The following is a 57671-nucleotide window of genomic DNA, read 5'->3' as shown; positions in this document are numbered from 1 at the left end:
GCACTTCCATCCTCTCATCTTCTTCGTATAAGCCTAGACAACAGGAATTCCAGGAAAAGTGGGAACTGTTTTTCCGTTTGGAATTGCGTAAGAATAAATAGCCAGAGCGCAAGGCCGTTCACCGAAAAGCAGAAGCGCTCCAAGGGGTATTCGCATATGACTGAAGATGAAGACAGTGACCGCTATCGCGCGCCCGCACTCGACAAAGGTCTCGATATACTTGAACTGCTTGCGGGCATTGATGGCGGCGTAACACAGGCCGAGATAGCCAAACGCCTTGGCCGCAGCCCCAACGAGTTTTATCGTATGCTCGATCGGTTGGTCCGCCGCGGCTACGTAACCCGGCTCGAAGGCGATCGCTATTCGCTGACACTCAAGCTTTTCGGTCTTGCACAGTTACACGCGCCTGTTCGCCGGCTCGCGGCCTATGCAACACCTTTGATGCGCGACCTTGCCGTTCAGTCCAAGCAAGCAAATCATCTATGTGTGTTTGATCGCGGTGCAGTGGTGGTGGTGGCCCAGCAGGAAGCACCGGAATATTGGGGCATCTCGATCCGCGTTGGTTCGCATATGAGCCTGCTCAATACCGGCTCCGGCCACGTGCTGATGGCATTCCGCTCGCCGGAAGAGCGTAGCCTGATGATCGCAGAATATGAACGCCATGTGGATGATAATTCGCAACCCGATGATTATCGTGACCGGTTGAACATGATACGCGAGCGCGGCTATGAGATCATGCCCAGCGCCCAGACGGGCGGAGTCTTCAACGTCTCAGCTCCAGTGCTCGGACCGGATGGCCGCGCGATTGCCGCGATCACCTGCCCCTATATTCAAGTCCTCAATGTTCCTGAAGCGCCCGATGTTGATCAGGTCTGTCAGATGGTCGTGACTACAGCAAGAAAGCTGTCGGAACTGTCAGGCGCCGACGTAGGGCAAGCCTGATTGGAGAAATCAATGACGACCAGTGAATTGATCGACACCCATTTGCATCTCATTGACCAGTCCGCCTTGTCCTACCCTTGGCTATCCAGCGTACAAGCGCTGAACCGTGATTTTCTCTACGAAGAATATGCGCAGCAGGCACTTCGCGGCGGCATTACCCGGGCACTGCATATGGAAGTCGATGTTGCAGTCTCTGATATTGAGAGCGAAACGAGCAACGTCGCCAAATTATCAACGCGCGAAGGAAACTTGATTGCGGGAGTGATCTCTTCTTGTCGCCCGGAAGATGAGGGCTTTGCTGCCTTTCTTGATCGGCAATTGGCTAATCCGTTGGTCAAGGGATTCCGCCGTGTTCTCCACGTCATGCCCGACGAACTTTCTGAACAGCCGCTGTTTCGCGAGAATATAAAGCTGCTTGGGGGTACTGGTCTGTCATTCGACCTATGCGTTCTGCCCAGACAGATCGATAAAGCCATTGCCCTTGCCGACCTTGCTCCTGATGTTCAGTTCATTCTTGATCATTGCGGCGTTCCCGATATCAAGGGGGAAGCCTTCAAGCCATGGCAGGCCGGAATTACCGAGATCGCAAAGCGCGCCAATGTCACCGCGAAGATATCGGGCGTGGTCGCCTATGCCGATTCTGAAACATGGACTGTTGCGACGCTTGCCCCTTACGTCAACCACATCATAGCCAGCTTTGGTTTTGATCGTTTGGTTTGGGGAAGTGACTGGCCGGTTTGCACATTGGGTGGCGGACTTGCCACATGGATCGCTGCCACACATGCGCTCGTGTCTGGCTGTAGCGAGAATGAAAAAGCAAAGCTGTTCTCACAAAACGCCAAGCGTATCTGGAGCCTGTAGCATTCACTTTTTTGTAGGTCAGAACCTCATTGTTTTGGCTTGCCTGCCGGGCACCGCCGCTTTACCTGTAAAAATCAGAAGAGTCGTGTGCAGGAGAGACGATGGCAGTCGAAGCAAGTGGCCCAGATTTATTAAGTGTTGTCGTTCTGCTCGGTGCAGGCGTGGTCGCTGTTCCCCTGTTCAAACGGCTCGGATTAGGGTCGGTTCTTGGCTATCTTGCCGCCGGTCTGGTTATTGGCCCGTTCGGCCTGGGTTTCTTTTCCGACCCGGAAACCATTCTGCATGTGGCAGAACTTGGCGTTGTTATGTTCCTGTTCATTATCGGACTGGAAATGCAACCGACCAAGCTTTGGGGTATGCGTAACGAGATCTTTGGTCTGGGTGCATTACAGGTCATCGTCTGCGCGCTTCTTCTTACTGGCGTTGGCATTGCAACCGGCTTTCCCGTTGCCGTCTCTTTCGTTTCGGGCGCAGGTTTCGTTCTGACCTCGACGGCTATCGTCATGCAGTTGCTGGAAGAACGCGGCGATATCGCATCTGCCAAAGGTCAGCGAATGGTGTCGATCCTGCTATTTGAGGATCTGGCGATCGTACCGCTGCTGGCACTGGTTGCCTTCCTTGCGCCGATCAGCACCACAGAGGCTGGTGGATTGCGTTGGCTCGATATTGGCATTGGGATCGGTGCAGTCGCAGGCCTTATCATTGCGGGGCGTTACCTGCTCAATCCGCTGTTTGGTCTGCTCGCCATGACGAGAGCCCGCGAAGTCATGACTGCTGCGGCACTGCTTGTCGTGCTGGGCGCGGCTCTGGTGATGCAGGTCAGCGGGCTTTCAATGGCCATGGGGGCTTTCCTTGCAGGGGTACTCCTGTCCGAATCGACATTCCGGCATCAGTTGGAAGCAGATGTCGAACCGTTCCGTGGCATTTTGCTCGGCCTTTTCTTTCTTGCTGTCGGCATGTCACTCAATCTGGCAGTGGTTGCTGCCAATTGGCAAATGGTCATCTTCTACGTTGCAGCCTTCATGATCGTCAAAGCAATCGCGATCTATGTCGTCGCTCGCATGCTCAAATCGTCCCATCGTGAATCGCTGGAACGCGCTATTGTCATGGCTCAGGGTGGTGAATTTGCCTTTGTGCTTTATGCGACAGCGACTGCGGTCGGTATTCTCGATGGCGAGTCCAATGCGATTCTGACGGCGATTATCATTATCTCCATGGTCCTGACACCGCTCGCGATTATCGGTATGCGCTACATCTTGCCCGCCGAGAAACAGGGGTTGGAAGACGTTGACATGGCGGAAGGACTGAAAGGCAGGGTCTTGGTTATCGGCTTTGGCCGTTTCGGTCAGATTTCCAGCCAGCCGCTCCTGCTTCGCGATGTCGACGTATCGATCATCGATAATGACATCGAAATGATCCGGGCTGCGGCACAGTTCGGCTTCAAGGTTTATTACGGCGATGGCACACGCCTGGATATCCTCCACGCAGCGGGTGCTGGGCGCGCACAGGCTGTGCTGATCTGTGTCGACAAGGCAGAAACGATCCTGTCGATTGCTCATCTCATCAAGGCCGAGTTTCCCCTGGTGCAGATATATGCTCGGTCATTCGATCGCGGCAATGCAATCGAACTGATTAAAGTGGGTGTTGAATATCAAATCCGCGAGACCTTTGAGTCAGCGCTTCTGTTTGGGCAAACAACCTTGGTCGGTCTAGGCGTCGATCCTGAAGAGGCAGCAGAGATCATCCGCGATATTCGCCAACGTGATGATGAGCGCCTCGACCTTCAGCTCGCTGGCGGTATACACGCAGGCAATGACCTTATGAAGGGCAATGCGCCGGTTCCCGGCCCATTGATCAAACCGCGTCAGTCCGGACGGGCATTGAGCGAGGAAACCGCGAGCGTCCTTCCCGTTGCCGCATCGGTGGACGCAAACTGAGCAGGCCAAGGGAGTAGATCCATGTCGCAATCACAAGTGTCGAAAATTACTGAAGTCACTGATTTTTGGCGCGAGGCGGGGCCTGAAAAATGGTTTGAGAAAGACGAGGCCTTTGATGCTCTTTTCCACAAGAGCTTTCTTGAAGAACATTTTGCCGCGGCAAGGCGGGAATATGAAGCATGGGTGGAAACTGCTGAAGGTGCGCTGGCGCTTATGATCCTGCTTGATCAGTTTCCACGCAATTGTTTCCGCAATACCGGTCATATGTACGCGACCGACGAGCTTGCGCGCTATTATGCAAATCGGGCGCTGGAACAAGGTCATGACATTTCCGTTGCGCCGGAATTGCGCGCATTTTTCTATCTGCCTTTCATGCACTCGGAGGATGTGGACGACCAACGCCGTTGCGTAGAGCTTTGCAGTCACGGTTCTCCGGCAAATGTTGAATATGCCAATGATCACTATGACATTATTCAACGTTTCGGACGCTTTCCCCATCGCAACGTCATATTGGGCCGCGATACCACCGAGGAAGAACGCGCGTTTCTTGATGCGGGCGGATTTGCCGGTTGAATATCTGCCGCTGTATTTGGCTTTGTTGCCGCACGCCACTTGAACCAAACGTGCGGGACTGCCATTATATGCCTATCTGGCACCGACACATTCACAATTTTAGCCAGTGAAACAGGGACTGACCGCGCGCATCAATGCCGGACGATCAATCTGAAGAGCCGGACTTGCGAAGCAGGCTGACCCTGCACGCGCAGCGTCAGCACCGAAAACCCGCCAACCTCCCTTATTTTGAATTTGCCAGCGCCGCCGGTGGATTTCTGCTGTTTTTGACAGCCGGTCTGCTCGCCGCGCCACGCTCTCATTTTATCCGCTAACAGGACCCGACTTCCCGATGGATCTCACATTACAATGGATTGCCGACCCCAATGCCTGGATCGGTCTCGCGACGCTCGTCGTGCTGGAGATCGTGCTTGGTATCGACAATCTTGTTTTTATTGCCATTCTTGCGGACAAGCTTCCACCGCATCAGCGCAACAGGGCGCGTCTTGTTGGCTTGTCGCTGGCGCTTATCATGCGGCTAGCATTGCTCGCTTCTATCTCTTGGGTCGTCACCCTCACAGAACCACTATTCAATCTTGCAGGATTTGCATTCTCCGGCCGCGATATCATTTTGATCGTTGGCGGCGTGTTCCTTCTGTTTAAGGGAACGATGGAGTTGCACGAGCGGCTGGAGGGAAGTCTTGCGGCTAAGGAAAGCAATGCTGTCCACGCTGTATTTTGGCAGGTCATCGCGCAGATCGTCGTTCTGGATGCCGTGTTTTCGCTCGATAGCGTGATTACCGCCGTTGGTATGGTCAAGCATCTCGAAGTCATGATGATCGCAGTCATCATCGCGGTCGGCGTGATGATGCTCGCTGCAAAACCATTGATGAACTTCGTCAATCGCCATCCGACAGTGGTTATTTTGTGCCTTGGCTTCCTGATGATGATCGGTTTCAGTCTCATCATTGAAGGTTTCGGCTTTCATATTCCAAAGGGCTACCTCTACGCGGCCATTGGCTTTTCGGTTCTTGTGGAGGCTGCAAACCAATTTGGTCGCCACAATCGCGAAAAACGCATCACCACGATGGACCTGCGCGATCGCACCGCTGGTGCTGTTCTGCGACTTCTCGGCGGCGGTCGTGGCAGTGATGCGCCTCACTCAGACACGCTCGATGTCATAGCTGAACATTCTGCTGCGTCAGATGTCTTCCATCCGGAGGAAAAGGAGATGATCCGCGGCGTCCTTGATCTTGTCGAGCGACCGGTGCGCTCAATCATGTCGCCACGCAATGAAGTGGAGTGGCTGGATCTCGATGAAACCAATGAGGAGTTGCTCGCCGAAATCCGCACTCTGGCACACAGCCGCGTTGTGCTTGCCCGTGGACGCGTGGATGATTTTGTTGGCGTCGCTCTCACCAAGGATTTGCTGTTCGCAATTCTGGATGGCGGCAAGATCGATTGGGAAAAAGTTACACGTCAACCACTCATCCTGCATGAGAATGCCAATGTTCTGCGCGTCATGGAACAGCTTCGTGGTTCAACGGTTCAGATGGGCGTTGTCCTTGATGAGCACGGGTCGTTTGAAGGCGTGGTGACACCAACTGATATTCTGGAAGCAATTGCAGGTGATTTTCCGGAAGAGGGTGAAGAAAGCCCAATTCTCGAGCGATCCGAAGATGGCAGCATGGTTGTGGATGCCTATATCGACATCCGCCGCTTAGGTAGCCTCATTGATCGTGATCTGGTCGATGACGGCGACCGCTACACCACGCTCGCCGGCTATATTCTTTGGAACCTCGGACATATCCCAACGACAGGCGAAAAACTGACCGTCGATGATTACGAATATGAAATCGTCGAGATGGATGGCCGCAATATTGGCAAAGTGCGGATCAGCTCAACTTCGGCCTCGGCTCTTTTTATTTAGAGGCTTTTTCGCAATCGCAAGTCATAGCCTCTTCCGAGCACTGATGTCCTTCCCCCGAAAGGGAAGGACTATCGCAATTGAATCTTTTGGTTTGAGCAGGCTTCGCCTGCTGATCTGAGACATCAAAATTCATAAGTTTTGACGCCAGATTCTGCAGATTCCCCAAGCGCAATCTCACTTGCCGGACCTCAGGAAGCCTGCCTCATCCAGCTTGGGAAAGGGTCCAGCAACCCTTCCCATTCATGCGGCGTGAACTCATCTGTATCAAGCAGACAGGCATCGAGTCGCGCGCGGATTTCAGCTTCATCCATGGGATCAACACCGATGAACACCAGTTCCTGACGACGATCACCCCAAACCGGATGAAGATAAGGCTTCATGGCGTTCATCCACTCCGGACTGTCCGGCCAACGGCTTTTCGGTACTGATGACCACCAAAGCCCGCGCTTTTCCGATCTGACCAACGCACCTGCCTGGCTAAGCTCCCCGACATGATCCGGCCGTGTCGCAAGCCAGAAAAAGCCTTTGGCGCGAATGACGCCAGTCCAGTTTGAGTTGATGAAATCCTGAAACTTTTGCGGATCAAACGGGCGGCGTTCGCGATAGACAAACGAGCGAACGCCATACTCTTCCGTTTCGGGTATGTGATCGGCGAAATTGTTTAATTCCTTATACCAAAGTGGATTTTCTTGCGCCTTGTCGAAATCAAAAAGACCGGTGTTCAGAACCTCTGCAAGATCAACCTTGGCAAAATCCGTTTCAATTACCTTGGCATCCGGATTTAGAGCCCGAATGATTTTCCGCGCAATATCACGGTCATACATGGAGGCAGACGATATTTTGTTCAAAATGATAACATCGGCAAATTCGATCTGATCTACGAGTAGATCCACCAGCGTCCGATTATCCTCATCACCCAACGATTCACCGCGATCCTTGAGGAAATCGCTGGACGCATAATCTTTCAGAAGGTTGGCCGCATCAACGACAGTTACCATCGTGTCGAGGCGTGAGATATCTGACAGGCTCATGCCGTTTTCATCACGGAAATCAAAGGTCGATGCCACCGGCAATGGCTCGGATATACCCGTTGATTCGATCAGCAGATGGTCAAATCTGCCCTGGCTTGCCAGTTGCCGCACTTCCGCGAGAAGATCATCACGCAGGGTGCAGCAAATGCAGCCATTGGTCATTTCAACCAATTGCTCTTCCGTCCGCGACAGGTTTGCACCGCCATCCCGGATGAGCGCGGCATCAATATTCACCTCGCTCATATCGTTGACGATAACCGCGACGCGGCGACCATCACGATTATTAAGAATATGATTGAGAAGTGTGGTCTTGCCTGCTCCGAGAAATCCCGAAAGCACCGTCACGGGCAAGCGATTGGCTGTTGCTGTGTTTTGCATGGCTTTAGCCTTTCCAAAAAGAAGCCCACGCGCTGTTCAGGCACGCGGGCGTAAGATTTATTCGTGAACTTCGCCCGACCCGCCTATGGCCACGACATTGTAAGGAGTGCCTTCAACGGGCATGTCGCGAGACTTTTCCAAACGTGCAGCATCGACAACCTGCAACCGGCTTTTCAGTGGGTCGCTGACGATGATATCGTCACCCGCGACAGCGATGCGTGGCCGTGGCAGATTCCAATGCCCATCCATGCTGTAGGGCTCTGTCAGTTGCAGCGATTTTTCAATCTTGCCCGCAATGACATCCAATTGGTGCAGTTGCCCATCTTCGGTAAAGACATAGGCAAAGCGCGGACGCACGGAATCGACAGCAAAATGCACGCGCCGGGCGGGGAGCTCTATCAGGCGGAATGCATCTTCAGCGGTTGGATCGATCAGAACCACTGCCTGTGGCCCGTAATTGCCAAGAAAGTATTGCAATCCTCTGCCACCAACGAGCGTAGAGGATTTCCCCTCCGGCAATGATTTCGAATAGTCGAGATGCTCAATTTCCGGGCCGTCATTTCCGGATCGTACGAGAAACAAACCAGATTTGCAGGCTATGGCAACAATACTGCCTGATGCCGCTTCGCCGTGAAGATCCGGGCAATTGTACAGCTCTCCCGACACTGCATTATCCGCTCCGGCGATGCGCACACCGACGGGCAATTCCTTGACCGACTCCGTCGGATGCGGTTCGGATACGAGAACCTTGTCTTTGAAGGCAACCGCAACCCCATGATGTGGCGAGGCCACCTTTACTTCCCGAGTATCGGCTTTCTCGCCCAAAACCTCAGATTCTTTAACAATCTTGACCACCCCGTCACCATCAAAGAACAAGGCGATCTGCCCATGATGATCGACAAAGTGCGATGGTTTCTTTCCGGCAAAGCTCAAATCAAGTAGCGAAGGCTGTTCTATTTTCAGATCGCCATGGTCCCCATGGTCATCAATGGAAATACCGGTTGAGATGACCGAAAATTGCCCGGCATCACGCTCATTCGCAAAGACCAGACGACCACTTTCGCTCCTCGAAAGGCTGGCTGGTGCTTTCATCTTGAATGTGTCCAGAACGTCGCCAGTCTTGGCATCCAGAGCGCGTACAATAGGATCGGCCTGATCGGCGACGAACAATCGCCATGCCGTTTTTCCCTCGGCCGAGGCAGGGACCGTCAGCAAACCGGCTGCGATAGCCAGAGACGAAAACACAAGTAAGTGCCGTGTCATGAGCTTTCTCCAATGTAATAACATAACATTCCAGGGCAAAAGAAAAGCGGAGTTCCGCTCCGCTTTTCTCGCCTCTCTATTAGCTGCCGAGAATGGCTTTCTTGAATGTAGCGATATTGTGCTGCATCAATTCGATATAGGTGCCGGCGCCATCCTCAGGCTTGGACAATGCATCCGAGAACAACGAACCGCCTACTTCGAGTTTCGTTTCGCTGGCAATCTGTTCGATCAAACGCGGATTGGTGATATTTTCGACAAAGATTGCCGAGGCCTTGTCTTCCTTGATCTGTTTGATCAGGGCAACGATATCAGCCGCAGAGGCTTCCGAATCCGTGGAGATGCCTTCCGGCGCCAGGAATTTAAGGCCATATTCGTGTTCAAAATAGCCGAATGCATCGTGCGAGGTGATAACGAGGCGCTTGTTTTCCGGAATTGAGGCAATTGCAGCCTTCACTTCCGTCTCTGTCGCGTCAAGCTTCTTGGTGTAGTCGGCAGCGTTCGCCTTATACGTATCGCAATGGGCAGCATCAGCCGTGCAGAAAGCATCGGCAATATTCTTCACGTAAATCTTTGCGTTGCTGATCGATTGAAAAGCATGCGGATCATAAGCACCGTGGTCGTGTCCTTCATGGCTATGCGCTTCACCCTCATGGCTATGCTCTTCACCTTCGTGCTTGTGCTCTTCGCCGCTCGCATGATCATGCTCTTCTTCACTGCTTTTCAGTGGGTCAATGCCCTTGGTCAGCTCGACAATCGGTGCCTTGGTTGCACTTGCTTCGACAAGACGCGGCAAGAATCCTTCAAAGTTCAAGCCATTGACAAGCACCACATCGGCCTTGGCCACGGCCGCAGCGTCGGATGGCTTCGGCTCATAGACATGCGCATCACCATCTGGACCGACCAGCGTCGTCAGATCGATCTTGTCGCCGCCGACATTCTTGGCAAAGTCGGAAATAATGGAGAAACTGGCAACCACTTTGATATTTTCCGCAGAAGCTGAGCTATAGGCCGCGCTCAGTAATAGTATAACATTCAAAGCGCCGGCAAGTTTAAGAGTTTTCATCATGGTCTTCTTTCCTTGGTTTTAAGCGGTTCTGTGACGATGTGGGCGCAGGCGGCTTTGTAGAACACCGCTTGATCCCAATATGATGGAGCAAAGATAAACTGTACCCGCAGAGAGGATAATGGCCGGTCCGGATGGTACCGAAAAATGATAGGAGACCAAAAGACCGCCAACGCATGAAGCAAAGCCAATAGCAATTGCGACGGCGCACATCGGCCCCACGCGAGCAGTCCAGAAGCGGGCAGCTGCGGCCGGAAGCATCATCAGACCCACTGCAAGCAAGGTGCCCAGAGCCTGAAAGCCACCAACGAGATTTATCACCACCAAGCCGAGAAATATAAAATGTACGGGCGTGCCAATGCGGCTGACCGAGCGTAGAAAAAGCGGATCAAGACACTCCGCCACCAGTCCTCGCCAGAAGATGGCCAGCGTCACAATACTGATTGCACAGATAAGGCCAATCAGACCAAGCGCATCATTGTTGAGCGCGAGTACCGTACCGAACAGGACATGCATCAGGTCGACATTTGACCCGCGCAGCGAGACGATCAAAACGCCCAGCGCCAGCGATATAAGATAGAAGGCTGCCATCGAGGCATCTTCTTTCTGAATCGTAAAGCGCGAAACTGCGCCCGCCCCCAAAGCGACGATGGCGCCGGCAACCAACCCGCCAATTGTCATCGGCACGATCTGCAACCCAAAGAGCAGGAACCCGACCGCTGCACCGGGCAGGATCGCATGCGCCATCGCATCACCGGTCAGACTCATACGTCGCAACATCAAGAAAACACCGACAGGGCACGAGCCAAGCGCCAAAGCCAGCGAACCCAGCAATGCGCGCTGCATGAAACTATAGTCCACAAAGGGAGCGATCAAAAAATCATACACGCTATGCCGCCCCCTTTTTTATGTGGTCATGGGGCTCGCCGTGATTATGGTTATGACGATTCAACTGATCCTCGTCGCACCATGCGGCACCTTCTTCCCATGCTTCGTGGAATTGACGTGCATGGAGGAGATTTTCCGGTCGCAACGTGTCGCGGGAAGAGCCCCAAGCGATTGGCTTTCGAGCCAGAAGCAGAGTTTCCGGGAAATGCTCCTTCACCAGTTCCAGATCATGCACGACAACCATGATGGTGCGATTTTCGCCATGCCAGCGCTTGATGAGGCCGATCAGATCAGCAACAGTTTTCGCATCAATTGCATTGAATGGCTCGTCCAGCAGAATGATATCGGCGTCCTGAACCAGAACACGCGCAAACAAAGCGCGCTGCAATTGCCCGCCGGACAAAGTGTCAATCCCGCGCTTTTCAAAACCACCAAGCCCCACCGCCATCAGCGCCTTTGAAACGCTTGCCCGGTCCTCTTTGCTAAACCGGCCCAGCAATCCGCGCTTTGGCCATAGACCAAGCGACACAAGGTCAACCACACGTGCGGGGAACGATCGGTCAAGTTCCGACTGCTGCGGCAGGTAAGCAATCCGCATGCCTTTCTCAACTGTGCAGGAGCCGGACATGGGTTTCAATACACCTACAATGCCCTTCATCAGCGTGGACTTGCCAGAGCCATTCGATCCGACAACGGCTGTCAAAGACCCTCGCGCGACAACTCCGCTCAGGTGATGCACTGCCGGATGGCTGTGGTAACCCAGTGTAAGGTCACGGAATATCAGACTTGGTTCAGTCATGAAGGCAAAACTCATTGAAAAGCCGGATTTACTGAAAGCCTTCTCGGCAAATTCTTGACGTCTTCGTATGTGATGTTATTACATTAGTCAACAATGGCAAATTTGAGAACAGTGGAAATAGAGCGGAGAACATTCAAATGGAACCAGTTCTGTTTGAATGTTCTCCGCTCTAAATGACGCACTGGCGGTTCATCAAAAAATTTCCTATCTAGTACGAAGATAAAAGGAACAAGCGAATATGCCGGCTACCCAGGAATTAACCAAGAACCAGTCACTGGTTTTCGACGCGTTGACACGCGCCGACGGGCCGCTGAGCGCTTACACTATTCTTGACCAATTGCGGGACAACGGTTTCCGCGCGCCGCTGCAGGTCTATCGTGCGCTGGATAAACTCCTCGATTATGGAATGATCCACCGGCTGGAAAGCATCAATGCTTTCGTGGCCTGCTCCCATCCCCACGATCACAGCCATAGCCATGGCATGACAGCATTCGCGATTTGTGAGAAATGCGGTCAGGTTTCCGAATTTTCAGACGATATGATCACCGCCCGTGTCCGTGAGTGGACGAACGGCAATGGTTTCAAGCCTTCCAAAACAACGATTGAGATTCGCGGCGTCTGCGCCAGTTGCGGCACCGCCTGAGCATTTCAGCGCTTGCCATAGGCTCTCAGAAACACATCAACACCCGCAGTAACTGTCTTGTTGATCTGTTCTTCGGTCGGCGCCTCTGCCATGCAGCCAAACAGACGGCGCTTGAACAGACCCGTCATCATCAGATCCGACAATTGGTAGGTGGCAAGGTCAGTATCCTCAATCTCCAGATCGCCCGCGGCAACGTGCTTTTCCAGAAATGCTTTCAACATTGCCTGCCCTTTCTTCGGGCCCTGCTCGTAAAAGCTCTGGCTCATTGAGGGCATGCGCTCGGCGACGCCGATAACGACGCGCTGTGCACGGATCACCACATCGGATGTTACCTTGACAGAAAGCGCCTTGCCAAACGCGATGAGCGCATCACGCAGCTCATGATCGCCCTCCAGCGCTGAATAAATACCGCTGAACAGCTTGTCGCGATAACCGATGCAAAGCTCCAGGAAGAGTTCCTCTTTGCTATCGAAATAGACATAGATTGTCCCCTTCGATACGCCTGCCTCGCGGGTAATGTCATTCATGCTGGCTGCATCAAAGCCCATCGTGGAGAATACCCGGTCGGCACCCTCCAATATTTGCTGACGCTTGGCCGGATCTTGCCCGGCAGCCAAACGGCCTTGCCTTTCATCGCCTGATAGCACTGCTTCGATCGCGATGGCGGTGGCGGTGGCGGTGGACAATGGCGTCGGACAGGCCTTCGTGGATGACATTCTTGTTTTGTTTCCTCTTAATTGTTCTTTTTTCGAACCAATCGGTTCGATCCCCTTGATATGCGCTTTCAATTGCGCTATGTCAACGATCGAACCGATTGGTTCAATCAGTTTATGGCTGAATATCCGTAGAAAGAACCCCCAATGCCTGCGTCCAAAGCAATGAATGAAGCTGACATCCGTCAGTTCCCGGCTCCAGTTTCAAAAACAGAAATGCCAGCGACTGCGGAAGCACCGCAACGTGACGCTGGCACAGAGTTAAAGACATCAGAACCTCCCAAGCGCTCCCGCAAGCGACTGATATTGACTAGTCTACTGGTCGCAGCACTCGCTGGCGGCGCCTATTTCGGTTATGAATATTGGACGACGGGCCGCTTCATGGTTTCCACGGATGACGCCTATATCCAAGGCGATATTACTGCAATCGCTCCCAAAGTAACCGGCTATATTGATACAATCAATGTCGTCGCCAACCAACGCGTCAAGGCCGGTGATCCGTTGATTACGCTTGATAATGGCGACTACACACTGGCTGAAGAACAAGCCGAGGCGCAGATCGCCACACAGAAGCTTTCACTTGACCGCATCAAAGCACAGACCGAGGCAGCAAAAGCCTCGCTTGCCGAGGCACAAGCCGGAAAATTGAGTGCTCAGGCGGTGCTGACCAATGCGCAGGCCGCATCTTTACGGGCCAATCAGTTGCACGCAACGCGGTTTGCCTCGCAGTCGACGCTTGATGATGCAACCGCCGCATTGGATCAGGCAAAGGCCAATCTCGCATCAGCCGATGCAAAGATTGCCAGCGCCGTCGCCAATGTCGGCGTTCTCGAGGCGCAGTATAAGGAAGCTGAAGGCACTATTGCCTCGCTCGAACTCGCGAAAGACAAGGCAGCGCGCGACCTCAGTTTTACCGTCATCCGCGCGCCGGTCGATGGTGTCATTGGCAATCTTGCTGCCAAGAAGGGCGATCTTGTCAGCCCTGGCCAGCGTTTGGCTGCGCTCGTTCCTGTCAGATCGCTCTACATCGATGCAAATTACAAGGAAACGCAGCTTCGTGACATAGCCGTGGGTGAAAAGGTTCACATTCGGGTTGATGCGCTTGATGGCGATATATTTGAAGGCACGGTCGCTTCGATTGCACCTGCATCCGGCGCCGTCTTCTCCCTTCTTCCTCCGGAAAATGCCACGGGTAATTTCACCAAGGTCGTGCAGCGTGTCCCTGTGCGCATTGCCTTGCCGGAAGACATCTTGGCAAGCGGTAAATTGCAGGCAGGCCTTAGCGTGGTTGTCGACATCGATACACGGACGGCTCCAGCCAAGTAAATCCGGTTTCGGAATCGGAAAGGGCGACGATTATGGCAAATGCAACGACAGCGGCCGGCGGTCCGGGCGCTCCAGCCATTTCGGAAGATAAGATTGATCCGAAGAAAGCAGTCGCCTTTCTGGCGATGGTCTTCGGAATGTTCATGGCAATTCTCGATATTCAGATCGTCTCGGCATCCCTAGCCGAAATTCAGGCTGGCCTTAGCGCCAGCGCTGACGAAATTTCATGGGTCCAGACCTCTTATCTGATTGCCGAAGTCATCATGATCCCCCTGTCCGGCTTTCTGGGGCGGCTGGTTTCGACACGCATTCTGTTCTCGGTATCTGCGGCAGGTTTTACCGCCGCCAGCGTGCTTTGCGCCACAGCGACAAATATTGACCAGATGATCGTTTATCGTGCCATCCAGGGCTTTATCGGCGGTGGCATGATCCCCAGTGTATTTGCAGCGGCCTTTACAATTTTTCCACCATCCAAACGCTCCATTGTCTCGCCCATGATCGGCCTTGTGGCGACTTTGGCCCCAACAATCGGGCCGACAGTCGGAGGTTATCTGAGCCATGCTTTCTCATGGCACTGGCTGTTTCTCGTCAATGTTATCCCCGGCATCGCCGTTGCCATTGCTGCATGGAATCTGATCGACTTCGACAAGGGAGACCGTTCCCTGTTGAGCAAGTTTGACTGGTGGGGCCTCGCCGGTATGGCAGCCTTTCTCGGATCGCTGGAATATGTGCTGGAAGAAGGCCCGCGCAATGATTGGCTGCAGGATCATGCTGTCTATTATTGCAGCATCGTCATGGTCATTGGTGCTATCATATTCTTCTATCGTGTCTTTACCGCCGAACAACCAATCGTCGACCTTTTTGCTTTCAAAAATCTGAACTTTGCTTTTGGGTCAGCCTTCTCCTTCGTCCTTGGAATTGGCCTCTATGGCCTCACCTATATCTACCCGGTCTATCTGGGACAGATCCGGGGCTATGACGCCTTGATGATCGGTGAAGCACTGTTCGTCAGCGGCCTCGCCATGTTCATGACCGCACCCATAGCCGGTTTCCTGTCCGGTCGGATGGATCCGCGCATCATGATCATGATCGGCTTTATCGGTTTTGGTGCGGGCACCTGGACCATGACACATCTTACGGCAGACTGGGACTTTTACGAATTACTTGTGCCACAAATTCTACGTGGCTGTTCGCTCATGCTGTGCATGGTGCCGATCAACAATCTTGCCCTCGGCACTTTGCCGCCCGCTCGTCTGAAGAATGCCTCCGGCCTGTTTAATCTGATGCGTAATCTAGGCGGCGCGGTCGGACTGGCTGTGATCAACCAGATCCTCGCTGATCGCGGTGCGCTGCACTATGCCCAGCTTTCCGAGAATGTGCGTTGGGGGAATCCTGAAGCGGAGGATTTGATGAACTCCATGTCGAAGAACTTCGCCTCGCATGGACTGGATGGGCCAACGGCCGCCCTGAGCAAGATTTCAGGCATGGTTCATCAACAGGCCTCGTTGTTGTCATTCATGGACGTCTTCTACATCCTGACATTGCTCTTTATATCACTGGCAATTTTCGCCATGCTGATGCGCAAACCCGGCGCGCCCGCACCTGGAGGTGGCGGACACTAGGCTCCGGACCTAGAGCAAGTTTTGTTTATATAGAGTCATTCTGCCGGAGGGAATTCGCGGACAAGATCGAGGGATTTAGCGAGGCCGATGTTTATCCATCGGACGAGACTGAAGCCCGATGGAATTGGTCCGAATTCACCCGGCCTTTTAGGTTTCCGGCTGACGGCCAACCACTTTGTCAGGCAGCTTCGTCCGATGGAACCACATCGACCTCGCACCCTTCCGCGTGGATTGTCTCGTCATCGGAGAAACAGAATTGGCTCTATATAGACAAAATTTGCTCTAGTTCTGCCCGCCCCGCATCTTTGCTCCGGCAAGGGGCAAATTAACTTAGTCTCCTAACTTGTTTTGCCTGCTGCATTGCCTGGTACTCAAGCTCTGGCTGTCATAATTTTACCAATTCGCCCCTTATCAAGCCAGAATTGGCGTCCCAAACAGTATTTTTGTCGTTATTGAAGTAATTTTGAAATGATTGAGAATACTCAGGAAATTTAGGCTTTCGCTGAATTGCTAAGCCGCCGAAAAAGTGGTTCACTTATCCCCACTGCTCAGGGAAAGTCTGTTCACCGGCACGTTTCACAGGTCTGTCATCCAACTGACATGAGAGGTCTGTATCGGGTGCCGGATCGTCGGACAAAGAGCCAATGACGTATCGCTCAAAAAAGGGGTCTAAAATGGTAGGTTACACAAAACGCTTGGTGGCGCTGTCGACTGCTGTGCTTTTCGCCAGCACGGCAATTTCCTTGGCCGAAGCTCCGGCTGAACTGGTTGCGGCTGCAAAGAAGGAAGGCACGCTCACCACAATCGCCTTGCCGCATGACTGGTGCGCCTATGGCGATGTAATAGCTGGTTTCAAGGCAAAGTATGGCATTGAGGTCAATGAACTGAACCCGGATGCGGGCTCGGGTGACGAAATCGAAGCCATCAAAGCCAACAAAGATAATAAGGGCCCGCAGGCTCCTGACGTCATCGACGTCGGCTTTGCTTTTGGCCCATCGGCAAAGAAAGACGGCCTGACACAACCTTACAAAGTATCGACCTGGGACTCCATTCCTGACAATGTCAAGGATGCCGAAGGTCATTGGTACGGCGACTATTACGGCGTTCTTTCCTTTCAGGTAAACACCGACATCGTCAAGGAAATCCCGAAAGACTGGGCTGATCTGCTCAAGCCTGAATATGCCAACTCCGTTGCTCTGGCTGGTGACCCGCGCGCTTCCAATCAGGCAATCCTCGCTGTCGGTGCCGCTGGTGTTTCAACCGGAGCAGCTTATGGAACGGCAGCTGGTGAAGCAGGTCTGAAATTCTTTTCCGACCTCAACAAGGCTGGCAACTTCGTTCCGGTTATCGGCAAGACCGGCACATTGGCGCAGGGTGCGACACCGATCATCATCAACTGGGATTATAACGCGCTTTCCGGCCGTGACACACTCAAGGACAATCCGCCTGTAGAAGTCGTTGTTCCAGCCTCCGGTGTTGTTGCCGGTGTCTATGTTCAGGCCATCAGCGCTTATGCACCGCATCCAAATGCTGCAAAGCTCTGGATGGAGTATCTTTATTCTGACGAAGGTCAGCTGACATGGCTTAAGGGCTATTGCCACCCGATCCGGTTCAATGATCTTGTAAAGAACAACAAGGTGCCAAAGGAATTGCTCGACAAGCTGCCTCCCGCAGCTTCCTATGAAAAGGCAATCTTCCCGACTCTCGATGAACAGGCAGCTGCCAAGGACGTCATCACTACGGGATGGGACAAGACCGTAGGCGCCAACGTCAAATAATACAGGATAGAAATCCCCGCGGGTCACCGCGGGGATTTTTCCATCATGATTAGGGTCCGGACCCTAAGGCAGTCTTGCTGCGTTGCCTTTGCATTACTTTGGCAAGCGCTGAACATTACTTTATCGAACGGTTTCGAATACTCATGAGTGCAGTTACAAAACAAGACATTTCACCACCACTGCCGCCGACGGCGCCAATCCCGCCAATGGTGAATGAGCGCAAACGTGTGTCGCTCGACTGGCTTGGCGTTATGCCATTCATCATTTTTGCGGTCTTGTTTTTGATATGGCCAACGATCTATCTGGTTGCCGGAGCCTTTCAGGATAGTCAGGGCAATCTGACACTCACGAACATTATAAACCTGTTCCAGCCGTCCATCATGGATGCTTACTGGATATCCATCAAGATTTCTCTTGCTTCGGCAATTCTCGGTGCAGCCATAGGCTTTTGCGTCGCCGCGGCGGTCACACTGGGAGGGCTTCCCGCGTGGATACGCTCACCGCTCATGACATTCTCCGGCGTTGCTTCCAATTTTGCCGGCGTTCCTCTGGCCTTTGCCTTTTTGGCGACGCTGGGACGAACCGGTCTTGTCACGACATTCCTCTATAATGTTTTCGGGTTTAATCTGTATGCCAATGGCTTCAATTTGCTCAGCTTCTGGGGTCTGACAATCACTTATCTCTACTTCCAGATTCCACTGATGATCCTTATTATTACGCCGGCATTGGATGGCCTGAAAAAGGAGTGGAAGGAAGCAGCGCTCATTCTTGGCGCAACGGGCCCGCAATATTGGCGCATGGTCGCTTTTCCGATTCTCTGGCCGGCACTGCTGGGCACCATGCTTCTGCTGTTTGCCAATTCGTTCGGTGCTATTGCGACTGCCTATGCACTGACTGGCTCATCCCTGAGCATCGTGCCGATCGTGCTCTTCGCCCAGATCCGCGGTGACGTCTTGCAAGACCCTCATTTAGGCTATGCGCTGGCGTTCGGCATGATTGTTATTACCGGCGTTTCCAATGGCATTTACATCTGGATGCGCGCACGCAGCGAACGGTGGCTTAAATGAAAACCAATCGTTTCTGGTCATGGATCGCGCTTGCTTTTGGCATCATCTATTTCGTAGTGCCACTTATCGGCACCTTGGAATTTTCACTGCGCATGCGTCGCGGCGTATACTCGCTCGACGCCTATTGGGTTATCCTCAGCGATCCGCGCTTTCAGGCCACCTTCGCCTATTCCATCGTCATGGCGCTGGTCACCATCGTCGTTGGTATTGTGCTGGTTGTTCCCACAGCCTATTGGGTACGCCTGCGGCTCCCCGGCTGGCGTCCGTTCCTTGAATTCATCACGCTGCTGCCGCTTGTTATTCCGGCGATTGTCGTCGTGTTCGGCTATATCCGCCTTTATAACACCTCGTCATTCCTGCCTTTGACCGGCTCTGCCATGGGCACGAATATATTGCTGGTCTTCGGTTATACGATGCTGGCGCTCCCCTATATGTACCGTGCCGTCGATACGGGTCTCGGCGCCATCGACATCCGCACCATGACGGAAGCCGCAGAGAGCCTTGGTGCAAGCCGGATAAAGATCATGTGGAGCGTCATCCTTCCCAATGTTCTGGTTGCCGTGCTTTCCGGCGCCTTTCTCACCTTCGCCATCGTTATTGGCGAATTCACCATGGCTGCGCTGCTCAATCGTCCTGCGTTTGGACCCTTCCTGCAGCTTATCGGTGCAAACCGCGCCTATGAGCCCGCTGCGTTGGCTGTCATTTCCTTTGCAATCACTTGGGTTTGTATGGGTCTCATTCAGGTCGTCACCCGCCTCAATAAATCCCTCGCCGCCACCAAGCGCTAAGACCGGATAGAAACAATGTCATTTCTCACAATCAGCCATTTAAAAAAGAATTTCGGAGCGACTACAGTCGTCCATGACTTTAATCTGGATATAGAGCAGGGCGAGTTTGTTTCCTTCCTCGGCCCAAGCGGTTGCGGCAAGACCACAGTGCTACGCATGGTAGCCGGCTTCGAAACGCCGACATCGGGCACGATCAGTATCGGCGGTCAGGACGTGGTGAACCTCAAACCGAACCAGCGCAATATCGGCATGGTGTTTCAGGCCTATGCATTATTTCCCAACATGACAGTGGCACAGAACGTCGCTTTCGGGTTGAAGGTTGCCAAGAAACCGCAAGCGGAAATTAATGCCACCGTGCATGAAATGCTCTCATTGATCAAACTCGATCATCTGGCGGACCGCTATCCTTACCAGCTTTCAGGCGGCCAACAGCAGCGTGTCGCGCTTGCCCGCGCGCTGGCTACAAAGCCACAGGTGCTCTTGCTGGACGAACCCCTGTCCGCGCTTGACGCCAAGATTCGCGTTTCACTACGCGAGGAAATCCGCGCCATTCAACGCGAGCTTGGTATCACCACCATCTTCGTAACACATGATCAGGAAGAAGCGCTGTCCATCTCAGACCGTATTGTCGTCATGTATGAAGGCAAGGCCGAACAGGTCGGCGCGCCATTCGAGATTTACAACCATCCATCATCGCGTTTCGTCGCTTCGTTCGTTGGCACCTTGAATACGCTTGACGCCACTGTTCGCGATGCTGCAGCCGGAATTATTGCAATTGATGGCAAGGATGTGATGATTGGCCAGAAGATTGCCAATCACAAGGTCGGTGACAAAATTTCTCTAGCCGTGCGCCCTGAAGCTGTCAGCCTTGGCGAAGCAACCGACAAGCGCGAAACCACCCTGGACGGCAAGATCAACAGCGTGCATTTCCTTGGCTCGGTCATCCGCATCCGCGCGTCCCTCGGCGAAAACACCGTCTCCTTCGACACGTTCAACAATCCGAGCGCGCCTCCCCCGTCACCCGGCGAAAGCGTGAAAGTCAGCCTTGCCGCAAAGGACATGCTGCTCTTGGGGCAATAGGAACTGCCTGTATCCAAGAATGGTTTCTATGATGAGGTCTCGTCCTTATGTCCAGTTACCTACTTTCGTCGTAAATAACTGAACAGCGACATCATTATAAAAAAGACCGCAAACTGTACACCGAACGTCCATAGCGATTCTTCAACAGGTTGATCGGCTTGCCACAGAACAATTGTGAGCCAAGCCGACAGCATAAGGCTTTCGATAAGCCAGAATGTCAAAACGTCAAGGAATGGCTTTGTGAGAAACAGCGACAGATCAGGTGTTTCTCTGCACAAACCTACAGCCCACACGATCCAGATCAGGGAAACAAGGGCCTTTATCAGGATGATATTATCGGGCTCGCCTGCGTAGTAAAACCAGCTTGCTACGACCATAGGAAAACCTACGCAAACTGCAAACTGTATCCACCTTGGCAAAGTCTTGTCAGCCTCATACATGAGCGCCCTCTGGCTCCACTTTAAAACAACTGCTGTAACATTTGCTTTGTCACAAAAATATACGACTTTCGTCGAGGCATTAGAGCCTTTCTTGCTTAAATAGAAGCAGTTCTGTTTCTATTTAAGCAAGAAAGGCTCTAAGTATCCGAATGCAAAAAGGGCGCCGTTTCCAGCGCCCTTTTAATTTGACTCTCAAGACTCGCTTTTGGGCTATCCCTTGATTGCCTCGTCCAGCAGCTTGAGCGCTGCTTGTTTGGTCAGTTCGACAGGGTTGCCTCCCGCCGTTGGATCGACAATTGCCATATCGGCAATCAATTCCTTGCGCGCATCATCCATGTCCAGATCCTTGATCAGACCCGGCAAGGTATGCGGAACTTTCAGCTGGGTGCGCAAGTCCAAAATCGCCTTGGCAAAACCGTCAAACCCGCCCTTGATACCGATATAATTGGCGAGCCGTACGATGCGCTCTTCGATAGCGCCGCGATTAAAGGCGAGCACATAAGGCATGAATACAGCATTGGTCATACCGTGATGCGTGTCATAGAGCGCGCCAATTGGATGCGACAGCGAATGGATTGCGCCGAGCCCCTTCTGGAAGGCAGCTGCGCCCATGGCTGCCGCGCTCATCATATGCGCACGCGCCGTCAAATCGCTGCCATTGACATAGGCATTAGGCAGATTCTCGAAGACGAGCCGAATACCCTCAACGGCAATGCCATCGGCCATGGGGTGATAGCCCGGTGCGCAATAGGCTTCGAGACAATGGGCCAAGGCATCCATGCCTGTACCCGCAGTAACAAAGGCAGGCATACCCACAGATAGCTCAGGATCAGCGATAACAATTGCCGGCAGAAGCTTGGGGTGAAAAATCACCTTCTTGGTGTGCGTCGCTTCATTGGTTACAACGCCCGCGCGGCCAACTTCCGAGCCGGTTCCAGCAGTCGTTGGCACGGCAATAATCGGCGCGATCACATCGCTATTGGCGCGGGTCCACCAATCACCAATATCCTCGAAATCCCAGATTGGACGCGTCTGCCCTGCCTGAAAGGCGATCAGCTTGCCAAGGTCCAGCGCCGAGCCGCCACCAAATGCGATGACGCCATCATGTTTGCCCTCTTTGAACACTGCGATACCCGCCGTCAGATTGGATTCAACAGGATTGGGCTTCACATCCGAAAAGACGCCATAGGGAATTTTGGCATCGTCCAGAATTTTCAACGTGCTTGCCACGACCGGCAGTTTGGCCAGCCCCGGATCGGTAACGAAAAGCGGATTTTTGATCCCGGTCGCTTCGAGAACTTCCGGCAATTCCTTGATGCGCCCTGCGCCAAAACGCACTGTGGTGGGATAGTTCCATTTGGAAATAAGCTGGCTCATATTATGTCTCTACGGTTGGCATATTGATCTTTCGGGCTCGACAAGCTCACCATAAGGATGGTGGATAGCTTGCAAAGATTGGCAACTCCGCCTTCTTCTATTGTAGCCCACTCACAACCCTCATGGTGAGCTTGTCGAACCACGCACAATTCCAATGCTTGTTAAATCTCTTCGCGCAGGTGGTAAGATTTTGGTCTCGTCAGATTGCCATATCCAATGGCTGACATGGCCGCCCCTTTGCCCGTGTCTTTAACGCCGGTCCATACCAGCGCCGGATCGATATAATCGCAGCGATTCATGAACACAGTACCGGTTTCAATCCGGTCCCCGATCAAAGCCGCGTGATCCGTATCGGTCGTCCATAGCGAGGCCGTCAGGCCATAAGGGCTATCATTCATCAAGGCAACAGCCTCTTCGTCATTGCGCACTTTCATGATGCCAACAATTGGCCCGAAGCTCTCCTCGCGCATAACGCTCATCTGATGATCGACATTGGTCAGCACTTCCGGAGCAAGATAGGGCGAACCCGCCTTGTCGTTTGCGACAGTCATATTGACATGGGCCTTCGCCCCCTTGCGAAGCGCCTCTGCCTTCTGTTCACGGATGAGTTCGGCAAAGCGCGTCTGCGCCATTGGCCCCATTGTCGTCGCTTGATCCAGCGGATTGCCCACTACATACTGCTTGGTCAGATCAACAAAGCCGTCAACAAATTGGTCATAGACTTTTTCATGCACATAGATGCGCTCGATCCCGCAGCAACATTGACCGGAGTTGAAAAACGCACCGTCAACAAGATTGGCAACCGCATGATCCAGATTAACGTCCGGCAGCACATAGGCCGGGTCTTTGCCACCAAGCTCCAGCCCTAATGTCATGAACGTGCCTGCTGCCGCCTTTTCGATGGCGCGACCACCTCCAACTGATCCGGTGAAATTCACATGATCAATACGGCCGGAAGCCAATAATTTTTCCGTCTGTGCATGGCCAAGCACGATGTTCTGAAACACACCTTTTGGCAGTCCGGCCTTCTCAAATGCTTGCGCGAATCTTTCGCCGACCAGCAAGGTTTGCGCCGCATGTTTCAGGATCACGCTATTGCCTGCCATCAGTGCAGGAATGATCGTATTGACCGCTGTGAGATAGGGATAATTCCACGGCGCAATGACCATGACGACGCCAAGCGGCACATGCTTGATGTAGCGGCGGAAGCCCGGCCTATCATTTTCGACGATAGGCGCAAGCGCCTGCTCGGCAATCTTGACCATATAGCGCGTGCGTTCTTCAACGCCGCCTTTTTCACCACCGTAACGAACGGGGCGGCCCATCTGCCAGGCAATTTCCGGCACGATTTCGTCATTCATGGCCAGCAATGCATCGAGTGCTGCAAGACAAAGCCGCCCGCGCTCGGCAATGCTGGTCTGGGCCCATTGGCCTTGAGCCTGTTTGGCAGATTCAACAGCCGCATCAATCGCCTTGTCGCTGGCGATCGGGCGCTCGGCATAAACAGTGCCATCAATGGGCGTAATCAGCTTGACCGTTTCGGCCATATCAAAACCTCGTACTTTCGTTTTTTAGAGCCCCTCCCCGTCGCTTTGGTAAGACGTTGAGCCTGTCGTCCCTGTAATCGTCAAGTTTGGAAATTCTCAAACTTGGCTCCAACGTCCCTCCCCCTTGTGGGGAGGGAAGCTGCGTAGCAGCAGGGAGGGGCCTTCTCTATTTTCAGTTCTTCAATACCGTTCGAAGCCGCGATGCAACTCCCAATCTGTCACGCGGCGATCATATTCAAACTGTTCCCATTTTGCCGTGTGGACATAGTGCTCGACGACGTCCTCACCCAACGCTTCCTTGAGCATTTTTGAACGCGCCAGCGTATCGGTTGCCTCGCGCAATGTCTTCGGAATTTCGCGCAGTTTTGCCCCGCCATAGGCATCACCCTGAAATGGCTTGCCCAGTTCCAGCTTCTCATCAATACCAGCGAGGCCAGATGCAATCAGCCCCGCGAAAGCGAGATATGGATTAAGGTCAGCCCCGCCGATCCGGCACTCGATGCGAATGGCTTTTGAACCCTCCCCACACAGTCGAAAGCCCGCCGTGCGATTATCAAGGCTCCAGACGCTCTTTGTTGGCGCGAATGTACCGGCCTGAAAGCGCTTGTAGGAATTGATGTAGGGCGCGAGAAAATAGGTGAAATCATCGGCATATTTCAGCTGCCCGGCCACCCACTGCCGCATCAAAGGCGACATGGTATATTCCGCGTTCTTGTCATAGAAAAGCGGCGTCTTGCCGTCTGCGCTCCACAATGAGTTGTGGACATGGCTCGAACTGCCAGCAAGTGCATAATCATACTTCGCCATGAAGGTGATCGCCTTGCCCATCTGGGTGGCGATTTCCTTGCAGCCATTTTTCATGACCACATGGCGGTCGGCCATTTCCAGCGCTTCGGCATAGCGCACATTGATTTCTTCCTGACCCGGCCCCCATTCTCCCTTGGAGTTTTCAACTGGAATACCCGCATCAAACAAACCATTGCGGATGGCGCGCATCACCGCATCTTCCTTGGTCGTCATCTGGATCACGTAATCTTGGATATAGGGCGAAGCTGTTGCCATGCCCTTCCAGTTTTTTGCTCGCGCGGTCTCATAGGTCTCGTCGAAAAGATAGAACTCAAGCTCTGAAGCAAAATAGGCCAGATAACCGCGATCCTTCAGCCGCGCGAGCTGCCGTTTGAGAATGGCGCGCGGCGAATGCGAAAGGTCTTCATGATGGTGATGATCGAGAATATCGCATAGCACCAGAGCACATTTTTCCAACCACGGAATATGACGAATAGTCGTAAGATCAGGCTTGATGACAAAATCGCCATAACCCTGTTTCCAGCTTGCCGCCTTATAGCCCGGCACCGGCTCCATATCGATATCATTGGCGAGCAGATAGTTGCAGCCATGCGTTTCGTCATGTGCGGATTCAACAAAGAAGCTGCCGTGAAAGCGCTTGCCGATCAATCGGCCCTGCATATCGACGAAACAGGCCAGAATTGTATCGATTTCACCGCTGCTTACGCGGCTTTTCAGTTCGTCAAAGGTCCAATGTCCGGGCATTTTTTCCTCGATAGAGCAAGTGGAGCGATGATGCTGCGTCCGGCCTGTTCCGGGCGCAGCTTTATTTATAGCCTGTCAGGCCGTTTCGACATGTTCGAGCGCGAACTCTTCTTCCGGTGACAGGATGAGTTTGTGCCGTCCGATAAAGGCGAAGTAAGCGATGAACACTGCGAACCAGACAGCGACACCCAAAATACCCTGTCGGTAGACCGGATCGGTTAACTGGAAGTAGAGCGTCACAATCGCGATGATGATCGTGAGCACGGCACCCGTAATACCGAACGGGTTACGGAATGGCCGTTCGATATGCGGATAGTTTTTGCGCAGCAGGATGAAGGATACAGCCTGCATGATGTAGCTAAGCATCGCTCCAAAGACAGCCATGTTCAGCAGCGTGAAACCAATGGCAGCACCGCCACGCTCGGAACCGAGCAGGAACCAGAGGCTGAGGATCACCAGCAAGCCCAGAGCAGCACCGGCTATCATGGCAACATGCGGTGTCTTGCGTGTGCCATGCGTGACCGACAGAACCGTAGGAAAATAACCGGCACGGCTTAGCGAAAATATTTGGCGCCCCTGTGCAAAGATGATGGTGTGGAATGATGCGATCAGCCCGAGCACAGCCACAAGAGCAAGGCCTTTGGCGATGCCTTCGCCATAGATGGCCTTAAAGCCGTCCAGCAATGGTTCACCCGATGAGCCGAGTGCAAAAGCCCCGATCCCGACCACAGAAGGATTGAAAGTCAGGATTGCGAAAGCGGAAACGACCAGCGTCAGAACGCCGAAAATGATCCCTTTGGGCATATCGCGCTTTGGATCAATGGATTCTTCCGCAGCAAGTGGCAACTGCTCGATCGCAAGAAACAGCCAGACAGCAAATGGCAGAGCTGCAAGTGCGCCCGTAATGCCGTTGGGAAGAAACGGTCCGTTTCCTTCCGGAAGCTCGACACCGCCAGGTCCGATATTCATCGCCCAGCGGGAGAAGTCCATATGTCCGATAGCCGATATCCAGAAGACCACCAGACACGCAAGCGCAAGGATGGTCACAATCAGCGTCACACGGAATGACAGGGCAACACCCCATATGTTGAGAGCCAGAAAAACAATATAGGCCGCAACCCACCAGACGGGCTGAAACTCCGCTGACGTGCCGAATATCCCAGTCAGGTAAGAGCCGATGAAGAACACAATCACCGCTGGTGTCAGAACATATTCAACATTCTCCGCCAGACCGGTCAGAAACCCGCCCCAAGGCCCCATCGAGGTCCGTGCGAACGAATAGGCTGCGCCCGTGTGAGGCAGGGCGGGAGACATTTCCGCAATAGCGAAGGTCAAACCAAGATACATGATGGCAATGATGATCGTGGCGATGAACATACCGCCCCATCCGCCCTGAAGCAGGCCCCCATTCCAGCCCGAAAAATGACCTGAAATGACGGCGCCTACCCCGAGGGCCCAAAGGTGCCATACATTCGCATGTCGAATGAGCTGGCGCTTCTCGAAATATTGCTTGTCGCGCGTTTGGTACGCGACACTCCCAACTACCTTTTTATTGTCTGCACTTGCCATGATTATCCCCTTTAATTGATGTTCAATTGACTGTGAGTGCATGCCCGACCGCCGCATAATGGCGGACTATTCAATTCTTCCCCAAGGTTTCCTGTAAGATCAGAGCAAGTTTTTCGCCCCAGTGTTTTTCCTCATGCGCATTGGTGATCAGGTCATTGCGTAGTTCGACCATCACACATAGATAGCCTGCCGCCCGGGCGTGACGCTCGAGCGTGTAATAAACGCGGTCGGCAGGAGAGTAGGGTTCGTTGTCCCCTATGCTCAAAGTTTCATCACGCTTCAATACGGTGATAAGGGGTGCAGAAAGCCTCTCATCGGCATCGTGGATGATTCCGATATGCCAGGGACGCGTCACACCGCGATAGACCGGCGTATAGCTGTGGACCGCCACGAAAACGGGATCTGGCAGCCCCGCCTGCTTGCGTTCGCGCACCAAACGCTCAATCGCCGCGTGGTAAGGTCTGTGCGAGAGTTCGATACGCTCCTGCCGCGCCGCTTCGCTGAGATTCTCGTTGGCCGGAATAATCGTCGATTCGCTCAGCGATGGCACCAGGTCTGGCGCATCCAGCGGGCGATTGCAGTCAATGATCAGGCGAGATACGCAGCATTCGACAAGCGGCGCATCAAGCAGTCTGCTCATGGCGGCACTGACACCAAGCGCACCTGGATCCCAGGCAATATGTTTTCGAAGATCGCTATCCTGCAATCCGAGAGTGCCGAAACCGTCCGGCACATAATTGGACGCGTGGTCGCAAAGAATGATGCATGGGCCCGCGCCATCCGGATTCGTTACCCGAACGGGAGCCCACTCTTTCGTCACTGCCTGCGGCGCACCGCTCGCTATGGTCCGGCCCATTTTTGCCCTTTTCGGCAAACTGTACTTTACGTTACATTTTATGTTTTTATTTCCACTCTCGTATGATTTGATACATAACAATCAAAATTGTCAAATCGGAAATTTACGTTTCAAAATTCGGACCGGGGAAACAGACATGAGCACCAGCATTTCCGAGCTGATCGCAGAAAAGATTGACGCGATGCCAGCCTCGGAGCGCAGGGCGGCGCAAACGCTTATTGCCAATTATCCGCTCATTGGCTTGAGAACTGTTGCTGAGTTTTCAGGTCAGGCTGGTGTATCCTCGCCAACCATCCTGCGTTTCGTCTCACGGCTTGGCTTTCACAGCTATCCGGAGTTCCAGAGCGCCCTGCAAGAGGAACTAGCAGCACAGGTGCAATCGCCGTGGAATCGCACAGCCACCATCCAGCGACCAAAGGGTGATGTAACGTTTCCACTCATGGAAGCGGCAATTGAGAACATCCGCGAAACATTCCAGCATCTTTCAGCGCAGCAGCTTGATGACGTGACGGATGCACTGAGCCGCAATCGCGCCCGCCTCTACCTCCTCGGCGGACGCTTCACTGATCCCATCGCCACCTATATGGCAGCGCATCTCAAGATCGTCCGGCCCGGGGTCACGCATCTAACGGGGCAGGAAAGCCACTGGCGCGATCAATTAATCGATATGGGCAAGAAAGATGTGCTGCTCATTTTCGATATCCGCCGCTATCAGGATAGTCTGTTGCAGTTTGCCGAAAAGGCGCAGGCGCGCGGCGTGGAGATCGTGCTCGTCACCGACCAATGGCTCTCTCCGATCGCGCGTTTCGCCCGCCATGTCATCGCTGGTCGGACCGCTGTGCCCTCCCCTTGGGATTCGTCCGCCGCACTCTTTCTCATCGCAGAAACTTTGATTGCGGAAGTCACGCGTAAGCTTGAGCAAAGCAGTGCAAATCGCATCCGCGATCTGGAGCAATTGCGCGATAGTTAGATTTTCTCGAGGACAAACCATTGCCGCCGACGCTCATTGATATACTAATGCTGTCCCGGACTCGAAAAAGGCACCTGTGCCGTTCATCCGGATGAAATTATCGCACTATGCCCTATTGAATGTGTAAGGACCAAAATCATGCAGCAAGCTGACATCGGATTGATCGGCCTCGGCGTCATGGGTGCCAATCTGGCGCTGAATATCGCCGAGAACGGTTATCGCGTTGCGGTTTTCAACAGAACCGTTGCCAAAACAAACGAGTTTTATACCGAAGCAGGCGAGCTACAGGACAAGATCATCGCGTGCGAAACGCTTGAGGATCTGGCCAAAAACATCCGCGCGCCGCGTCCTATCATTCTCATGGTCAAGGCTGGCGAGGCCGTTGACGAGCAGATTGCCGCGCTCAAACCCTTCCTTGCCAAGGAAGATATTATTATTGATGCAGGCAATGCAAACTTCCATGACACGGTACGCCGTCTGGCGGAACTGGGTGCGAACGATCCGACATTTGTCGGCATGGGCGTTTCCGGCGGTGAAGAAGGTGCGCGTCATGGCCCGTCGATCATGGTTGGTGGCACGCCTGAATCCTATGCCCGCATTGAGCCGGTTTTAACGGCAATTTCTGCAAAATACGAAGGCGAATCCTGTTCAGCCCTGCTCGGCCCCGATGGGGCCGGTCATTTCGTCAAGACGATCCATAACGGCATTGAATATGCCGACATGCAGATGATTGCTGAAGTCTATGGCGTGTTGCGCGATGGCCTTGGTCTTTCATCCGAGGCTATTGGCAGGATTTTCCACAAATGGAATGAAGGCCCGCTGAACTCCTATCTCATCGAAATCACCGCCAAGGTTCTGCTCGCCACTGACAAGAAGACCGGCAAGCCTGCCGTCGATGTCATTCTCGATAGCGCCGGTCAAAAAGGCACTGGCCGCTGGGCGGCTATTGAAGCGCAGATGCTGGGCATTCCGGCCACCGGCATTGAAGCTGCGGTTGCCGCCCGTTCGATCTCGTCCATGGTCGAGCAGCGGGGCGAAGCCGCAAAGGCCTATGGCGATCTTGGCATGACCAAACTCTCCGATGGCAGCCAGGCATTTATCGATTCACTGGAACAGGGCTTGCTTGCTGGCAAGATTGCGGCCTATGCGCAAGGCTTCGATGTCATGGCAGGCGCATCAAAGGAACGCGGCTGGGACATCCCCCTTGCAACCACTGCCCGCATCTGGCGCGCAGGCTGCATCATCCGCTCGCAATTCCTCGATCAGATTGCAGCCGCTTTCGAAGGCAGTGAAGGCACCAATCTTCTGCTGGTCCCGGCCTTTGTCGAGCGCATGCAGTCAGGCTCCAAATCCTTACGCAAGATCGTTGCCGAGGCCTCGCTCGCTGGTCTGCCCGTTCCGGCACTTTCCGCTGCCCTCAACTATTTCGATGGGTTCCGGCAGGCACGCGGCACAGCCAATCTCATTCAGGCGCAGCGTGATTTCTTCGGTGCGCATGGCTTCAAACGCCTTGGGGAAGAAGGCGATTTCCATGGTCCTTGGTCCGATGCTTAATCAGTTTCTATAATATTGTTCGACACGTTCATGAGCTAGCAATGAACGGGCTTGCAATATTATCAGTGCGTGGTTCGACGGTGCTCACCATGAGGAATGTTGTTGACTGCAAAATATACTCATCTTGGCCGAATACAGTTCTTGCAATCAAACCACCTCCCTCATGGTGAGCTTGTCGAACCACGCACAGCACCCATGCAGCAGAATAGATAACCTCAATAGAAATGGGGATTGCCGTTCGCATCACGGCAATCTTGCACTACTGGGCGGAGCAGCATGAATCCGCCCCCATGCCCGGCGCAATTGCCTTGCCGACGCAAACCCGGTGCGATCTGCCACCCCTTCCATATCCAGCCGCGTATTGCTCAATATCTCCCGCGCCAAAGCGACTCGCAGGCGGTTGAGATATTCGGGAATACTCATTCCTGTGTGTTCGTTGAAAAGGCGTGAGAGGTGCCGTGGACTTGTTGCCGCGATGTCAGAAAGCGACTGCAACGTCCAATTCTGTGCCGGATCAGCCGCAAGCTTGTCCTGAACGCGGTGAATCGCGGGATGAATGTGATTGCGCCCGTCAAGCCAGGGCGACCATTGCGGATCAGAGCCGCTGCGCCGCAGATAAACCACCAGATAGCGTGCAACGGCGACGGCGCAGGCAGGCCCGGCAATTTGCCCGACAAGATGCAGCATCAGATCAATCCCTGCCGTGATACCGGCGCTTGAATAACGATTGCCGTCTTCGACATAAAGCCGGTTGTCAAAAACCCGTGCCGTGGGCACCTTTTCACGCAGTTCATCGACTAAGCCGAAATGAGTGGTGCAAGCATATCCATCGAGAAGACCCGCGCGTCCTGCAAGCAAGGCACCTGAACAGATCGTCACCAGTTTTTGCGTGCCGACGAAGTGTGCCTGCAGCCAGTCAATAATATCTTTATCCCCTTGGCCCTGCACTTCCGCATGGGCAGTCGCCGGAGTGTCCAGCAGCGTCGTCGTATCACCTGCAAGCACAATCATGGCATCGGCCGGAACATTCTCCGGTAATGGCTCTATCCCGCTTATAGTCAGCCCGATGGATGTAGTGACATGAGCGAGCGGGCCGACATAACGCACATTGAAGCGCACCGAATCCTGATCGAAATTCGCCTTGCGCAACACTTCCACTGGCCCAGCAATGTCCAGGAGCAGTGCCCTTGCGGGCACCACCACCAGAACATCGATATTTCTTGGTTCAATTATACTCATGCGGCCATCGCGCGTTCTGCTCCGCTCAAGGCCTCGTCAACCGTAACAATCTGCGCAAAGCGACCGGCAAGAACCAGTTCGGTACGAGCCTTGATTTCATCAGCGCTGAATATGCGGCCATCGGGATGTGTCATGGCAAAGGTCAGCGTTGCTTCGGAGACAAACTCCACCTCATAACCCAAATCTGATGCATGGCGCGTCGTCGTCTCACAGCACTGCTCCGTGCGGATACCGGCTATCAACACTTTGCGGATGCCGTTTTCGATCAACCACACGTCAAGCCCGCTCCCGACAAGGGCGCTATGGCGGGATTTGTTGAACACGGCATCGGCATTAAATGAGACGGGTGCCAGTGGCTTGATAAAGCCGGAATCCAGCGCAAATGGACCATCGCCATCAACGTGAAAAATCCGCACTACAGGCAGGCCCTTTGCCTTTGCCCCATCAATCAAACGCTGAATATTGGCGATAAAAGGCTGGGCTTCTGCCTCGTTCCAATAATCGCGGTGGCGGAATGATTCTTGCACGTCAATAACGATTAGCGCTGTGTTGGCGGACATTTTCGGATTCTCCTGTCTGTTGATACTATAAGAATAAAGCTTGATATGACAGGCCGATACGCATGAACCGGACGAAAAGCGGACAGAAAACGCCAACATATGGCAGATCCGGTACACTGTCTTCATCTGGTAGACAATCCATCCAATAGTCAGAGCTTCTTTTCGTTGGCCCAGTACCCATATTGGGGCAATAAAGTCATCAAACGAACCGGATACAAGCAGACCGGACGGAAAGGTCATCCATGTCAGTCAATAGCTATCAGAATCGCACTCATCTTGCCGAACACCCGGGCCAGCCCTTGCTGTTTGTCTTTCATGGCACAGGAGGCGACGAAAACCAGTTCTTCGACTTCGGAAGGCAATTGCTGCCGGATGCTGGCATTATCGCGCCGCGCGGAGACGTATCAGAACATGGCGCATTTCGCTTTTTCCGACGGACTGGCGAAGGCGTTTATGACATGGACGATCTTGCTATGCGCACTGATGCGATGGCGGATTTCATTCGTGCCCGCAAGATCGAGGCACGGCCATCCAGGGTTATCGGCCTTGGCTATTCCAATGGTGCAAACATTCTTGCCTCGATCATGCTGAAACATCCGGGCCTGTTCAATGACGCTGTGCTGATGCATCCGCTAATCCCATGGCAGCCTGGCCCCCAACAGGGTCTTGCGGGCAAGCGTGTGCTGATCACCGCCGGACAGCGTGACCCTATCTGCCCACCTTCATTGACGCAGGACTTTGCCGATTATCTGATTGCACAGGGTGTGGAGACTGAGCTTGCCTGGCACCCCGGCGGCCATGAAATCCAGCAGAGTGAGATCGCCGCGATCCGAAGTTTTATAAAATCGTAAATCCCACTGGCACGACCATTGTGCGTGGTTCGCCCTTCGACAAGCTCAGGAGGGCTCACCATGAGGAAAGTAATTGATTGCAGGGAGCCATATTCTTTGGCGTTGATGACTATTTTGCAGCCAGCCACCTTCCTCATGGTGAGCCCCGTCGAACCACGCAGGAGCTTGCTGCAAATGTAAAAAATCCCGCTTATTTCACCGAGTGACAATAAGCGGGATTAGTGTTTACCTCGAAAAGCGCATTGCCACCGGCAATATTCTGATAGCAGAAGAGCGCTTGCCCTTGGCAGTCAACAGGCCATGCGCACCGTCAAGATGTCCGGCTTTCAGTTCCAGCGCCAGAAAGCGATGGCGCTCAACAGGCCCCGGCATCGCAAGACCGGCCGTCTTCGTGCCGTCAAATCCGAAACGCACGTAATATTCCGGATCACCCACGAGCAGAACCGCACCATGACCGAGGCGCGCGGCTTCTGCAGTTGCGTGGCGCATGAGTGCAGCACCGATTCCGTGGCCCTTGAGCGTTGGTTCGACAGCCAATGGTCCGAGCAGCAAGGCGCGCACGGGTTTGCCTGATGCATTATGTCCCGCCTGAATGTCCCAAAGCCGGACAGTGCCCAGCAAAGCGCCATCATTGCCATGCGCAACAAAAGTCAACCCTTGCGCAGGCAAGCGTCCGCGCCGGAGCTTTTCAGAAGATTTCCGGCGGCGTCCCTCGCCCATCGCACGGTCGAGCAGAGCCTCGCGGGCTTTTTCGTCCTGCGCGGTTTCATTGCGGATAGTGAAAGCCTGCAATCCATCAGGGTGCAGATTTTGTTCGATATATTCTGCGGCGTTCATTGTCTTGACCAATCAATCATAAGGATGCGTCATCACGCTATGCGGGGACGAGAGACCTTTTGAGAGTTCTGCCTGATGAGGGAGCTGGTGCGGTTTTCGAGAACCGGAGCGCAGTGGACTTTCTTGTCCATGAGCACCGGAAGCGGAGAAAATCACATCAGATACCCATCAGGGTGAACTTATCAAAGGTCGCTTAAATTACGTATGATCGGAGTGGCTCGAAGCCATTGAACGCAACAGCCGAGTAGGTCGTGGTGTAAGCGCCAGTTCCCTCGATCAGCACTTCGTCGCCAATAGTCAGCGAGATCGGCAGCGGATAGGGGTTCTTTTCGTACATCACATCGGCACTGTCGCAGGTCGGGCCAGCAAGAACGCATGGCTCGGAAACATCGCCATCGCGCGGCGTGGTGATCTGATAGCGGATTGCCTCATCCATCGTCTCGGCCAGACCGCCGAACTTGCCGATATCGAGATAGACCCAGCGCACATTGTCATTGGCGGCCTTCTTCGACACGAGCACGACCTCGGCCTTGATGACACCGGCATTACCAACCATGCCACGGCCCGGCTCGATGATTGTCTCTGGCAGGCGGTTGCCGAAATGCTTGCTCAGTGCTTGGAAAATGGCCTGGCCATAGGCCTGTGCAGTTGGCACATCCTTGAGGTAACGGGTTGGGAAACCACCGCCCATATTGACCATTTTCAGCGTAATGCCTTCCTTGGCAAGCGCATCGAATACTTCCTTGGCATCGCCGAGCGCACGATCCCATGCAGCAAGATCTGTCTGCTGCGAACCGACATGGAAGGAAACGCCATAGCTTTCGAGGCCAAGCTGCTGGGCGGAACGAAGTACATCGACGGCCATTGCAGGCACGCAGCCGAACTTGCGCGACAGCGGCCATTCGGCGCCGGCACCATCGGTAAGAACGCGGCAGAACACGCGCGCGCCGGGAGCAGCACGGGCTACTTTTTCGACTTCCTCGACGCAATCAACAGCAAAGAGGCGAATACCAAGTTCGAAGGCGCGGGCAATATCGCGCTCTTTCTTGATCGTGTTGCCAAAGGAAATACGATCTGCAGTGGCACCGGCATCAAGCGCCATTTCGACTTCGGCAACCGATGCCGTGTCGAAACTGGAACCGAGATTGCTGAGCAGACGCAGAATTTCCGGCGCAGGGTTTGCCTTCACCGCATAAAAAATCTTCGACTCTGGCAAGGCCATTTCGAAATTGTGGAAATTTTCGCGCACGACATCGAGATCGAGCACCATGCAGGGGCCGTTCGGGCGTCGGGTATTGATGAAGTCGATAATGCGCTGCGTAGCCATGTTATGCTCCAATTCCATAGCGGCTGGTATGGCCGCTCAAGCAGGTGCAATTTCCCGGGACTCGCCCGTCGAAACTGCTGAGGACAAAGTGCATGAATCCATCCCCCGCGAAGCCAGCCTTTGGAGATGCTGAAAACACGGACGAGTTCATGCGGCGGTGGATCTGCGCCAATCGGCATCGATCCGCTTTGTCTGCCTTGGTTTGGATGTTCCCATCCGCACTACCGGCAATGAAGGTGTGCCTCTTCAGTAATTCTCGGCTTTTGGACAGCCGAAAGAGACCGACTAGGCCCGCACCGTCGTTGCTTCAGATGTCCTCAGCTTTGGCAGTTGGCTGCTAAGCTGACTGGAGGGGTTAGTTCCAGGTACCATACCGTTTCCTCACCATAATGAAGATCGGCGGACACCCATGGGCACGTGCGACTTTGGGCAAGGGCGATATAAGGCGGAATATGTGTCCAATCAATGACAAATATCGATTGTGACAAAGTTTTTTATTCATTGAACAAACAGAGGGAAATCACGTAGAATCTTTGAACGATGACCATATCAAAGCCCCTGAACGCCCTTTTGGATTTACCGCCCGTCAGCCTTTCTTCGGGCAATGGCCCCTTGAGCGGTGAAACTTTGGCGGTCAAAGACATATTTGACGTTGCCGGTTTACCTACTGGCTGCGGAAACACGCAAAAACAAACCGAATCACCACGCGCCGACACCACCGCCCCCGCCGTCCAAAAGCTGTTGGATGCTGGCGCGGTGTTCATTGGCAAGGCCCAAACCGACGAACTGGCCTTCTCGCTCATGGGGCAAAATGCTCATTATCCTCACCCGGTAAATCCCAAAGCACCCGATCGCGTCACTGGCGGCTCTTCGTCGGGTTCAGCTTCAGCAGTTGCGGGCGGATTGGCCAGCATAGCCACCGGCACCGATACGGGCGGCTCCATTCGCGCTCCCGCCAGCTTTTGCGGTCTGATCGGTCTGCGCACCAGCCATGGACGCATTTCGCTTGAAGGCACGATGCCGTTGGCACCTACCCTTGATACATTTGGCTGGTTTTCCCGTGACATTGAGCTTTATGAAAAAGTCGGCAATGTCCTGCTCGGGCCTGACGAAAGTGACTTCAAGCTGAACCGCCCACTTTTCATCCCGCTATTGGAGCATCTTCTGGTCGGCGAGGCAGAAGATGCCGCCTACCGGCAAATGTACAGACTGGTCGCAGACAATCTTGGTCATGCCCGCTCTGCCCGTCAGTCAACCGCATCCATGGACGACCTTTATCTTTGCTTCCGGCAGATTCAGGGTTTTGAGGCTTGGGCCGCCCATGGAGCATGGCTATCTGAAAAGGATCGCAATCTGGGGCCTGAGGTCAAAGAGCGCTTTGAATATGCTGCGGCCATTGATCTTGAAACCTATCAGGCTCAAGCCAGGCGCCGGGCTCTTTTCACCAGCGAGCTTGGTGATCTGTTGCAGGACGATGGCGTATTGATCATGCCGACCGTACCCGGTGCAGCACCCCTGGCAGCAATGCCCTTTGAGGAACTTCAGGCGTATCGCGAACAGGCCCTGCGCTTGTTGATGCTTTCCGGCCTGTCAGGCTTTCCGCAGATCACTTTGCCGATCGGGCAGGTTCACGGCGCGCCATTTGGCATTTCCTTGCTTGGGCCGAAGGGCAGCGACATGGCGCTCATCCGCCTTGGCCGCACGATTCTCCAATCGGCAAGGGCAAGCTGATGGACACCCTCACCCGCATGCGCGCCTATGTCGATGTCGTGGAGGCAGAGGGGTTTTCAGCAGCGGCGCGCAAAATCGGACGTTCCAAGGCACTTCTGTCCAAATATGTACGTGAACTGGAAGATGAGCTTGGTGCCTTGCTTCTCAATCGCACCACGCGGCAATTTTCGCTGACGGAAGCCGGTCACACCTATTACCAGCGCGCCAGTGAAATTCTGCGTGATGTCGAAAACCTGAAGGAAACGGTTCGCGACACCAGCAGCGACATCAAGGGTCGGATCAAGATTTCAGCGCCGCGCACATTCGCCGATGCGGATATTGGCCAGTGCCTTATCGATTTTTGCGCCGAACAACCGGATATAACGCTGGATGTTCGGCTCGATGACCGCTTTGTCGATCTGGTGGAGGAAGGCTTCGACCTCGCCATCCGCATCACCCGCATGCAGGATTCATCGCTGATCGCCAAGCGCATTGCCCCGTTTCGGGTCACTGCCTGCGCCTCGCCCGCTTTGATTGAACAGACTGGCGTTCCTCAGCGTCCGGAACAGCTTGGCTCATTGCCCTGCATCGTTGATACCAATAATCGCTCGCGCAATAGCTGGCAGTTTCACAATGAAAGCGGACCGATGCTTTCCGTTCAGGTGTCCGGACCAATCGAGATCAACAGTCCGCTCGCCGCGCGTCGTGCCGCTCTTGCGGGACTTGGCTTTGCCATGCTGCCGGATTTTATCGCTGCGCCGGATATTGCCAGCGGCAAGCTGGTAGCCGTGCTTGAAGAATTCGCCATGCGGGACGCGGGTATTTATGCGGTCTACCCGCACCGGCGCTACCTGCCTGCCAAGGTCCGCGTGCTTGTCGATTACCTGGCAAAATGGTTCAAGGACAACCGTAAGGTGTAAAACACAGGGCTTAATGTTATATCGTCCCAATTTCGCCAAGTTCGGGATGTCCTGTGCCACAATAACAAAGGTCGATTCATGCAGCAAAAACGCGCGGTCTTCATGGCAACCCTGGCTTTGGGCATGACCCTTGCCACGCCTGCCTATGTCCATCCGCATGTCTTTGCCGAAGCGCGGCTCGACATTACAATCAAACCTGACGGAACCGTTGAGAAGCTCGGCCATGTCTGGCGCTTTGACGATATTTTTTCCAGCACCGTCCTGGTGGAATTCGACAAGAATGGCGACCTCAAGCTGGACGAAGCAGAATTGGCGTCACTGGCAGAAACCATCAACGCCTCGATTTCCGAATTCGACTATTTTCAGTCCGTCCAGCTCAATGACAAGAAGGTTGTCATGGAAGCGCCAAAGCATCTGATCGCGGATTTCCAGAACAACCAGTTACTGATCATCTTTGAGAGTGCCCCCAAACAACCGCTCAAGCTTGGCGCAAAAACCAGCTTTGGCGTCTATGATCCGACATTTTATACGGCCATCGACTATGTCAACGACTCGGATGTGCATGTCACGGGACTGCCCCCGACTTGCAAGCAGAAAGTGGTCCGCCCAAATCCGGATGAAGCCATTGCGCAAAATCAGGGCACATTGACAGACGCTTTTTTTAACGACCCCACCGGCACCGATATGACGAAAATTTTTGCCACAAGGCTTGAAATTGAATGCCCCTCCCAAGGGTAAAAGGATAAATGATGCGGAAATCGATCTGGCTTTGTGCGCTTCTTGCGCTCACGCTCTTGGGCGGACATGCTCTGGCGCAAACCTCTTCGCTTGGCATCGGTATGAATGAAGTTGCGATGAAGCCGACAGGCCCGTTTGCCGAACTCATTTTCTGGGTCAATACACAGCAGCGCGCCTTTTATCTGGCCATGACAAAGGCTCTCAAAGCCATGCGTGAAGACCCGTGGCAAGCTTCAGTTCTCGTTGGCCTGTCCTTTCTCTACGGCATATTGCACGCTGTTGGCCCCGGTCATGGCAAGGCTGTCATTTCATCCTATATGGTTGCCAATGAAACGACCTTGAAGCGCGGGGTCTTTCTGTCCTTCGCCTCGTCCATGTTGCAGGCTCTCACAGCCATCTTCATTATCGGTCTGACGTTTCTTGTGCTCCGCGGCACCACTGTGTCCATGGACGATGCAACACATGTCATGGAAGTGGCGAGTTTCGCGCTGATAGTGGCCTTTGGTCTGACCTTGCTCTGGCGCAAGGTGCCACGGCTTTTTGCTGCCAATGCCCCACATGCACATGCACATGCCCACGCCGGGCACGCGCACCATGACCACGCCCATCACGGTCACGCCCATCACAATCACCATGCGCACCGCCATGACCATTCCCATGCGGCGGGCCACGTCTGTGAAACCTGTGGTCACAGCCATGCACCCGATCCAGCCATGATTTCCGGTGATTTCAACTGGAAAACCGCTTGGGCAGCAATTATTGCCGTTGGCCTGCGCCCTTGTTCCGGCGCGCTGATTGTTCTGACTTTCTCGCTATTGAACGGTCTGGTCCTGGGCGGAATTCTATCGGTTTTCGCTATGGCCTTTGGCACATTCATAACGGTGGCAATACTGGCAACTTTGGCCGTCACCGCCAAGAATGTCGCCTTGCGCATATCCGGCGAAACGGCGCTTTCGGGCCGGGTTCAGAATGTTATCGAAATTGGTGGCGCACTGTTCATCGTGCTGATTGGCTTGCTGCTTCTGACGGCTTCGCTGTCCTATTGATTATTATTGCGGCGCTGGCTTCTGGCGCGCAGCCAGAACACGACGAAAAAACCGAAAACGAAAATGAGGGCGAAAATACCGGCAGCCAGCGGTGACTTGTCGCCAATTGCCAGCATCATGTTCGGCATAAGATAAGCGACAATGCCAAAACCAAGCATGATACAGGCTGCCGCTATAGCCGCATTTCGGGTTTTCGGGTCCATCAACATCACCACTCAGTTCGATATAAGTGGCGTTGTAGCCCTATCCGGTCGCAAAGCAAGTATTCCGGCAAATCTTTATATGCGTGGTTCGCCCTTCGACAAGCTCAGGAGGACTCACCATGAGGAAGGCAGCGGGCTGCAGAAATTGCTGAGGCCCTTGCAACCCACCATCTCCCTCATGGTGAGCTTGTCGAACCACGCACGCTTATCTTGCAGCAAGCCGAAGCTCTTCCAGCCGCTTGATCTGCTGTCCCTCGGCATCAAAATTGTCAGGCGAAAGCCAGGCCTGATAGGCGGCTTTCAGTGTCGGCCATTCCTTGTCCGTCACTGAATACCAGGCTGTGTCCCGGTTCTGGCCTTTCTGCACCATATGCTGGCGAAAAATACCCTCGAATGTGAAGCCAAACCGTTCCGCAGCGCGCTTTGAAGGTTCATTACTATTATTGCACTTCCATTCGTAGCGCCGGTAGCCAAGCACGTCGAAAGCATATTCCATGAACAGATATTGCGCTTCCGTGGCCGCAGGCTTGCGTGCAATTAACGGGCCCCAGTAAATATTACCGATCTCGATACTGCCATGCGCCGGATCGATTCGCATCAAGGCTTGCCGTCCTGCAACTTTGCCGCTGGCCTTGTCGATAACCGTATAGAACAGCGGATCCTTGCTCGCCTCGACCTTTTCCAGCCATGGCGTCATCGCCTCCCGGCTCTCCGGTACATCTTCGAAAAGATAGCGGAACCGGCTTTCCGCATCAGCAACCGTCGAGGCCTTGTAAAGCCCATCGCCATGTTTTGCCGCATTGATGGGCTCAAGGCGCACATAACGCCCCTCAAGCGGCGTGGGAGCAGGAAGAGGTCGCGGGGTCCAGTCTTTCAGATCGGTCATGTAAATCAGGCCCTATTTCAAAAAGCACGTTTGACTTGTTACGATACTCCCCGCACAAAGCAGAAGTTGCAAATTGTATGTGAGACAAGAAAATGCTGCGTACCATTTCGGGCTTCGACCGTATAGGCGAAGAAAATGCCTTTGCTGTCCTCGCTCGCGCCACGGCCCTCAGCGCTCAGGGCAAAGACATCATCAATCTCGGCATCGGCCAGCCGGACTTCAAGACACCGGCCCATATTGTCGAGGCTGCCATCAAGGCACTCAAAGACGGTCATCATGGCTACACGCCCGCCAATGGCCTGCTGGCAACGCGCGAAGCCGTCGCACGGCGCACGCTAACTATGACAGGCGTTGAAGTCTCGCCGGAAAACATCATCATCGTGCCAGGCGGCAAGGTGACGATGTTTGCCGCGATCCTGATCTTCGGCGAACCCGGTGCGGAAATCCTTTATCCCGATCCCGGCTTTCCCATTTACCGCTCGATGATCGAGTTCACAGGCGCCAAGCCGGTTCCTGTGCCTATCCGCGAGGAAAACGGATTTGCTTTCTCCGCCGAGGAAACGCTGTCTCTGATTACGCCGAACACGCGGCTTCTGATCCTCAATTCACCTGCGAACCCGACTGGCGGTGTAACGCCAAAGTCGGAAATCGAGAAACTGGTGAAAGGTCTGGAAGCCCATCCGCATGTCGCAATCATGTCCGACGAGATTTACGATGTCATGACCTATGATGGCGAAGAACATTGCTCGCTCCTGTCCTTTCCGGAAATCCGTGACCGTCTGATCGTGCTCAATGGCTGGTCGAAGACATGGGCGATGACAGGCTGGCGCATGGGCTGGTCCATCTGGCCCGATCAGCTCTATGACAAGGTGCGCAAGCTGGCGGTCAATTGCTGGTCTTGCGTCAATGCACCAAGCCAGTTTGCTGGCATTGCCGCGATTGATGGCCCGCAGGACGATGTCGAAAAAATGTGCAAGGCATTCGACAATCGCCGTAAAATCGTTGTCGATGGTCTGAACAGCCTGCCGGGGATCAGTTGCACCACGCCAAAGGGCGCGTTCTACGCCTTCCCCAATGTCAAGGAAACCGGCTGGCCCGCCAAAAAGCTGGCAGCGGCACTGTTGGATGATGCAGGCGTTGCTTTGATCGGCGGCCCGGATTTCGGCATTCTCGGCGAAGGCTATATCCGCCTCTCCTATGCCAACTCGGAAGAAAACATCATCCGCGCCATCGAGCGCATTGAGAAGTTTCTGACAAAATAAGCGGGCGTATCCGCCCGCTTCAATATGGTGCGTGGTTCGCCCTTCGACTGGCTCACCATGAGGGAAGTTGGACTAGCAAGAGAGTCAAAGCTTTGCAGCGATGACGACTCTTATGCAGCCTGCTTCTTCCCTCATCCTGAGCTTGTCGAAGGACGCATTACATAAATGCCACAACTCAATTAGGCGTAGCAACTTTCGCCTGACTTACCGTTGCCTCAATATGGTCAATCAGGCTGTCCGGCAGCTTGAGACGACCGGCCAACAGATCGAGATAACCGCGCTCGCCGCGTGTCTTTGGATCAATGGCGAGACGGGAAGCCGTATAAAGCTCGACCTTCTGCTCGTCCGTAACGGCGGCTGCAACCAGCGCATCCACATCAACGGGAGCGCTGAGTTCGGCGTTCAAAAATGCCTGCGTGTCGCTGTTCATGCCGGAGAGCGAGAGCTTTTCGAGAATTCGCGCGCGCTCTGCTTCATCGACCATGCCATCGGAACGGGCGGCGGCGATCATCGCACGCACCAGAACCAGCGCAAACTCATGCTCTCCTTGTGGTGCTGTCTGCGGATCAAAACCTGAATTGCTCGGCGGTGGAAGCAATTCGCCTTCCATGGGAGCCTGTGCGGTTTCTGCCGGAGCCTTGCCCGATTGATAGTTCTGATAAGCCTTGTAAGCCAGTCCTGCCACTGCGGCGAGACCACCGAGCTTCAATGCACCACCGGCAACTTCGCGGCCCGTACCCGTACCAAGCAAAATCGCTGCCAGCGCACCTGCTGCGAGAGGATTGTCCTTGGCCATTTGCGTCGCCTTTCCGGCTGTGTCGCGCACCGAGGTTCCTACGCCGGGGATATTGCTTCCCAGGAAATCGTTCAAAATCTTTTTCGGGTCAAGCATGCATATCTCCCTCTTGGTCGCATGAATTGGCTGGTCTTAGTTAGGAACAGCTTCATGGCATTGCAATGACAGGGGAGGATTTGTGGCTCGCAATCACGACGTGCGCGGTTCGCCCTTCGACAAGTTCAGGACCCGATATGCTCTTTCAATCCGCGTTCCCGCGCCAAACGCACCTGTTTTTGCCGTTCCGCAAAGCGGGCGCGATCTTCATCCGTGCGTTCATGATAGCAGTTGGGGCAGGAAATGCCTTCCGCAAACAGCGGCGACAGCTTGTCTTCCGGCGCGATGGGATTGCGGCAGGCGTGGCAAAGTTCCGCCTCGCCTTCGATCAAACCGTGGCCTACAGACACGCGCTCGTCGAAGACAAAGCACTCGCCTTCCCAGCGGCTTTCGTCAGCGGGCACGTCTTCCAGATATTTGAGAATGCCACCCTTGAGATGAAACACATCTTCAAAGCCGAGGCCTTTTACAAAAGCGGTGGCTTTTTCGCAGCGGATACCGCCGGTACAGAACATGGCAATCTTTTTGCCTTCCAGCTCTTCGCGGTGGTTTTCCACCCATTGCGGGAATTCGCGAAATGTTTTTGTCTGCGGATCAAGTGCGCCGGTGAAGGTTCCGATAGCCGCCTCGTAATCATTGCGCGTGTCGATGATCACGGTATCCGGGTCCGAAATCAGTGCATTCCAGTCTTTTGCAGGCACATAGGTTCCGACACTTTGCAGCGGATCGATATCCTCGACACCCATGGTGACGATTTCCTTTTTCAGGCGCACTTTCATGCGCTTGAAAGGCATTTCGCTGGCATGGGAATATTTCAGCTCCATCCCCGCTATTGCCGGTTCTCTTTCAAGAAAATCCACAAGCACCTTGATCGCGGCAGCCGATCCCGCAACTGTACCGTTAATGCCTTCCGCCGCCAGAAGCAGTGTGCCTTTTATACCTTGCGCGCAGCACAGTTTCGCCAGCGGTTCCTGTAGCGACTGGTAATGATCCAGCCGCGCAAACCGGTATAGTGCAGCCACAGTAAAGGGCAGATTGGAAGAATGATCTGTCATGATGGCATTCAACTACTGTGCCACAACGTCAATTTCAAGATATTTGCGTAAAGCGGTGGTTCCGCCATACTTCCTGAACTGATCTGGACTTGAATCATTGGACAAAAAGGTTCAGCACCACTAAATCGATTAGAGCTGAAAAAGACGGAGACTGTCATGACCCAGAAGACCGATTTACTGTTACCTGTCCTCAAGGGCCAACCGGTCATTCCGGTCCTTCTCATACAAAATGTTGCCGATGCGGTGCCATTGGCACGTGCGCTTGCAGCAGGTGGCCTGCCCGCCATCGAGATTACATTGCGCACAGCAGCGGCGCTCGACGCCATTCGCGCAGTGGCCAATGAAGTTCCCGAAGCGATTGTCGGCGCTGGCACCATACTCAACGCGCGTCAGTATGAAGAAGCTGCCAATGCGGGCTCGCGCTTCATCGTCAGCCCCGGCGTGACACCACAATTGCTTGATGCTGCCCGCTCCAGCAAGGTGCCATTGCTTCCCGGCGCAATCACGCCCGGCGAAATCATGGCATTGCGCGAGGAAGGCTATACAATGCTGAAATTCTTCCCCGCCGAACAGGCTGGTGGCGCGGCCTTCCTCAAGTCTCTTTCCTCGCCCCTCGCCGGAACCCTGTTCTGCCCGACCGGCGGTATCGGCATTGCCAATGCCAAAACCTATCTTTCCCTGCCAAATGTTGTCTGCGTTGGCGGCTCGTGGGTCGCTCCGGAAAATCTGGTCAAGGAAGGCAAATGGGACGAAATCACCAAGCTGGCGGCCGAGGCTGTCAAGCTGGCGGCTTGATAGGTCGAACACCTTGTAAATAACAAAATGGCGGCTCTGCATCAGAGCCGCCATTTTCATTCAGAGATTAAAACCTACGAACCGTGGCTCGGATTGAATTTTGCGATCTGCAAGAAAGTGACAGCCTTGCCAGTAAACTTGTTGGCGTCGGCAACCGGCAGCTTCTGCTGGAAACCGGCAACATAGACTGTTGTCGGAGCCATGCGCATGGTCTCGTTGCGCAGCACTGCCGGTATAACTGCCGGAGCTGTTTCGGCGACCTGTTCGTTCGAAAGCGCCCGTTCCGGCACATCGGAAGCAACCTGCATTGCCTTCGGCGCTTCCGGTGCTTCCTGGCGGCGTGGCTTGGACGCCTTGGCTGTAGTCACAACACCGCTGTCGAGTATGGCGACCGGATCGCCGCCCTTGGCTTCAAGCATGGTCTTGCGCAGCGAAGGTTGTGGAGCAGCAGATGCGACCTGGGCAGCATCATTGCCGGTAACCCTCTTCACACGTCCACCTGTCTTGCCAGCAACGGTTGGCAGTTCCGGCGAAGGATCGGACGCAGCGACAACAGTGCCAGGTTCGGGATCTGACTGTTTGATGATCGCTTCCAGGTCATCGTTCGGAACCGGAATGACGTCATCATGAGCCGCCTGAACCGAAGCCGGTATATTCGCCGGACGCTGTGTCGGAACGATGGATGCCACCATCATGTCATTTTGCTTGGGTGCTGTGCGCGGCTTTTCAAATGGCACAGGCACAAGTGCATTGACCATCTGCGGTTGAGCCACTTCAGTCGGCGCTGGTTCCGGTGCCGGATTGGCTGCGATCATCTGGGCGATGGCCGCCGCGCTATCCTGCGGGCGCGGTTCAGGCAGTGCGGCAACGAGCGTGGAATTATCCGCTGCAAGTGCATTGAGCGTCGAAGGCTCCGGGGTCGTTGCCGCTGGCGCATAATCCGGACGGCGTAGCGGCACAGGTACCGCAAAGGCCAGAGCCTGATTGTCTTCCGGCGTCAGCTCAACCGGCGCATCAGGGCGCGGTGCGGCGACCGGCGCAGGCGCATCGCGGGTCGGCAACGCCGGTGCGGAATCCTCATCAGACTGAGCTGCTACAGCAGCTTTTCGTGTCGTACTGCGTGCCGGTTTCGGTGCCGAAGCAACCGCCACTGCGCTTTCGCCAGAATCCTCCTCTTCATCCGCGCCACCGCCAAACAGGACGCCAAACAAAGTCTTGCCACCGCGACGTGAGGAGCTGGAGCTGGCTATCTGGATCGAGCCGCCACTGCGCTTGCGCGATTCATAGGCCGCGACGGCCTGTTCATAACCGGGTAATGGCTTGCCATCTGTCGGAACGTGCATTGTCTTGCCGTCGGGGAACACGGCCAGCAATTCCTTGCGGCTCATACGCGGCCAATGGCGAACATTACCAACGTCCGTGTGAATGAAGGGCGAACCGGAACGCGGATAATAGCCAACGCCGCCAGCTTCGAATCTAAGCGCTGCATTGCGCAAGGTCGCAAGTCTCACACCGGGCAAATACCAGTCCATTGCCTTGCCAAGCATATGCTGGCTTGTCTTTGCCACACCACGTGAACGGGAGCGCAGCATCGAGTTGGTAGCGGGGGAACGATAAGCCGAAACCACATGGATATAGTCTCTGCCGCCAACCTTCTGATAAGTCGACCATACAAGATCGAAAAGACGTGGGTCCATTTTAGTCGGCTCATTGCGGCGCCAGTCGCGCAAGAACTTATTCAACTTGTTCAGACCGTCCTGCTGATAACGTCCATTCTTCTTGAACGTAATTTCAGCGCGTTCTTTCGTGTGAATGAAATAAAGTTTGAGAGTTCTTGTCTCGGCTTGAGCCTGAGCGGATGCAAAAAGCATCGACGCGAAGACCATGAGAAACGCAAACCAACCGGCACGCATATTAAAACCTGCCGTCAATTTACCGCTCTGTGCGTGAACCATGTTTGACAATGTCGTCCCAACCTTGATCGTTTTCTCAAGTCCCCGAATAGCTGGATTATCCAATTTAATGGTTAATGGTCACTTATTGAACATCAAATACGTTGAGAGCATGGCAAAAACTTGAATGGAATCCACTGTTATGTGACATGGTCAACAGGTGGTTAACGACAGGAATAAGACGTTTTGACGAAAGAATCCACCCCAGACACGCCTAAAACGCGCACCAATTATGAATGGCAGAAACGGAAAACTCTTTGGAACCGGCAACATTCCGATTTCCTCAGGTGTTTGATTGTCGAGATTTGTTCCACGCAACCATTAATTTTTCGGCCAGCGATCCATACGCATAGAAGAAAAACCAAAGCGTTATCGCGCATATGAGCAAAGCAAAAAATGCAATAATCGCCAAATTTGATGGGTCCGCGAATAGCTTGCTAAGTTGTGTCTGGCCGTATCTCGCCACAATTACCACTCTATAAAGGGCGAAATCCTGCAAGCCAAAATAGTAGAGAAGTAGGAAGGCCTCCAACACAATAAAAATGATCAATGGAATCAGGAGCGATAGACCAAAGCTCACCCAAGCCAGGCGCCTACGCTCTTTGCTTGTCGGAACCCGTTTCTCATTTGCAAGGAACCGCTGCACAACAAAGATGGCTGCAGCCAGCATTAGTCCTATGCTCAGCCCCGAAGAACCCCCCTGAGCCACAGGACCTATTGTCTGCTCGTAATAAAAAATACCAACTGAGGCCAATATCCCCAGAAGACCGAACATCCATGAGAAGTGCCAATAATAACGCCCAAGCGCAACGCTCTCATCCACGTTTATGTCTCCCAGTTTATGTCTAAAATAATTATAACAACACAATATGCACTAGCAGATGACCATTCCTATATACAGAGCGAAAGTCAGCCTCTTGGAGGCGCTTTTGAATAGGCTGGTGACAAACGGGGCTAGATGGATTTTCCATCACCTCCTAACATCATTTGTCTGAGCAAATTGCGATTCGGTCGTCATAGACTGCATTCGGTTTAACGGTAGGGTATGAAATGCGTTTCAGAACTTTGGATTTCACGACGAATATCGTCATGGCAGCCCCAACATCCGGCGTTGCCGCCGTAAAGGAAGAACAAGCTGTGCTTGGCTTATTGCCGGAATGGAGCCTCGCCGATCTTTATCCCTCTACCGAAAGCAGCGAGCTCAAGAGGGACCTGCAAAAGGCCAGCGAGCTTTCAGTCGCCTTCGAAGAGCGGTGGAAAGGTAATCTGGCTGCTGAAGTCGCCAAGCCGCAGGGTGGCGATTTTGTACAGTCCATCAAGGAATATGAAGCGCTGGATGATCTTATGGGTAAAATCGGCTCCTATGCCGGGCTTGTCTATGCCAGCGATACGTCCGATCCGAAAAATGCCAAGCTTTACGGCGATATTCAGCAAAAGCTCACCGATGCCAGCACGCATCTGATCTTCTACGGCCTTGAATTGAATCGCATTGACGATGCGCTCATTGAAAAGGCCATGGATGACAATCCTGCCATTGGCCATTACCGGCCATGGCTGGTTGATCTGCGCAAGGACAAACCGTACCAGCTCGATGACAAGCTTGAACAACTCTTCCATGAAAAATCCATCACGGGACGCGGTGCATGGAACCGGCTTTTCGATGAAACAATGACATCGCTGCGTTTCGAGGTGAATGGCGAAAAATTACCCATTGAGCCGACCCTCAACCTTCTGCAGGATTCGAACGGCGAAGTGCGCAAGGCCGCTTCAGATGCGCTGGCCGAGACTTTCAGGGAAAATCTGCGGACCTTCACACTCATCACCAATACATTAGCGAAGGATAAGGAAATTTCCGATCGCTGGCGCGGCTTTGAGGATATTGCCGACAGCCGCCATTTGGCCAATCGTGTTGAACGCGAAGTGGTTGATGCCCTCGCCGAAGCCGTGCAGGCGGCCTATCCGCGCTTGTCACATCGTTACTACAAGTTGAAGGCCAAATGGCTCGGCCTTGATTATCTCAACAGCTGGGATCGCAACGCGCCTCTTCCGGAAACACCGCAGGCCGTCATTCCGTGGATGGAAGCACGCGAGACAGTGCTTTCCGCCTATAATGGCTTTGCGCCGGAGATGGCTGAAATTGCCAAGCGCTTCTTCGACCGCAACTGGATTGATGCGCCGACACGTCCGGGCAAATCCCCCGGCGCTTTTGCCCATCCGACCGTTCCGTCCGTTCATCCTTATGTATTGCTCAATTATATGGGCAAGCCGCGCGATGTCATGACGCTCGCACATGAGCTTGGCCATGGCGTGCATCAAGTGCTTGCCGGAGATCAAGGGCCATTGATGGCCTCAACGCCCTTGACCCTGGCCGAAACCGCTTCGGTTTTCGGTGAAATGCTTACATTCCGATCATTGCTGGAAAAGACCAAAGACAAGCGCGAACGCAAAGCCATGCTGGCGCAAAAAGCCGAAGACATGATCAACACTGTTGTCCGGCAGATTGCATTCTATCAGTTTGAGCGCCGCGTTCACACGGAACGCTCCAATGGCGAACTGACATCAGACCGGATCGGCGAGATCTGGCTGGATATTCAGAAAGAAAGTCTTGGTGATGCGGTTCGCTTCGGGCCGGGCTATGAGACTTTCTGGACCTATATTCCGCATTTCATTCACTCGCCCTTCTATGTCTACGCCTATGCCTTCGGCGATTGTCTGGTGAACTCGCTCTACGCGGTTTACCAGAATGCAGGATCGGGCTTTCAGCAGAAATACTTCGATATGCTGAAGGCCGGTGGCACCAAGCATCATTCGGAGCTGCTTGCTCCTTTCGGTCTCGATGCTACCGATCCGGCCTTCTGGCAAAAAGGCCTGTCGGTCATTGAAGGCATCATCGACGAGCTGGAGGCCATGGATCAGGATTAAGGTCCGTATCCTTTAAAGGCACGCTCATTCCGGCGATGAGCGTGCCGATATCCCGGGAGACCCGCGTCAGGGGATATTCTTTTCACAATTCGTATTCATCTGGATCCGGTAAATGCATTGAAGAAACACCCGCAGTCCCGTGTCGTCGCAGAAGCATTTTGCCGCCAGCGTGAAGCGCTTAATCCTGCGCAAGCAAATTATAAAGGTATTATGACAATTCGCGAGCGGCTCATTGCCACTAAAACGTCGGTAATCCTGTTTTAATTAACATTACAGCAAAAATTCACCTGAAAGCAGCCAAGGGTTGTTTGCTCTTGGGCACGACTATGCTCTATGATTTCTTTTGAAGCGGTATATCAACCCGCTGCCCTCAATGATGGAGATCAAAATTAGGAGCAACGAAAAAATGGCGAAGGCTAAATGGCCTATACATGGAGAAATTACTGGCCCGATCGTGATGATCGGCTTCGGCTCCATCGGACGGGGTACCCTGCCCCTCATCGAACGCCACTTCAAATATGACAAGTCCCGCCTGATTGTTATCGATCCGAGCGATGCAAACAAGAAATTGCTGGACGAGCGCGGCATTCGCTATATTCAGGAAGCAGTCACCCAGGAAAATTACAAGACGCTGCTCAAGCCACTTCTCACCGAAGGCGGTGGGCAGGGATTTTGTGTCAATCTTTCGGTAGACACGTCATCCGTAGATATCATGCACCTGTGCCGCAAGCTCGGCGCGCTCTATATCGATACCGTCATCGAGCCATGGGCAGGCTTCTACTATGCAAGCGGCATCGACAATGCCGAGCGCACCAATTATGCGCTGCGCCAGACGCTGCTTGCCGAGAAGAAGAAGAACCCCGGCGGGCCGACCGCGGTTTCATGCTGCGGGGCAAATCCCGGCATGGTGTCGTGGTTCGTCAAACGCGCTTTGCTTGATCTGGCCAAAGACCTCAATATTGAACATACCGAACCTGAACGCTCAGATCGTCATGGTTGGGCCAAGCTGATGAAACAGGTCGGCGTCAAAGGCATCCACATTGCCGAGCGCGATACGCAGCGCGCCGTTGACCCCAAGCCTTTTGGCGTGTTCTGGAACACTTGGTCGGTTGAAGGTTTCATTTCTGAAGGCTTGCAACCTGCTGAGCTTGGCTGGGGTACCCATGAAAAATGGATGCCAAAGAATGCCCGCAAGCAGAAGAAGGGCAACAAGGCGGCCATCTTCCTTGAACAGCCCGGCGCTGACACCCGCATTCGCACATGGTGCCCCACTGAAGGTGCGCAGTTCGGCCTTTTGGTCACGCATAATGAGTCGATCTCGATTGCCGATTTCTTCACGGTTTTCGACAAGAAGGGCAAGGCAACCTACCGGCCGACATGCCATTACGCCTATCACCCGGCGAATGTGGCCACCCTGTCGCTCGATGAAATGTTTGGCGCTGCGGGCCAGCCACAGACAAAGCTGCATGTGCTTGATGAGTCCGAGATTGTCGACGGTGCTGATGAGCTTGGCGTGCTGCTCTATGGTCACGACAAGAACGCCTATTGGTATGGCTCGCAACTGACGATTGAGGAGGCCCGCAAGCTTGCTCCCTATCAGAATGCGACCGGCCTTCAGGTTTCTTCCGCTGTTCTGGCAGGCATGGTTTGGGCACTTGAAAACCCGCAGGCAGGCATTGTTGAAACGGATGAAATTGATTTCCGTCGCTGCCTCGAAGTTCAAACGCCATATCTCGGCCCACTCAAAGGCCATTACACCGATTGGACACCGCTGGAAAACCGGCCTGGCCTGTTCAAGGAAGACATTGATAAAAGCGATCCTTGGCAATTCCGCAATATTCTCGTCCATTAATATTCGCTCTGGACGATGCTGAAATAGCAAACGGCACCCAGGAGGTGCCGTTTGCTTGTCAAAGCACCGTTATACTGCCTATCCGCCTGCTACCCCTCGACCTTCGCGTCATAACAAACGAAGGCCAGTTTGTTGCCATCCGGATCACGCACATAGGCGGCATAGAATCCCGGCCCGTATTGCGGGCGCAAACCCGGCTCACCTTCGCTGCTGCCGCCATTTTTCATCGCCAGACTATAGAGTTGGTCGACAAGAGCGGCTTCTTCGCTTCGAAATGCCGTCATGGTGCCATTGCCGACGCTTGCCGCTTCACCGTCAAAAGGCAGGCCCACCATGAAGCGGGGAAGGGTTTCATCTGTCTTACTGCCCCAAGAACACATCATTTCGTCACTATAGCAGCGTTCAAGTCCGAGCTTGGTCATAAGCGGTTCGTAGAATGCCTCTGCCCTGCCCAGATCAGCTGTGCCGACCATCGTATATCCTATCAAAACTGACCTCTTTGTTTGGGAATCCAAGATTCCCGCACATTATCATTAAACTTAAGTCTTGTTATTGCTTAATTTTAGCGTCATTTATGGGCCAAACCCATTGGGAGATTGTTTGGATGAAACGTTTATCACTTGGCCTCGGTTCAGCCGCATTGACCATTGCTCTTGCCGGCTGCATGAACGGCCCGCAATCAGATGGCGGACCTGTTCAGAGAATGCGCCCGATCGACGCCGTTCAGGGCCAATGGTTCGATACATCAGGTGTTGCCTTCTCGAATTTCAACGGCGGCGTTTTCGAAACGCGCGCCAATGATACCAGGGAAAAAGTTGCGGAGGGTAGCTATCGATTCGTTTCATCAAACCTAGTTGAAATAGATTTGCGATCCTTGGTGAAGGGTACGACGCAGAAGGTCAATTGCGCACTTGTCAGTGGCGGCCAGTTGAACTGCACATCCTCATCGGGCCAGCAGTTTTCTTTGACGCGCCGCTCTGCTTAAAACAGCGGTCAAGGTCAGCCTGATCAAATCGGAACTTATGCTCATCAAATGGATGATGGACTTCATCCTTGCGCTTCAGCTTGGCATTTTTGCCAAGCTTTTCGTTTAAGCCCTTTATGGACGCCTGCTGCAGCGTCAAATGACGCTGCTTCCGATATGCCCTAGCGCCCCAATACTCTGAATTTCCTTATATAATGAACATGCATAGACGCAGGTTTCCCCTCTTGCATCGTCCGCAAAGTGATGAAACCATGCTTTGTCACAAGCACGTCAAGGTACTCTGTCTACCTTGCTGTCATTACCATAAGTCATTTGAAACGGAGCAGGTCATGTCCAGAATTTTCGGCAAGCTTTTTCTAGCTGCCTCAGCCCTCGGCATCAGCGCAGGAAGTGCTATGGCCGACTACACGCTTAATATTCTGCACATTAATGACCTGCATTCGCGGATGGAGGCAATCAACAAATATGATTCCACCTGTTCGCCCGAAGAGACAGCCAAGAATGAGTGCTTCGGCGGCATCGCGCGCGTAAAAGCCAAGATCGATGAGCGCCGTGCTGCGCTTTCCAAGGACGGCGGCAATGTCATTGTGCTCAATGCCGGTGATGAATTCCAGGGCTCGTTGTTCTACACGACCTACAAGGGCGACGACACTGCCGAGTTTCTCAATGCCATTGGCTATGACGTCATGGCGCTCGGCAACCATGAATTCGATGACGGTCCGTCAGTCTTGGGTAAATTCCTCGACAAGGTCAACGTCCCGATCATTTCCAGCAATACGCAGGCCGATTCTGATCCGCTCATCGCTGGCAAGTTCAAACCTTACCTCATCAAGGAAATCGGCGACCAGAAAATCGGCATCATTTCCGCGCTGGCAACCGACACGGCGGAAACCTCCACGCCTGGCCCCACTGTCAAGTTCGCCAACGAGATCGAGAGCCTGTCAAAGCTTGTTGACACATTGAAGGCTGAGGGGATCAACAAGATCATCGCGCTCAACCATATCGGTTATTTTCAAGACAAAGAGATCGCGGCCAAGGTCGATGGTATTGATGTGATTGTCGGTGGCCACAGTCACACACTGCTTTCCAATACCGACCCCGATGCTGGCGGGCCGTACCCTACCCTCATCAAAAACCCTTCCGGCCGTGATGTACCTATCGTTCAGGCAGGAGCCTATTCGAAATATCTTGGCGAGTTCAAAGTCACCTTTGATGATGACGGCAATGTCACGGCAAGCTCCGGCGCACCCATCTTGCTCGACTCTTCGGTCACACCGGATGCCGCCATTGCTGCCCGCGTCGCCGAACTTGCCAAGCCGATTGAGGAACTGAAGACCCGTAAAATTGCCGAGACCGCTGGCGAGATTGACGGCTCGCGTGAAGTTTGCCGCATTGGCGAATGCACCATGGGCAATCTGGTTACCGATGCCATGCTCGATCGCGTCAAGGCGCAAGGTGTCACCATTGCCATCATGAATGGCGGTGGTTTGCGTGCATCAATTGATGCGGGTGAAGTGACCATGGGAGAAGTCCTGACAGTCCTTCCCTTCCAGAATACCCTTGCAACGTTCCAGTTACGCGGTTCGGATGTTGTCGCGGCGCTGGAGAATGGCGCGAGCCAGATCGAAAAAATCGCTGGTCGCTTCTCACAGGTTGCCGGTCTGAAATATACATTCGATATTGCCAAGCCTGTCGGCAGCCGCATTTCCGATGTTCAGGTCATGCAGGGCGAAAGCTGGCAGCCGATCGACCCTGCTGCCACCTATGGCGTCGTGTCCAACAATTACATGCGCGCCGGTGGCGATGGCTACAAGGTCTTCGCCACCAATGGCATCAACGCCTATGATTATGGCCCGGGTCTGGAAGAAGTGCTCGCCGACTATCTGGTAAAGAACAATCCTTACAAGCCGGTAATGGACGGACGCATCACATCAGCAAGCCCAATTGCAGTGCCGGTTCCTTCCGAAACAACAACACCTGCTCCAACGGCTGCTCCTGCAACAGACACTGCCAAACCGGTTGATGCCGCCGCTGCACCCGCGTCAACTCCCGCTTCCTACACGATCAAGGCTGGCGACAATTTCTGGGATATTGCCGAACAGCTCTACGGCGATGGCTTTTCCTGGAAAAAGCTATCTGAAGCCAATCCCGATATGAAGTTTATGAAATTGCCAATAGGCGCCGAGATGAAAGTGCCTGCTAAATAGCGCAACAGAGATTATGTGTTGCGTTCGCGAAATGGTGCGACCGCTCTATCTCCCCCCTTGTGGGGGAGAACGTGATTTCAGCATCTTAGCTCTTGCTAAGTGCTAGAAATCACAAGAGAGGGGATAGTGTTTGATGTATAGATAACCCCCTCTCTTGGATTTTCTAAGAATTTAGCAAAAGAGGCTAAATCCAAGAAAATCCTTTCTCTCCCACAAGGGGAGAGATAATCGGCATGTGCCGATTGGCAATTTCAGGCTTTCGCCCCCATAGCCACCGCAGCAACCCGCACATTGCGCATCAGCAGATAGTGCACACCGCCGCCCACAACTGCTCCCAGCAGCCAGCCCCAATCACCGCCATTGCGGATATATTGCGTCGCACCGAGCACCGACAATCCAATGGACATAAAACTGGCGATCGCCAGCGCCAGCAATGCCCGGCTGTTCCATCCCCGCTCGAAATAGAGCGATCCTTCCGGCGACATTGTATAGAGGTCCTCAAGTACAACATTCTGCTTCTTCACCAGATAATAATCGGCAATCATGATGCCGAATATCGGGCCAAGAACTGCACCAAATATGCTGACAAAGATGGTGATGGCCTGCGGGCTCGATACAAAAAGCCAAGGGCAGACGAGCACCGAAAGGATGGATGTGATCAGTCCGCCCATGCGGAAATTGATCTTCTCAGGGAAGAGATTGGCGATATCATAGGCCGGGGAAACAAAGTTTGCGACGATATTGATACCCATGGTTGCGACGATGAAAGTAATCGAACCAAGCACGACAACCCAAGGATTGTTGATACGCTCGACAATGGCAACCGGGTCAAGAATGGCTTCGCCGAAAACCTGTACAGTACCAGCAGTCACGATGACCACGATGATGGCAAATACGATGAAATTGACCGGCAAGCCGAGAAAATTCCCGATCTTCATGGATTTTTCATCGCGCGAGAAACGCGAGAAGTCACCAAAATTAAGCAGAAGTGCTGCAAAATAGGCAACAATCAGCATTGAGGCATTGGCCATATGCGACAGCGAAGAACCTTCCACAGGCGGGGCAAGCTGGAGTGACAGGCTGGAAAAACCGGTTTGCGACACTATCCAGATGGCCAGCGCAAACATCACCACATAGACCACAGGCCCACAGAAATCGATGAACTTGCGGATGGATTCCATGCCACGCAAGAAGATCAGCAGCTGAAATATCCACATGAAAAGGAAGCTGAGCCAACCCAGCGTCGACAGCCCGAATATATCATTCCGGGTTAGTTCGACAGTGCTCGGTACAAGCGTTATCGCCAACGCCTGAACTGCCTTGGAGGCGAAATAGGTCTGCACACCATACCAGACAATACCGACAATGCCGCGCAGAACTGCCGCGAGATTTGCCCCCATAACGCCGAATGACATACGCGCCACCACCGGAAACGGCACGCCATATTTTAATGACGGTTTGCCGATCAGGTTCATCAGGAAATAGACTGCTGTAATACCGACGATCATCGAAATCAGAACTTCCCAGCCCGTTAGGCCGAGAAAGAAGAGACTCGCGGCAAAAGTATAGCCACCGACCGAATGGACATCGGACATCCACATGGCGAAAAGACTGAATGCGCCCCAGGTTCGTCCCTCAGGGGCGGTAGGCGCTAAATCGGCATTGTAGAGCTGTGGGTGTGCACCAGGTACGGCGAGCACAGGAGGCGTTGCATGCTGGTGGCTGGACATGACAGTCATTTCCTTTGAATGATGAACGCAGACACCCGATTAAACGCAAGTTCCATGCCAAATGGAAGTTTTGCTGAGTGCTGCGCTGGGTTTTGCACAAGCCATACTGTAATAAATCCCGAAATTTACTGAACCGACTTACCTGATCCATGTATTCGACATGCGGCCTTTGGTGCCCTTGCAATAATGTTGCCGGGCACTAGTTTCTGGCGTCAGAAGCGGAGTACAATTATGAAAATTCCTGATGAGGCCTTGGCGACGGTTAAAAAACCTCAAGATCATCCGCGCATTGATACGTCGAAAATCGGCGTTCTGCTCGTCAATCTGGGCACCCCGGACGGCACTGACAAAACCTCGATGCGCCGTTATCTCAAGGAGTTTCTTTCTGACAAGCGCGTCATTGAATGGCCGCGCGCCATCTGGCTTCCTGTGCTTTACGGCATTGTGCTCAATACGCGTCCGAAAAAGTCTGGCGCGCTTTACGATAAAATCTGGAACCGCGAACGCAACGAGTCTCCCCTGCGCACCTATACACGCGCTCAGGGCGAAAAACTTGGGCTAGCTCTGGCGGAACATCCGGAAGTCATCGTTGATTGGGGCATGCGTTATGGCCAGCCCTCTATCGAGCAGGCGCTGGAACGACTGGACAAGGCAGGCTGCAAGCGCATTCTCATGTTCCCGCTCTATCCGCAATATTCGGCAACGACGACCGCCACGGTCAACGACAAGTTTTTCGAAGCGCTGATCAAGATGCGTTTCATGCCGGCGACCCGCATCGTCCCCTCCTATCAGGACGAAGCTGTCTATATTGATGCGCTGGCAACCTCGATCGAGAAGCACTATGCGACGCTGGATTTTGAACCGGAACTATTGATCGCCTCTTATCACGGCATCCCGCAGAGCTATTTCAAGCGCGGTGATCCCTATCCCTGTCATTGCTGGAAAACCACCCGGCTGTTGCGTGAAAGACTGGGCTGGTCGGAGGATAAGCTGATTACCTGCTTCCAGTCGCGTTTCGGCCCGGAGGAATGGATGCAGCCCTATACGGACAAGACACTGGAAAAACTTGCCAAAGACGGCGTGAAATCCGTTGCCGTTTTCAATCCCGGCTTTGTTTCCGATTGCCTTGAAACGCTTGAGGAAATCGCTGGCGAAGGCGAGGAAATCTTCCACGAGC

Annotated in this window: 51 protein-coding genes (1 of these 51 running past the window's edge); 27 read left to right on the top strand and 24 right to left on the bottom strand. The window is 53.7% G+C overall.

The window, feature by feature from the left end; genetic code table 11:
* Positions 1-156 precede the first annotated feature (156 nt).
* From ACYJL1_RS06630 to ACYJL1_RS06605, 6 genes are all read left to right on the top strand, one after another.
* On the top strand, positions 157-942 hold the full coding sequence (locus tag ACYJL1_RS06630) for an IclR family transcriptional regulator (protein ID WP_460897591.1): 786 nt from the start codon (positions 157-159) through the stop codon (positions 940-942).
* 12 nt (positions 943-954) lie between these two features.
* Positions 955-1803, top strand: a complete 849-nt coding sequence (locus ACYJL1_RS06625; RefSeq protein WP_460897590.1) for an amidohydrolase family protein — start codon at positions 955-957, stop codon at positions 1801-1803.
* A gap of 101 nt (positions 1804-1904) precedes the next feature.
* Positions 1905-3740, top strand: a complete 1836-nt coding sequence (locus ACYJL1_RS06620) for a monovalent cation:proton antiporter-2 (CPA2) family protein (RefSeq protein ID WP_460897589.1) — start codon at positions 1905-1907, stop codon at positions 3738-3740.
* Positions 3741-3761: 21 nt separating this feature from the next.
* Positions 3762-4313 carry a DUF924 family protein gene (locus ACYJL1_RS06615; RefSeq protein WP_460897588.1) on the top strand — a complete coding sequence of 184 codons (552 nt, stop codon included), beginning with the start codon at positions 3762-3764 and terminating at the stop codon, positions 4311-4313.
* A gap of 134 nt (positions 4314-4447) precedes the next feature.
* Positions 4448-4627 (top strand): hypothetical protein, encoded by a 180-nt coding sequence (locus tag ACYJL1_RS06610; protein WP_460897587.1) that lies wholly within the window; start codon positions 4448-4450, stop codon positions 4625-4627.
* Positions 4628-4644: 17 nt separating this feature from the next.
* Positions 4645-6222 (top strand): TerC family protein, encoded by a 1578-nt coding sequence (locus ACYJL1_RS06605; protein WP_460897586.1) that lies wholly within the window; start codon positions 4645-4647, stop codon positions 6220-6222.
* A gap of 188 nt (positions 6223-6410) precedes the next feature.
* On the opposite strand, the gene zigA is transcribed toward ACYJL1_RS06605, so the two are convergent.
* The 5 genes from zigA to aztA all read right to left on the bottom strand — a co-directional run bounded on the left by zigA (position 6411) and on the right by aztA (position 11644).
* On the bottom strand, positions 6411-7631 hold the full coding sequence (zigA, locus tag ACYJL1_RS06600; RefSeq protein WP_460897585.1) for a zinc metallochaperone GTPase ZigA: 1221 nt from the start codon (positions 7629-7631) through the stop codon (positions 6411-6413).
* Positions 7632-7688: 57 nt separating this feature from the next.
* Positions 7689-8894 carry a zinc metallochaperone AztD gene (gene aztD / locus ACYJL1_RS06595; protein ID WP_460897584.1) on the bottom strand — a complete coding sequence of 402 codons (1206 nt, stop codon included), beginning with the start codon at positions 8892-8894 and terminating at the stop codon, positions 7689-7691.
* 79 nt (positions 8895-8973) lie between these two features.
* Positions 8974-9960, bottom strand: coding sequence for a zinc ABC transporter substrate-binding protein AztC (gene aztC, locus ACYJL1_RS06590; RefSeq protein WP_460897583.1), 987 nt, complete (start codon positions 9958-9960; stop codon positions 8974-8976).
* Positions 9961-9978: 18 nt separating this feature from the next.
* The gene (gene aztB, locus ACYJL1_RS06585) at positions 9979-10803 is read right to left on the bottom strand and encodes a zinc ABC transporter permease AztB (RefSeq protein WP_460897958.1); all 825 of its coding nucleotides are present in this window, start codon (positions 10801-10803) and stop codon (positions 9979-9981) included.
* Positions 10804-10846: 43 nt separating this feature from the next.
* Positions 10847-11644, bottom strand: a complete 798-nt coding sequence (aztA, locus tag ACYJL1_RS06580) for a zinc ABC transporter ATP-binding protein AztA (RefSeq protein ID WP_460897582.1) — start codon at positions 11642-11644, stop codon at positions 10847-10849.
* Positions 11645-11882: 238 nt separating this feature from the next.
* Between aztA and ACYJL1_RS06575 the strand changes: the two genes are divergently transcribed.
* Positions 11883-12287 carry a Fur family transcriptional regulator gene (locus ACYJL1_RS06575; RefSeq protein ID WP_460897581.1) on the top strand — a complete coding sequence of 135 codons (405 nt, stop codon included), beginning with the start codon at positions 11883-11885 and terminating at the stop codon, positions 12285-12287.
* A gap of 5 nt (positions 12288-12292) precedes the next feature.
* Here ACYJL1_RS06575 and ACYJL1_RS06570 read toward each other — a convergent pair whose 3' ends face one another.
* Positions 12293-13003 (bottom strand): TetR/AcrR family transcriptional regulator, encoded by a 711-nt coding sequence (locus ACYJL1_RS06570; RefSeq protein WP_460897580.1) that lies wholly within the window; start codon positions 13001-13003, stop codon positions 12293-12295.
* 144 nt (positions 13004-13147) lie between these two features.
* Here ACYJL1_RS06570 and ACYJL1_RS06565 point away from each other — a divergent pair, with 144 nt between their 5' ends.
* The 6 genes from ACYJL1_RS06565 to ACYJL1_RS06540 all read left to right on the top strand — a co-directional run bounded on the left by ACYJL1_RS06565 (position 13148) and on the right by ACYJL1_RS06540 (position 20661).
* Complete coding sequence (locus tag ACYJL1_RS06565) at positions 13148-14326, top strand: HlyD family secretion protein (RefSeq protein ID WP_460897579.1); 1179 nt, start codon at positions 13148-13150, stop codon at positions 14324-14326.
* A gap of 32 nt (positions 14327-14358) precedes the next feature.
* Positions 14359-15948, top strand: coding sequence for a DHA2 family efflux MFS transporter permease subunit (locus ACYJL1_RS06560; protein ID WP_460897578.1), 1590 nt, complete (start codon positions 14359-14361; stop codon positions 15946-15948).
* 674 nt (positions 15949-16622) lie between these two features.
* Complete coding sequence (locus ACYJL1_RS06555) at positions 16623-17726, top strand: ABC transporter substrate-binding protein (protein ID WP_460897577.1); 1104 nt, start codon at positions 16623-16625, stop codon at positions 17724-17726.
* 206 nt (positions 17727-17932) lie between these two features.
* Entirely contained in the window at positions 17933-18793 is an 861-nt protein-coding gene (locus tag ACYJL1_RS06550; RefSeq protein WP_460897957.1) for an ABC transporter permease, read from the top strand.
* Positions 18790-19581, top strand: coding sequence for an ABC transporter permease (locus ACYJL1_RS06545; RefSeq protein ID WP_460897576.1), 792 nt, complete (start codon positions 18790-18792; stop codon positions 19579-19581). Before ACYJL1_RS06550 ends, ACYJL1_RS06545 begins: the two co-directional genes overlap by 4 nt.
* 15 nt (positions 19582-19596) lie before the next feature.
* Complete coding sequence (locus ACYJL1_RS06540) at positions 19597-20661, top strand: ABC transporter ATP-binding protein (protein ID WP_460897575.1); 1065 nt, start codon at positions 19597-19599, stop codon at positions 20659-20661.
* Between the two features lie 59 nt (positions 20662-20720).
* On the opposite strand, the gene ACYJL1_RS06535 is transcribed toward ACYJL1_RS06540, so the two are convergent.
* From ACYJL1_RS06535 to ACYJL1_RS06510, 6 genes are all read right to left on the bottom strand, one after another.
* The gene (locus ACYJL1_RS06535; RefSeq protein ID WP_460897574.1) at positions 20721-21038 is read right to left on the bottom strand and encodes a hypothetical protein; all 318 of its coding nucleotides are present in this window, start codon (positions 21036-21038) and stop codon (positions 20721-20723) included.
* A 273-nt stretch (positions 21039-21311) separates the two neighbouring features.
* Positions 21312-22478, bottom strand: a complete 1167-nt coding sequence (locus ACYJL1_RS06530) for an iron-containing alcohol dehydrogenase (RefSeq protein ID WP_460897573.1) — start codon at positions 22476-22478, stop codon at positions 21312-21314.
* A 161-nt stretch (positions 22479-22639) separates the two neighbouring features.
* Positions 22640-24025 (bottom strand): aldehyde dehydrogenase family protein, encoded by a 1386-nt coding sequence (locus ACYJL1_RS06525; RefSeq protein ID WP_460897572.1) that lies wholly within the window; start codon positions 24023-24025, stop codon positions 22640-22642.
* A gap of 180 nt (positions 24026-24205) precedes the next feature.
* Complete coding sequence (locus ACYJL1_RS06520) at positions 24206-25576, bottom strand: glutamine synthetase family protein (protein ID WP_460897571.1); 1371 nt, start codon at positions 25574-25576, stop codon at positions 24206-24208.
* A gap of 75 nt (positions 25577-25651) precedes the next feature.
* Entirely contained in the window at positions 25652-27145 is a 1494-nt protein-coding gene (locus ACYJL1_RS06515) for an amino acid permease (RefSeq protein WP_460897570.1), read from the bottom strand.
* A 70-nt stretch (positions 27146-27215) separates the two neighbouring features.
* Positions 27216-28001 (bottom strand): N-formylglutamate amidohydrolase, encoded by a 786-nt coding sequence (locus ACYJL1_RS06510; protein WP_460897569.1) that lies wholly within the window; start codon positions 27999-28001, stop codon positions 27216-27218.
* 136 nt (positions 28002-28137) lie between these two features.
* On the opposite strand from ACYJL1_RS06510, the gene ACYJL1_RS06505 reads away from it, so the two are divergent.
* Entirely contained in the window at positions 28138-28971 is an 834-nt protein-coding gene (locus ACYJL1_RS06505) for a MurR/RpiR family transcriptional regulator (RefSeq protein WP_460897568.1), read from the top strand.
* A gap of 138 nt (positions 28972-29109) precedes the next feature.
* Positions 29110-30525, top strand: coding sequence for an NADP-dependent phosphogluconate dehydrogenase (gene gndA, locus ACYJL1_RS06500; RefSeq protein ID WP_460897567.1), 1416 nt, complete (start codon positions 29110-29112; stop codon positions 30523-30525).
* Positions 30526-30768: 243 nt separating this feature from the next.
* On the opposite strand, the gene ACYJL1_RS06495 is transcribed toward gndA, so the two are convergent.
* Positions 30769-31764: a GlxA family transcriptional regulator gene (locus tag ACYJL1_RS06495; protein WP_460897566.1), complete on the bottom strand. Its 996-nt coding sequence runs from the start codon at positions 31762-31764 to the stop codon at positions 30769-30771.
* Positions 31761-32324, bottom strand: coding sequence for an isochorismatase family protein (locus ACYJL1_RS06490; protein ID WP_460897565.1), 564 nt, complete (start codon positions 32322-32324; stop codon positions 31761-31763). Before ACYJL1_RS06490 ends, ACYJL1_RS06495 begins: the two co-directional genes overlap by 4 nt.
* A gap of 242 nt (positions 32325-32566) precedes the next feature.
* On the opposite strand from ACYJL1_RS06490, the gene ACYJL1_RS06485 reads away from it, so the two are divergent.
* Complete coding sequence (locus tag ACYJL1_RS06485) at positions 32567-33175, top strand: alpha/beta hydrolase (protein WP_460897564.1); 609 nt, start codon at positions 32567-32569, stop codon at positions 33173-33175.
* Between the two features lie 225 nt (positions 33176-33400).
* Here ACYJL1_RS06485 and ACYJL1_RS06480 read toward each other — a convergent pair whose 3' ends face one another.
* Both ACYJL1_RS06480 and odc2 read right to left on the bottom strand, forming a co-directional pair.
* Positions 33401-34012: a GNAT family N-acetyltransferase gene (locus ACYJL1_RS06480; protein ID WP_460897563.1), complete on the bottom strand. Its 612-nt coding sequence runs from the start codon at positions 34010-34012 to the stop codon at positions 33401-33403.
* 193 nt (positions 34013-34205) lie between these two features.
* Positions 34206-35339: an ornithine/lysine decarboxylase gene (gene odc2 / locus ACYJL1_RS06475; protein ID WP_460897562.1), complete on the bottom strand. Its 1134-nt coding sequence runs from the start codon at positions 35337-35339 to the stop codon at positions 34206-34208.
* Positions 35340-35879: 540 nt separating this feature from the next.
* Between odc2 and ACYJL1_RS06470 the strand changes: the two genes are divergently transcribed.
* The 4 genes from ACYJL1_RS06470 to ACYJL1_RS06455 all read left to right on the top strand — a co-directional run bounded on the left by ACYJL1_RS06470 (position 35880) and on the right by ACYJL1_RS06455 (position 39753).
* Positions 35880-37070, top strand: a complete 1191-nt coding sequence (locus ACYJL1_RS06470; protein ID WP_460897561.1) for an amidase — start codon at positions 35880-35882, stop codon at positions 37068-37070.
* Positions 37070-37969, top strand: coding sequence for a LysR family transcriptional regulator (locus ACYJL1_RS06465; RefSeq protein ID WP_460897560.1), 900 nt, complete (start codon positions 37070-37072; stop codon positions 37967-37969). The genes ACYJL1_RS06470 and ACYJL1_RS06465 overlap by 1 nt, the downstream gene beginning before the upstream one ends.
* Before the next feature lie 78 nt (positions 37970-38047).
* Positions 38048-38707: a DUF1007 family protein gene (locus ACYJL1_RS06460; protein ID WP_460897559.1), complete on the top strand. Its 660-nt coding sequence runs from the start codon at positions 38048-38050 to the stop codon at positions 38705-38707.
* An 11-nt stretch (positions 38708-38718) separates the two neighbouring features.
* Entirely contained in the window at positions 38719-39753 is a 1035-nt protein-coding gene (locus tag ACYJL1_RS06455; RefSeq protein WP_460897956.1) for a nickel/cobalt transporter, read from the top strand.
* On the opposite strand, the gene ACYJL1_RS06450 is transcribed toward ACYJL1_RS06455, so the two are convergent.
* Both ACYJL1_RS06450 and ACYJL1_RS06445 read right to left on the bottom strand, forming a co-directional pair.
* Positions 39747-39956 (bottom strand): hypothetical protein, encoded by a 210-nt coding sequence (locus ACYJL1_RS06450; RefSeq protein WP_460897558.1) that lies wholly within the window; start codon positions 39954-39956, stop codon positions 39747-39749. The two genes, ACYJL1_RS06455 and ACYJL1_RS06450, sit on opposite strands and share 7 nt — an antisense overlap.
* A 205-nt stretch (positions 39957-40161) precedes the next feature.
* The gene (locus tag ACYJL1_RS06445) at positions 40162-40842 is read right to left on the bottom strand and encodes a GNAT family N-acetyltransferase (RefSeq protein WP_460897557.1); all 681 of its coding nucleotides are present in this window, start codon (positions 40840-40842) and stop codon (positions 40162-40164) included.
* 92 nt (positions 40843-40934) lie between these two features.
* Between ACYJL1_RS06445 and ACYJL1_RS06440 the strand changes: the two genes are divergently transcribed.
* Positions 40935-42104 (top strand): pyridoxal phosphate-dependent aminotransferase, encoded by a 1170-nt coding sequence (locus ACYJL1_RS06440; protein WP_460897556.1) that lies wholly within the window; start codon positions 40935-40937, stop codon positions 42102-42104.
* Between the two features lie 175 nt (positions 42105-42279).
* Here ACYJL1_RS06440 and ACYJL1_RS06435 read toward each other — a convergent pair whose 3' ends face one another.
* Positions 42280-42996: a tellurite resistance TerB family protein gene (locus ACYJL1_RS06435; RefSeq protein WP_460897555.1), complete on the bottom strand. Its 717-nt coding sequence runs from the start codon at positions 42994-42996 to the stop codon at positions 42280-42282.
* 125 nt (positions 42997-43121) lie between these two features.
* Positions 43122-44051: an oxygen-dependent tRNA uridine(34) hydroxylase TrhO gene (gene trhO, locus ACYJL1_RS06430; protein ID WP_460897554.1), complete on the bottom strand. Its 930-nt coding sequence runs from the start codon at positions 44049-44051 to the stop codon at positions 43122-43124.
* Positions 44052-44207: 156 nt separating this feature from the next.
* On the opposite strand from trhO, the gene ACYJL1_RS06425 reads away from it, so the two are divergent.
* Positions 44208-44846, top strand: coding sequence for a 2-dehydro-3-deoxy-phosphogluconate aldolase (locus tag ACYJL1_RS06425; RefSeq protein ID WP_460897553.1), 639 nt, complete (start codon positions 44208-44210; stop codon positions 44844-44846).
* 74 nt (positions 44847-44920) lie between these two features.
* Here the strand turns inward: ACYJL1_RS06425 and ACYJL1_RS06420 are convergent, their stop codons facing one another.
* Positions 44921-46801: a DUF882 domain-containing protein gene (locus tag ACYJL1_RS06420; protein WP_460897552.1), complete on the bottom strand. Its 1881-nt coding sequence runs from the start codon at positions 46799-46801 to the stop codon at positions 44921-44923.
* 280 nt (positions 46802-47081) lie between these two features.
* On the bottom strand, positions 47082-47621 hold the full coding sequence (locus ACYJL1_RS06415) for an ABZJ_00895 family protein (RefSeq protein ID WP_460897551.1): 540 nt from the start codon (positions 47619-47621) through the stop codon (positions 47082-47084).
* A 266-nt stretch (positions 47622-47887) separates the two neighbouring features.
* On the opposite strand from ACYJL1_RS06415, the gene ACYJL1_RS06410 reads away from it, so the two are divergent.
* Together ACYJL1_RS06410 and ACYJL1_RS06405 are read left to right on the top strand one after the other, a co-directional pair.
* Positions 47888-49720, top strand: a complete 1833-nt coding sequence (locus ACYJL1_RS06410; RefSeq protein WP_460897955.1) for a M3 family oligoendopeptidase — start codon at positions 47888-47890, stop codon at positions 49718-49720.
* A 406-nt stretch (positions 49721-50126) separates the two neighbouring features.
* On the top strand, positions 50127-51572 hold the full coding sequence (locus ACYJL1_RS06405) for a homospermidine synthase (protein ID WP_460897550.1): 1446 nt from the start codon (positions 50127-50129) through the stop codon (positions 51570-51572).
* Positions 51573-51661: 89 nt separating this feature from the next.
* On the opposite strand, the gene ACYJL1_RS06400 is transcribed toward ACYJL1_RS06405, so the two are convergent.
* Positions 51662-52045 carry a VOC family protein gene (locus ACYJL1_RS06400; RefSeq protein ID WP_460897549.1) on the bottom strand — a complete coding sequence of 128 codons (384 nt, stop codon included), beginning with the start codon at positions 52043-52045 and terminating at the stop codon, positions 51662-51664.
* Positions 52046-52176: 131 nt separating this feature from the next.
* Here ACYJL1_RS06400 and ACYJL1_RS06395 point away from each other — a divergent pair, with 131 nt between their 5' ends.
* Together ACYJL1_RS06395 and ACYJL1_RS06390 are read left to right on the top strand one after the other, a co-directional pair.
* Positions 52177-52557, top strand: coding sequence for a hypothetical protein (locus ACYJL1_RS06395; protein ID WP_460897548.1), 381 nt, complete (start codon positions 52177-52179; stop codon positions 52555-52557).
* Positions 52558-52886: 329 nt separating this feature from the next.
* A complete protein-coding gene (locus ACYJL1_RS06390; protein WP_460897547.1) occupies positions 52887-54764 on the top strand; it encodes a 5'-nucleotidase C-terminal domain-containing protein in 1878 nt (625 codons plus the stop codon).
* 251 nt (positions 54765-55015) lie between these two features.
* Here the strand turns inward: ACYJL1_RS06390 and ACYJL1_RS06385 are convergent, their stop codons facing one another.
* Positions 55016-56494, bottom strand: coding sequence for an NCS1 family nucleobase:cation symporter-1 (locus ACYJL1_RS06385; RefSeq protein WP_460897546.1), 1479 nt, complete (start codon positions 56492-56494; stop codon positions 55016-55018).
* Between the two features lie 231 nt (positions 56495-56725).
* On the opposite strand from ACYJL1_RS06385, the gene hemH reads away from it, so the two are divergent.
* Positions 56726-57671, top strand: partial view of a ferrochelatase gene (gene hemH / locus ACYJL1_RS06380; protein WP_460897545.1) — the 5' portion only. It continues 104 nt past the right edge of the window; the window shows 946 of its 1050 coding nt (coding positions 1-946); its start codon is at positions 56726-56728; its stop codon lies off the right edge, out of view.

The sequence above is a fragment of the Phyllobacterium sp. K27 genome (assembly GCF_054796155.1).
This window is presented reverse-complemented; position numbering and strand designations above follow the sequence as displayed.

Excerpts from the sequence above, each read along its gene's own strand:
- ACYJL1_RS06490 (WP_460897565.1), bottom strand. The coding sequence starts at position 32,324 with ATGTCCGCCAACACAGCGCTAATCGTTATTGACGTGCAAGAATCATTC.
- ACYJL1_RS06560 (WP_460897578.1), top strand. The coding sequence starts at position 14,359 with ATGGCAAATGCAACGACAGCGGCCGGCGGTCCGGGCGCTCCAGCCATT.
- ACYJL1_RS06565 (WP_460897579.1), top strand. The coding sequence starts at position 13,148 with ATGCCTGCGTCCAAAGCAATGAATGAAGCTGACATCCGTCAGTTCCCG.
- ACYJL1_RS06610 (WP_460897587.1), top strand. The coding sequence starts at position 4,448 with ATGCCGGACGATCAATCTGAAGAGCCGGACTTGCGAAGCAGGCTGACC.
- ACYJL1_RS06390 (WP_460897547.1), top strand. The coding sequence starts at position 52,887 with ATGTCCAGAATTTTCGGCAAGCTTTTTCTAGCTGCCTCAGCCCTCGGC.
- ACYJL1_RS06495 (WP_460897566.1), bottom strand. The coding sequence starts at position 31,764 with ATGAGTATAATTGAACCAAGAAATATCGATGTTCTGGTGGTGGTGCCC.
- ACYJL1_RS06545 (WP_460897576.1), top strand. The coding sequence starts at position 18,790 with ATGAAAACCAATCGTTTCTGGTCATGGATCGCGCTTGCTTTTGGCATC.
- ACYJL1_RS06525 (WP_460897572.1), bottom strand. The coding sequence starts at position 24,025 with ATGGCCGAAACGGTCAAGCTGATTACGCCCATTGATGGCACTGTTTAT.
- ACYJL1_RS06605 (WP_460897586.1), top strand. The coding sequence starts at position 4,645 with ATGGATCTCACATTACAATGGATTGCCGACCCCAATGCCTGGATCGGT.
- trhO (WP_460897554.1), bottom strand. The coding sequence starts at position 44,051 with ATGACAGATCATTCTTCCAATCTGCCCTTTACTGTGGCTGCACTATAC.
- ACYJL1_RS06410 (WP_460897955.1), top strand. The coding sequence starts at position 47,888 with ATGGCAGCCCCAACATCCGGCGTTGCCGCCGTAAAGGAAGAACAAGCT.
- ACYJL1_RS06575 (WP_460897581.1), top strand. The coding sequence starts at position 11,883 with ATGCCGGCTACCCAGGAATTAACCAAGAACCAGTCACTGGTTTTCGAC.
- ACYJL1_RS06630 (WP_460897591.1), top strand. The coding sequence starts at position 157 with ATGACTGAAGATGAAGACAGTGACCGCTATCGCGCGCCCGCACTCGAC.
- ACYJL1_RS06535 (WP_460897574.1), bottom strand. The coding sequence starts at position 21,038 with ATGGTCGTAGCAAGCTGGTTTTACTACGCAGGCGAGCCCGATAATATC.
- ACYJL1_RS06425 (WP_460897553.1), top strand. The coding sequence starts at position 44,208 with ATGACCCAGAAGACCGATTTACTGTTACCTGTCCTCAAGGGCCAACCG.
- odc2 (WP_460897562.1), bottom strand. The coding sequence starts at position 35,339 with ATGGCTACGCAGCGCATTATCGACTTCATCAATACCCGACGCCCGAAC.
- ACYJL1_RS06460 (WP_460897559.1), top strand. The coding sequence starts at position 38,048 with ATGCAGCAAAAACGCGCGGTCTTCATGGCAACCCTGGCTTTGGGCATG.
- ACYJL1_RS06455 (WP_460897956.1), top strand. The coding sequence starts at position 38,719 with ATGCGGAAATCGATCTGGCTTTGTGCGCTTCTTGCGCTCACGCTCTTG.
- ACYJL1_RS06625 (WP_460897590.1), top strand. The coding sequence starts at position 955 with ATGACGACCAGTGAATTGATCGACACCCATTTGCATCTCATTGACCAG.
- ACYJL1_RS06405 (WP_460897550.1), top strand. The coding sequence starts at position 50,127 with ATGGCGAAGGCTAAATGGCCTATACATGGAGAAATTACTGGCCCGATC.
- ACYJL1_RS06445 (WP_460897557.1), bottom strand. The coding sequence starts at position 40,842 with ATGACCGATCTGAAAGACTGGACCCCGCGACCTCTTCCTGCTCCCACG.
- aztA (WP_460897582.1), bottom strand. The coding sequence starts at position 11,644 with ATGACTGAACCAAGTCTGATATTCCGTGACCTTACACTGGGTTACCAC.
- ACYJL1_RS06395 (WP_460897548.1), top strand. The coding sequence starts at position 52,177 with ATGAAACGTTTATCACTTGGCCTCGGTTCAGCCGCATTGACCATTGCT.
- ACYJL1_RS06550 (WP_460897957.1), top strand. The coding sequence starts at position 17,933 with ATGGTGAATGAGCGCAAACGTGTGTCGCTCGACTGGCTTGGCGTTATG.
- ACYJL1_RS06515 (WP_460897570.1), bottom strand. The coding sequence starts at position 27,145 with ATGGCAAGTGCAGACAATAAAAAGGTAGTTGGGAGTGTCGCGTACCAA.
- aztB (WP_460897958.1), bottom strand. The coding sequence starts at position 10,803 with ATGCAGCGCGCATTGCTGGGTTCGCTGGCTTTGGCGCTTGGCTCGTGC.
- ACYJL1_RS06465 (WP_460897560.1), top strand. The coding sequence starts at position 37,070 with ATGGACACCCTCACCCGCATGCGCGCCTATGTCGATGTCGTGGAGGCA.
- zigA (WP_460897585.1), bottom strand. The coding sequence starts at position 7,631 with ATGCAAAACACAGCAACAGCCAATCGCTTGCCCGTGACGGTGCTTTCG.
- ACYJL1_RS06520 (WP_460897571.1), bottom strand. The coding sequence starts at position 25,576 with ATGCCCGGACATTGGACCTTTGACGAACTGAAAAGCCGCGTAAGCAGC.
- ACYJL1_RS06510 (WP_460897569.1), bottom strand. The coding sequence starts at position 28,001 with ATGGGCCGGACCATAGCGAGCGGTGCGCCGCAGGCAGTGACGAAAGAG.
- ACYJL1_RS06555 (WP_460897577.1), top strand. The coding sequence starts at position 16,623 with ATGGTAGGTTACACAAAACGCTTGGTGGCGCTGTCGACTGCTGTGCTT.
- gndA (WP_460897567.1), top strand. The coding sequence starts at position 29,110 with ATGCAGCAAGCTGACATCGGATTGATCGGCCTCGGCGTCATGGGTGCC.
- ACYJL1_RS06530 (WP_460897573.1), bottom strand. The coding sequence starts at position 22,478 with ATGAGCCAGCTTATTTCCAAATGGAACTATCCCACCACAGTGCGTTTT.
- ACYJL1_RS06540 (WP_460897575.1), top strand. The coding sequence starts at position 19,597 with ATGTCATTTCTCACAATCAGCCATTTAAAAAAGAATTTCGGAGCGACT.
- ACYJL1_RS06505 (WP_460897568.1), top strand. The coding sequence starts at position 28,138 with ATGAGCACCAGCATTTCCGAGCTGATCGCAGAAAAGATTGACGCGATG.
- ACYJL1_RS06435 (WP_460897555.1), bottom strand. The coding sequence starts at position 42,996 with ATGCTTGACCCGAAAAAGATTTTGAACGATTTCCTGGGAAGCAATATC.
- aztD (WP_460897584.1), bottom strand. The coding sequence starts at position 8,894 with ATGACACGGCACTTACTTGTGTTTTCGTCTCTGGCTATCGCAGCCGGT.
- ACYJL1_RS06620 (WP_460897589.1), top strand. The coding sequence starts at position 1,905 with ATGGCAGTCGAAGCAAGTGGCCCAGATTTATTAAGTGTTGTCGTTCTG.
- ACYJL1_RS06420 (WP_460897552.1), bottom strand. The coding sequence starts at position 46,801 with ATGGTTCACGCACAGAGCGGTAAATTGACGGCAGGTTTTAATATGCGT.
- ACYJL1_RS06385 (WP_460897546.1), bottom strand. The coding sequence starts at position 56,494 with ATGTCCAGCCACCAGCATGCAACGCCTCCTGTGCTCGCCGTACCTGGT.
- ACYJL1_RS06485 (WP_460897564.1), top strand. The coding sequence starts at position 32,567 with ATGTCAGTCAATAGCTATCAGAATCGCACTCATCTTGCCGAACACCCG.
- ACYJL1_RS06570 (WP_460897580.1), bottom strand. The coding sequence starts at position 13,003 with ATGTCATCCACGAAGGCCTGTCCGACGCCATTGTCCACCGCCACCGCC.
- aztC (WP_460897583.1), bottom strand. The coding sequence starts at position 9,960 with ATGATGAAAACTCTTAAACTTGCCGGCGCTTTGAATGTTATACTATTA.
- ACYJL1_RS06450 (WP_460897558.1), bottom strand. The coding sequence starts at position 39,956 with ATGGACCCGAAAACCCGAAATGCGGCTATAGCGGCAGCCTGTATCATG.
- ACYJL1_RS06470 (WP_460897561.1), top strand. The coding sequence starts at position 35,880 with ATGACCATATCAAAGCCCCTGAACGCCCTTTTGGATTTACCGCCCGTC.
- ACYJL1_RS06400 (WP_460897549.1), bottom strand. The coding sequence starts at position 52,045 with ATGGTCGGCACAGCTGATCTGGGCAGGGCAGAGGCATTCTACGAACCG.
- ACYJL1_RS06440 (WP_460897556.1), top strand. The coding sequence starts at position 40,935 with ATGCTGCGTACCATTTCGGGCTTCGACCGTATAGGCGAAGAAAATGCC.
- ACYJL1_RS06480 (WP_460897563.1), bottom strand. The coding sequence starts at position 34,012 with ATGAACGCCGCAGAATATATCGAACAAAATCTGCACCCTGATGGATTG.
- ACYJL1_RS06615 (WP_460897588.1), top strand. The coding sequence starts at position 3,762 with ATGTCGCAATCACAAGTGTCGAAAATTACTGAAGTCACTGATTTTTGG.